This window comes from Paenarthrobacter sp. CCNWLY172, from assembly GCF_037402035.1.
Lineage (GTDB): Bacteria > Actinomycetota > Actinomycetes > Actinomycetales > Micrococcaceae > Arthrobacter.
Genome location: NZ_JBBEGB010000006.1, coordinates 230685 through 287424, shown reverse-complemented (window position 1 = coordinate 287424; position 56740 = coordinate 230685). Strand labels below are relative to the sequence as shown.

The following is a 56740-nucleotide window of genomic DNA, read 5'->3' as shown; positions in this document are numbered from 1 at the left end:
CCCGCAAGCGACGAAGACATCACCATCGTCATGGGCGTCAACCACGAGCTTTACGATCCCGCAGCGCACAACATCATCTCCAACGCCTCCTGCACCACCAACTGCCTCGGCCCGCTGGCCAAGGTAGTCAATGACGCCTTCGGCATCGAGCGTGGCCTCATGACCACGGTCCACGCCTACACGGCCGACCAGAACCTGCAAGACGGACCGCACGGCGATCTCCGCCGCGCCCGCGCCGCCGCCATCAACATGGTTCCTACGTCCACCGGTGCAGCCAAGGCAATCGGACTGGTCCTGCCGGAGCTCAAGGGCAAGCTGGACGGCTACGCCATCCGCGTTCCGGTCCCCACGGGTTCCGCTACGGACCTCACGGTCACCGTCTCCCGCGAAGTAACGGTTGAAGAAGTCAACGCAGCAGTCAAGGCTGCCGCTGAGTCAGAACAGTTCGCCGGCATCCTTAGCTACACCGACGCTCCCATCGTGTCCTCGGACATCGTCGGAGACCCGGCGTCTTCCATCTTCGACTCCGGCCTGACCAAGGTCATTGGCAACCAGGTCAAGGTTGTTTCCTGGTACGACAACGAGTGGGGTTACTCCAACCGCCTCGTAGACCTCACGGAGCTCGTCGCATCCAAGCTGGGCTAGGGTAGACACATGACATCTCACACCCTCAACGAACTCATCGCTGAAGGTGTCCGCGGGCGGTACATTCTGGTCAGAAGTGACCTCAATGTGCCGCTCGACGGCTCTACAGTGACCGACGACGGCCGCATCAAGGCCTCACTTCCGGTCCTCAAGAAGCTCTCGGACGCCGGTGCCCGTGTGCTCGTTACCGCACACCTTGGACGCCCCAAGGGCGCTCCCGAAGAAAAGTACTCCTTGAAGCCCGCTGCGGCCCGCCTTGCGGAGCTGGCGGACTTCCCGGTACAGCTCGCCGCCGACACGGTGGGGGACTCCGCCAAGGAGCTCTCATCCGGCCTCAACGACGGGGACGTACTCATCTTGGAGAACGTTCGCTTCGATGCCCGCGAAACCAGCAAGGACGACGCCCAGCGCGGCGCCTTCGCCGACGAGCTGGTTGCCCTCACGGGAAGTAACGGCGCCTTCGTGGACGATGCCTTTGGAGCGGTCCACCGCAAGCACGCGAGCGTTTATGACGTGGCCACCCGGTTGCCGTCCTACCTGGGCGACCTCGTCCACACCGAGGTAGAGGTTCTCCGGAAGCTCACCACGGACACGCAGCGCCCGTATGTCGTAGTTCTTGGTGGCTCCAAGGTCTCGGACAAGCTGGCGGTGATCGAGAACCTTCTGGGCAAAGCGGACACCATCCTTGTTGGCGGCGGCATGCTCTTTACTTTCTTGGCCGCAGCAGGCCACAAGGTTGCGGGAAGCCTTCTTGAGGAGGACCAGATCCCCGTAGTCCAGGACTACCTCCAGCGCGCTTCGGCTGCGGGTACCTCCTTTGTGATCCCCACCGACGTAGTAGTGGCCAGCCGCTTTGCAGCTGATGCAGACCACGAGGTCGTCAGGGCGGACGCCATTGAGGACAGCGCTTTCGGAGCTTCCGGTATCGGCCTGGACATCGGACCGGAATCCGCTTCCGCGTTCGCAGCCCAGATCGAAGGCGCCAAGACCGTCTTCTGGAACGGCCCCATGGGTGTCTTCGAATTCGAGGCCTTCTCCAGCGGCACGCGGGCCATCGCCCAGGCGTTGACGGATACGGTTGCCTTCACCGTTGTGGGGGGTGGCGATTCCGCCGCAGCCGTTCGGACCCTAGGGTTCGAGGACTCGCAGTTCGGACACATCTCCACTGGTGGTGGCGCAAGCCTGGAATACCTTGAAGGCAAGGAACTTCCCGGCCTGAGCGTCCTGGACCGCTAAGCACCATCCGGCCGGCAGGACGCCATCGCGTTCTGCCGGCCGTTCCATATTTCAACGCATTCTTTGGAGTTCATGTGACTACCTCTGCCAACGGCAACTTTGTCCGCAAGCCCTTCATCGCCGGCAACTGGAAGATGAACATGGACCACGTCCAGGGCATCACCTTGCTGCAGAAGCTCGCCTGGACGCTGTCCGACGCCAAGCACGACTACAACCGTGCCGAGGTTGCCGTCTTCCCGCCGTTCACGGACCTCCGTGGCGTCCAGACGCTGGTCCAGGGTGACGACCTCGAGGTGGTCTACGGTGGCCAGGACCTCTCGCAGTTCGACTCCGGAGCCTACACCGGTGATATCTCCGGTCAGTTCCTCAGCAAGTTGGGCTGCACCTACGTCCTGGTGGGCCACAGTGAGCGCCGCACCGTCCACAACGAATCCGACGACGTCCTGAACGCCAAAGTCAAAGCTGGGTTCCGCCACGGCGTCATCCCTGTCCTCTGCGTCGGCGAAGGCCTCGAGATCCGCCAGGCAGGAACGCATGTTGAGCACACCCTTGCCCAACTGCGCGCCGGTGTTGAAGGACTCACGGCTGAGCAGGCTGCGGAACTCGTGGTTGCCTACGAACCCGTCTGGGCCATCGGCACGGGCGAAGTTGCCGGTCCGGAGGATGCACAGGAAATGTGTGCAGCCATCCGAGCCGAACTTGCCGAACTCTTCGACGAGACCGTCGCAGCAAAGACCCGTCTCCTTTATGGCGGTTCCGTCAAGGCCAACAATGCAGCCGCCATCATGGCCGAAAGTGACGTTGACGGATTGCTTGTGGGTGGCGCAAGCCTGGACCCCGCTGAGTTTGCTAACATTGTCAGGTTCGAGAGCCACCTCGTCACGGACTAGTCCGGCTCCCGTTTTCCGCTTCTTCGAAAGGCCGTCGTGGACGTTCTTCAAGTCATTCTGCAGATCCTGCTGGGAATCACCAGTCTTCTGCTGACGCTGCTCATTCTCCTGCACAAGGGACGTGGCGGCGGTTTGTCCGACATGTTCGGTGGCGGAATGAGCTCCGGATTGAGTTCGTCCGGTGTAGCCGAGCGCAACCTGAACCGCTTCACCATCATTCTCGGTATCACATGGGGAGCTGTCATCATCGGCCTTGGCCTGATCATGCGCTTCACCTCAGGTGGCGACTCCTAGTCCCCACCTCAACGGATCTATCACAAGAGGAGTGGTTCCTTCCCAGGGACCACTCCTCTTTTTGTTGGTTACCCATCCCCAGTGCCGTCGTCGAGCACTTCGCACTAGAATGTCCGTGTTGGCCGAAAGGCCCACGGGCCGTGACGGCCGACCACCGAGTCGCTAGGGGTTCGAAAATGGTTCATGGCACGCCAGGATATCGGGGCACCCGCGTAGGTGTGGCCCAAGGTTCTACTCCGAGAAACCAAAGCGACCATGGCGGGGGAGTCCAGCTGCCGCGGATTCGGGTTCCCTATTGGTGCGCCAAAGGACACGAAACCCGGCTTGTTTTTCTTAAACTGCCGGACGAGCAAATTCCCAGGACCTGGGACTGCCCTAAGTGCGGCCTTCCGGCCTCCCGTGATCCCGGCCATCCGGCCTCGGCCCGGCCAGAGGACGAGCTCTTCAAATCGCACCTCGATTACGTTAAAGAGAGACGCTCCAGCCAAGACGCAGAAATTGTCCTGACTGGAGCGTTGGAGCGGCTACGCGCCCGCGGGGTCCTTCCGGACCAGCTGCTGGGGGACGCGTGAGGCTGCGTTCTCGTCGATAAGCCACAGGGTCCGCGCACGGCCAACGGGACCGGAGGCGGGCACCTGGACCGGGTTGGCGCCAGCCAAGGCCAGGCCAACAGCTCCTGCCTTATCCTCGCCGGCAACAACCATCCAGATCTCCTGGGCGGTGTTGATGGCGGGCAGCGTCAAGGAGATACGCGACGACGGCGGCTTGGGCGAGTTCTCGACACCCACCACCGTGCGTTTCTTCTCACGGACGCCGGCCTGCTCGGGAAAGAGCGACGCCACGTGGGCGTCCGGGCCCACGCCAAGAAGCAGGACATCAAAGCGCGGCAGGAGGCCAGGCTCGTCGGAGCGGCTATCAGACATGTCAGCTGCATGCTCGGCTTCGGCTGCTGCCTTGAGTTCCTCGGCATAGGCAAAGGCGGCTTCGTCAGCTGTGGCAAAGTCGTCCGCCGAGCCGGGCTCGTGGATCCTGGCAGGATCTACAGCCAGGTGGGCCAGCAGGGCCTGGTGCGCTTGACGGGTATTCCTGTCCTCGCTGTCAGCAGCAACGAAGCGTTCATCACCCCACCAGAAGTTAACTTTTGACCAGTCGACGGCCGGTGCTGCAGCTGAATCGGCCACAGCCTTCAGCGTTCCGATTCCGACGGTGCCGCCGGTCAGGACCACCGTGGCCTCGCCGTGCTTGTCCTGGACATCCACAAGCTTGGTAATGAGGCGTGCCGCGATGGCGGCCATCAACACCTTGGAGTCGGGGTGGATGCTAACTCTTGGCTCAGCGTGCACTTGTCTGGACTCTCCTCTGGCTGGTAAGTGGCAGTCCCATCGTAATCACTTCTCCGAAGACTTCGTCGGGGTCGAGCCGTCGGAGTTCTTCGGCGAGGCAATCTTTAAGGCTGCGCCGGGGGAGGGTGATACGCTGTGCCGGCTGTCCAGGTTGGGTCAGTTCCGCCACGGACAGTCCGGGACGGAAAAGCTGGACATCGCCGCTTGCACGGGTCAGCCGGACCCGCCGAATGCCGGTACCTGCAGGGTCCGCCACAATCGTGACGGGCGCCTCCAGCGCCAGGCTCAGCCAGGCAGCCAGCAGCAGGGTGCTGGGAGAGTCCGATGCGCCTTCCACAGCCACGGCTGAGACGGGGTCGCTGTCGACTTGGTCGAAGACAGCTGCGAGTTGCATGCGCCAGTTGGTCAGGCGGGTCCAGGCAAGGTCGGTGTCGCCGGCTTTGTACGTTGCCCGGATGTTCTCCAGTGCCCGGCGGGGGTCAGGTTCGTTGGCGGAGTCGGTGATGCGGCGGTGCGCGATGCGGCCGATGGAGGTTTCGCAGGCGCTTTCCGGGGCTCCGTGCGGCCACCAGGCAACGATCGGGGCATCCGGCAACAGCAGGGCGGCCACCAGGGATTCGCTCTCGTGGGCCATGTGCCCATGCCCGCGCAGGACGATGACCTCGGATGCGCCGGCGTCGCCGCCGACACGGATTTGAGCATCAAGACGGTCAGGACCCTCAACGCCGGCATCGGCCAGGACAATGATCCGGCAGGGGTGTTCCCGGCTGGCTTCATTGGCGGCCTCGATGGCTTCTTCTTCCTGCCCGGACTTGGTCACCACCACCAGGGTCAGGACACGGCCCAAGGCGATGACGCCGCCCTGTTCACGCAGCGACATGATCTTCTTGGAGATCTTGGAGGTGGTGGTATCGGGAAGATCTACAATCATGGCCTTCTCCAGGTTCGTCCGTCACGGGCGAGCAGGTCATCGGCCGAGGCCGGTCCCCAACTGCCGGGTGCGTAGGGTTGCGGTTGTTCGTCCAGGCCGGCCCAGTATTCCTCGAACGGGTCCAGGATCTTCCAGGACAATTCCACTTCCTGGTGGCGCGGGAAGAGCGGCGGTTCGCCCAGGAGTACGTCCAGAATGAGTCGCTCGTAGGCTTCGGGGCTGGACTCCGTGAAGGAGTGGCCGTAGCCAAAGTCCATGGTGACGTCGCGGACTTCCATTTGGGTGCCCGGGACCTTGGAACCGAAACGGATGGTGGCGCCTTCGTCGGGCTGGACGCGGATCACCACGGCGTTCTGGCCGAAGTCGTCCTCACCATGGTCGCGGAACAACAGGTTCGGTGCGCGCTTGAACACCACGGCGATTTCGGTGACACGACGGCCCAAACGCTTACCGGCGCGCAGGTAGAACGGCACACCGTTCCAGCGGCGGGTGTTGATGTCCACCCGGATCGCAGCATACGTCTCGGTCTTGGAATCGGCAGGGATGCCGTCCTCATCCAGGTAACCGAGTACTTCTTCGCCGCCCTGCCATCCACCGGTGAACTGACCACGTGCAGAGTGGGTGGAGAGGTCATCGGGCAGCTTGACCGCCGCGAGGACTTTTTCCTTCTCCGCCCTCAAATCATCGGCATTAAAGGAAATCGGCTCCTCCATCGCCGTCAACGCCAGCAACTGGAGCAGGTGGTTCTGGATGACATCGCGGGCAGCACCCACGCCGTCGTAATACCCTGCACGCCCGCCGGTGCCGATGTCCTCGGCCATGGTGATCTGGACGTGGTCCACGTAGTTGGCGTTCCAGAGCGGCTCAAACAACTGGTTCGCGAAGCGCAAAGCCAGGATGTTTTGCACCGTCTCTTTGCCCAGGTAGTGGTCAATCCTGAACACGGCATCGGCCGGGAACACGGATTCGACGATGTCGTTCAGCTGGCGTGCGGACTCGAGATCATGCCCAAACGGCTTCTCGATCACCACACGGCGCCATTGGCCAGGCTTGGCCTGGGCAAGGCCATGCTTGGACAGCTGGCGGCAGACCTGCTCAAAAGCCTTGGGTGGGATCGACAAGTAGAAGCCGTGGTTCCCGCGGGTCCCGCGGGTCTCATCCAGCTCATCAAGGACATCACCGAGGCGCTCAAAAGCGTCGTCGTCGTCGAACTCACCCTGGACAAAGCGAATACCCGAGGCCAATTGCTCCCATACCGCTTCATCGAACTTGGTCCGGGCGTGGGCTTTGACGTTTTCCTTGACCTCGGCCGCGAAGTCAGCGCTGTCCCAGTCACGGCGGCCGAAACCAACCAGCGCGAAGCTGGGAGGCAACAGACCACGGTTGGCGAGGTCATAGACCGCCGGCATGAGTTTCTTACGGGCGAGGTCGCCGGTGACTCCGAAGAACACCAACGACGACGGCCCGGCGATGCGGTTCAGGCGCCGGTCCCGCGGATCCCGCAGAGGATTCCGCAGACCGGCGTTTTTCCTGCCGTTTTCAGTTTCTGGCATGTTTGGTTCTGTGCCTTAGCTTTCGAGTGCGCTGGCTTGGTCGGCCAACGCAGCGACGACTTCCTGGAGTTGGGCCACGCCGGCAGCACGTTCGGTGAGGTGCAGGCGCAAAACAGGACGGCCATGGCCTTCCAAGACCTGGGCGTCGCCCGAGGCCTGGGCGGCAATGAGCTGGCCGAAAGTGAAGGGCCGCTCCGGGATGTCCAGATCAGTGGAGGATGCTGCAGTGACCTGCAGGAATACTCCGATGGCCGGTCCGCCCTTGTGGAACTGGCCCGTGGAGTGAAGGAACCGCGGACCCCAACCGAATGTCACAGGACGCCCGCTGACGGCCGCGAGTTCATCCCGGATACCTTCAAGCGGCGCGTGGGAAATACGGTCGAGGTATGCCTGCACGCTCAAGTAGCCATCCGTGCCGAGCTGGCTGAGCAGTGCCTGCACAGCCTCGCTTACCGTTGAGGCGTTACCGAGCCATCCACCTCCGCGTACTTCCACAGCACCGTCGGTGAAGGCCGCGGGGGTGGGTTCGGGACGGGCGTCCAGCAAGCCGCGGGCTGCCACCTTGGCGGCCTCGACGTCGGGCTGGTCAAACGGGTTGATGCCCAGGAGCCGGCCCGCCACGGCGGTTGCGAATTCCCAGACAAACATCTGCGAGGCCAGCCCACCGGCGATGGCTACCTCGTTCCCACGAAGCTCGACGTCGGCATCCGCGCTGACCAGCCGCACCACCAGGACGTCGTCGGCACCGTTCAGGGCCTCAGGAGAGTCCGGGCCGGCAACGACAGGCAGGACGCCCGTACCCAGTTTGCCGGTGGATTCCGCAATGAGCTGTTCGGCCCAATCAGCGAAACCGACAATACCTGAGCCGTCTTCGGCGATGACCACCTTGTTTCGCAGCGGGCTGGTACCACCCAAAGCTATGCCCAGTGCCAGGCCGATGTTGTCGGCGGAGTCCTCGTTGAGGATCTCCGCAGCTTCCTCCGCCTCATCCAGGAAGGCCTGGATGTCCACACCGGCAAGCCCACAAGGGACCAGGCCGAACGCAGTCAGTGCTGAGAAACGGCCTCCCACGTTGGGGTCGGCGTTGAATACCGCGCGGTAGCCTGCCTCGCGCGACGCCTTATCCAGGGGCGACCCCGGATCAGTAACGATGATGATGCGGCTCCCAGCGTCGATGCCGGCGTCGTTGAACGCCTTCTCGAATACACGGCGCTGGGAGTCGGTCTCAACGGTGGAGCCGGACTTGGAGGAAACGACGATCGCCGTTTCCTCCAACCGATCCGCCAGGGCAGCACTGACCTGTTCAGGATCAGTGCTGTCCAGCACAGTCAGCTCGACGCCGGCAGTACCGGCAATGACCTCGGGAGCCAGCGAAGACCCACCCATGCCACACAGGACAATGCGGGTAACTCCTTCGGCACGAAGGGCGTCACGAAGTTCCAGAATGTCACCGACCAAGGCCTGGGACACTGTGGCGGCCTCTACCCAGCCGAGACGGATCGCAGACTCGGACTCTGCCTCAGGACCCCACAGAGTGTGGTCCTTGGCGAAAATCCGCGTGGCGATCCTGTCCTCAACCAGGCTGTCAATGTGCTGGGCGATGGCCTGTTGCGCGGCACCGCTGGCGTCGTAGCTGATTGTGCTCATGGTGGGTTAGGAAGCCTTCCGTGCGGTGGCGAGGGCGCCTTCGACGTCGGCGAGGAGTTCCTTCCAGGAGCCTACGAACTTCTCAAGGCCTTCGGTCTCAAGCAACGTCACGACGTCGTTGTAGGAAACGCCGAGGGCTTCGAGGGCGTTGAGGGTCTCGTTTGCCTCGTCGTAAGTGCCGGTGATGGTGTCACCAGTGACGACGCCGTGGTCGAACGTGGCATCCAGCGTTTTCTCCGGCATGGTGTTGACCACGCCGGCTGCCACGAGTTCGGTCACGTAGAGGGTATCCGGGTAGGCAGGGTCCTTGACGCCGGTGGAGGCCCACAGCGGACGCTGCGGGAGGGCGCCGGCCTCTGCCAGCACTGCCCAGCGCTCGGTGGAGAAGAGCTCCTCGTAGACCTGGTAAGCCAGGCGTGCGTTGGCGACACCGGCCTTGCCCTTGAGTGCCTTGGCTTCATCGGTGCCGATGGCGTCGAGGCGCTTGTCGATCTCGGAGTCAACGCGGGACACGAAGAACGAAGCAACGGAGTGGATCCTGGAGAGGTCGTGGCCGTTCTCCTTGGCCTGCTCAAGGCCGGACTGGAAGGCGTTGATGACCGCGCGGTAGCGCTCCAGGGAGAAGATCAGGGTCACGTTGACGCTGATGCCCTCGGCCAGGGTAGCCGTGATGGCTTCGAGGCCTTCCAGGGTTGCTGGGATCTTGATGTGGACGTTGTCCTTGTTGACCTTGGCGTAGAGGTGCTTGGCCTCGGCGATGGTGCCGGCGGTGTCCCAGGCAAGGCGGGGATCCACCTCGATGGAAACGCGGCCGTCCACACCATTGGTGGCGGCGGCTACCGGTGCAAAGAGATCGCAGGCGTCTGCGACATCAGTGGTGGTGATTTCAAAAATGGTCTCTTCGACGCTGGCGCCGGCCGCGGCCTGCGCTGCGATGGTGGCGTCGTAGTCCGTGCCGGCGGTGATCGCGGCGTGGAAGATGGACGGGTTGGTGGTCACGCCAACCACGTTCTTTTCGTCGATGAGCTTCTGCAGGGTGCCTGTGTCCAGGCGGGTGCGGGAGAGGTCATCGAGCCAGATGGAAACGCCGGCGTCGGAGAGCTGCTGCGTGGGAGTGCTAGACATGTGTTTTTCTCCTGTGAGAGGGGAGCAGACTGTTATGCGTTGACGTCTGCGAGGGAGTCTTTGGCTGCGGCTGCGACGGCTTCGGCGGTGATGCCGAATTCGTTGAAGAGCCGCTTGTAGTCGGCCGAGGCACCGAAGTGCTCAAGGGAGATGGAGCGGCCGGCGTCGCCGACGAATTCGCGCCAGCCGAGTGCAAGGCCGGCTTCAACAGAAACGCGGGCTTTCACGGAAGCGGGGAGCACGGATTCGCGGTAGGCCTCGTCCTGCTTGTTGAACCACTCAACGCAGGGCATGGAGACAACGCGGGCTGCAATGCCTTCGGCCTGGAGGGCTTCGCGGGCCTGGACTGCCAGCTGGACTTCGGAGCCGGTGCCGATCAGGATGACCTGGGCGTCAACGGTTTCGCCGTCCTTGGAAGCTTCGGCCAGCACGTAGCCGCCCTTGGCAACGCCTGCGGTGGAACCGAACGTGTCACCGGTTGCTTCACCTTCGCCGCGGGCGTAGGTGGGGATGTTCTGACGGGTCAGGACGATACCTGCCGGGTTCTCGTGGTTCTCCAGCATGGCCTTCCATGCCGCGGAAACCTCGTTCGCATCACCGGGACGGACAACGTCCAGGCCCGGGATGGCGCGCAGCGAAGCGAGCTGCTCAACCGGCTGGTGGGTGGGGCCGTCTTCGCCCAGGCCGATGGAGTCGTGTGTCCATACGTACAGGGACGGAACACCCATCAGCGCGCCAAGGCGGATGGCCGGGCGCTGGTAGTCGCTGAAGATGAGGAACGTACCGGAGAAAGCGCGGGTGCGGCCATGCAGGGAAATGCCGTTCACAATCGACGCAGCAGCGTGCTCACGGATACCGAAGTGCAGCACCCGTCCGTACGGGTTGCCCTTCCAGGCGTCCGTGGAGCGCGAGGTCGGGATGAACGACGGCGAGCCTTCGATCGTGGTGTTGTTGGACTCGGCGAGGTCGGCCGAACCGCCCCACAGCTCCGGCAGGACCGGGCCGATGGCGTTCAGGACCTTGCCCGAAGCCGCGCGGGTGGAAACGTCCTTGCCTGCTTCGAACACGGGAAGCGCAGCATCGATGCCCACGGGGAGCTTCTTCGCTTCAACGCGTTCCAGCAGGGCAGCGGCGTCCGGGTTGGCGGACTGCCATGCCTCGAACGAGCTCTGCCAGGCAGCGCGTGACTCGGCGCCACGGTCCAGGACCTTACGGGCGTGTGCCAGGACTTCTTCGTCAACATCGAAGGACTTGGCAGGATCGAAGCCGAGCACGGTCTTCAGGGCCGCGACTTCCTCGGCACCCAGGGCGGAACCGTGGATCTTGCCGGTGTTCTGCTTCTTCGGCGCCGGGTACCCAATGATGGTGCGCAGCGAAATGATGGACGGCTTGTTCGTCTCAGCCTTCGCCGCGAGCAGTGCTGAGTAGAGTTCCTGGACGTCTTCGACGTAGTCGCCGGTCTTGGTCCAGTCAACGCGCTGGGTGTGCCAGCCGTAGGCCTCGTAGCGCTTGAGGACGTCCTCGGTGAAGGCGATGTCGGTGTCGTCTTCGATGGAGATGTGGTTCTCGTCGTAGATCACTACGAGGTTGCCAAGTTCCTGGTGCCCGGCCAGCGAGGACGCCTCGGAGGTCACGCCTTCCTGGAGATCGCCATCGGAGGCGATGACCCAGATGGTGTGGTCGAACGGCGATTCGCCGGCGGGAGCATCGGCGTCGAACAGGCCGCGCTGGCGACGCTGGGAGTACGCAAAACCAACAGCCGAGGCCAAGCCCTGGCCCAGCGGGCCGGTGGTGATTTCCACGCCGGCGGTGTGCTTGTACTCGGGGTGGCCAGGGGTCAGTGAACCCCAGGTGCGGAGCGCCTCAAGGTCCTTCAATTCCAGGCCGTAACCGGACAGGAACAACTGGATGTAAAGGGTCAACGACGTGTGGCCGGGGGACAGGACGAACCGGTCGCGGCCAAGCCAGTCCGGGTTCTTCGGGTCATGGCGCATCAGCTTCTGGAACAGCAAGTATGCTGCCGGAGCCAAGCTCATCGCCGTACCGGGGTGGCCGTTGCCGACCTTCTCCACGGCGTCTGCGGCCAACACACGAACGGTGTCAACTGCCTTCTTGTCCAGATCGGTCCATGACAGTTCTTGCTCTTCCAAATGTGGCACGAAAACCGAGCCCCTCTCTGTGCTGACGGCAGGCGTATGGACACGGCACGCAGGAAGCACAGGATGGCGCCCGCTGCAATGTGTCTACCAGCCGTTCACCATTGAAACGTTGATCTCTCATCCAGACGCACGGATTCCCGAGAATACGGTTTCCCGGATCGTCAACGTGTGCTGATCTGCTCAACAGCTTAGCCCTAAACGTGTCACGGAACTCAGGGAATCCCACTAACTGGACAGAAATTCCCTTATATGAATCACGATGGCCCGGAAGCGGAGTGAAGATTCGGAAACATTGACGGATTTTGCGGACATTGGTCCACTTCCGGCCACGGTATGATATTTGGAGGCCACCAGCGGTTCATGCGCCCGTGTCAGCTTTCGAAGACCGGGACGGCAGCCGTTGCGAGAACCCCAGAGCATAGAACAGAGTGACTGCCGCCGTGAGCACAACTGATACGCCCCTCAACGCGTCCCCGGCCCGGGGAAGCATCGGAATTTCCCGTAAGTTCAAGGCGTATCTGGCACTCACCAAACCCCGGGTCATCGAACTCCTCCTGGTCAGCACCCTGCCCACCATGATCTTCGCCCAGCGCGGCTTCCCCTCCATCGGCCTGATCCTGGCCACCCTCGTCGGCGGAGCGTTTGCAGCCGGCAGCGCCGGAGTCTTCAACTGCTACATCGACCGCGACATCGACAAACTGATGCACCGCACCGAGAAGCGCCCCTTGGTCACGGGTGAGGTGACGCCGCGCGAGGCCCTGGTCTTCGCCTGGATCCTGGGTGCAGCGTCAATCGCCATCCTGTGGTTCGGCGCCAATCCTCTGTCCGCCTGGCTCGGGCTCGGTGCCATCGTCTTTTATGTGGTTATTTACACCATGATCCTGAAGCGCCGCACGGCCCAGAATATTGTGTGGGGCGGAGCGGCCGGATGCTTCCCCGTGCTGATCGCCTGGGCCGCTGTCACCAATACGGTGGAGTGGCCGGCAATCGTGCTCTTCATGGTGATCTTCCTGTGGACGCCCCCGCACTACTGGCCCCTGTCCATGCGCTACGGCGAGGATTACCGCAACGCCAAGGTGCCCATGCTCGGTGCCATCGCCGGCGCCAAGGTGGTATCGGTACAGGTTGTCCTCTACGCCTGGGCCATGGTTGCCTGTTCACTCTTGATGGTTCCCGTTGGAGGTGCCGGCTGGGTTTACACGATCGTCGCCGTTGCCGCCGGCGCCTGGTTCCTCTACGAGAGCCACGCTCTGTACAAGCGCGCACAGGGTGGCGACGTCTCCAACAAGGGCGCCATGAAGGTCTTCCACGGATCCATCAGCTACCTGACGCTGCTCTTCATCGCACTGGCCGTTGACCCGTTCATTGGCTCAGCGATCGTCGGCGGCTAAGTTCCGCGCTTCGTCAGGAAATAACGTTCGACGCCGGTGCCCGCCAGAGTGCCGGCGTCGCGCTTTTCCCTCACGCCACCTGACGCTCGCCCACATCCCAAGCCCTTGATCCCAACGCCCGCTCACATCCCAAAAGACGCAACCAAGTGAGCCAACGGGGGAGGCGCCTTGCCGGCGGGCAGCGCAGAGACCAGCAGGGGAGCGTAGCGAATCTTGTTGCCACTCCGGCCCCCGAAGAACCGTCGTAATTGGACTTCCACGGACCGGTCCCGCAGTGAGGGCTGGCGTTGGAGGAGCCTGAACGAGGCCAGCTCGCCTTCAGCCCCGATGACGTCGAGCACGGCGTCGATTCCCAGGCATCGGATAAGTTCATCCTCCAGATCGGTGTCACAAACCTGGAACCCGCGCTCTTCCAACGGCCCGGATCCCACACCGGCATGCAGGAGTGCCCTGGCAATGACTTTGGACTCGCCTGCATCAGGGCTTCTACAGCCAACCTGTCGCTTTCACCCTCGACCAGCACAGTTGTCGCCTGCATAAGACAAGTATGTCGGACGCGGCAACGGAGGGCTTTGACGCGCTTCTATACCTAGAGTTCTCGTGGCAGCACCTAGTTTCGCCCTTCCGGGCACCTATTTCTTGCCCAAATGCCACCTAGTTTGCGGAAAAGTCGTCTAGGTGGTGCCGTGCGCACCCTAATGTTCGAAATGGAACAGAGCCGTTCCACACCGCACGAGCATTGGGGAAAACAATGAAAGCGCTCCTCCGTACTGCAGGAATCGTGACCATCGCGTCGGCTTCAGTTTTGACCGGAGTGACAGCCGCGCAAGCAGCGCCGGCCTGCTCCACGGCACGTGTATGTCTCTACGACAACTACTGGTTCACCGGAACGCAGCGGACCTACAACTGGGTAGCTTCGTATGTGGGCGACGCGGCGAACGATAAAGCCAGTTCCGTCGTCATAGGCCCGGCCGCGAACGTTCAATCGCCCTACGTGTATCTGTACCGGGACCTCAATTACTCCGGGCATGCAGTGATCTTCCGTGGTGGGAACGCAGTGAACGATCTCCGGGGTGTGTCAATGTATGCCGGTGTGAACTGGGACGACGAGATCTCAAGCATTTGGGGTTAGCCTTGCAATCGCCCGCTCTTCGGTCCACCGTGAAGGTCGCCTCGTTGCTGGCAGGGATCGTGATGGCCTGCGCTGCCTGTTCCGGCCCGCCGGCATCGTCGCCCAGCGAATCCATGGCCACCAGTTTGCCCGCCATCGATCGCTCTGCCGGCGCCGGGGCCAAAGCGTCCCTCAACGAAGTGAGCGGTGAGGTGCTCCTTCCCATGAGTGCCTACTGGTACTCGGACCGTGAGAACGTGATCGTAAATTCGGCGGTCGCTTTCCTCATCTACGACTGCGTGGAAGAAGCCGGGTTTACGGTGGCGCCGTGGGGCGGCGGAGGCAAGGCCCTGCAGGACTACAGGTTTGGTCAATGGTCCCGTCCATTGGCAGCCAGGAACGGCGCCATGCCGGAGATACGCGAAGTACCAGGGGTGCTGGACGAGCAACCGGAGCGCCCGCCCCTGAGCGCCAGGCAGCAGGAGGAAGAAGTGAAGTGCACCAACTCCGTGGGGCGGGCAGGCTTGCCCGAACTCCTGGAGGGGCTGGCCGGAGACACATCCCTCCAACACCGGATCACCGGTAACGCCGTGGCGCTGACGGAGCGCGATTCCGACTACCTTGCCTACCGGAAGAGCTGGGAGGACTGTGTGGCCGGCAAGGGCCTGAAGGTCGCGGAGGCGGGTTCCTGGAATCTGTCATCGAGCGGCTCCAAGGAAGACGAGATTCGAGTCGCCTTGCTGGACCTTGAATGTAAGGAGGCCAGCGGCGGGGCCAGGAAACCCTATGACATTCTCGCGGAATACCAGGCAGCACAGATGAAGGACCATCAGGCCGAGCTCAACGCCCTGGCAGAAGAGAAGACGGCCGCCGTGGAGCGGGCCAAACAAATACTGCGGGACCATGGCGTGGCTGATGCAAGACTCTGAGTCAATCCTGATTCGCCGCGGCATGCGGCGTGTTCCGCGCTGGTGGCTGATGCCTGTCGCCGCGTCCATTGTCATTGCAGGTTTGGGCGTCACCTATTGGGCGGGGGCTGCCAGCACGGCCGGGATGGAGCCAGGGCCACCCGTGCCCGAGGTGGTTCCTGTTTCGGCCACGGTGGAGCGCCGTGCGGTGGCCAAACAGGTGGTTCTTTCGGGAAAAGTCATAGCAGGAGCCCAGTCCGCACTGCAGGCAAGCCCGGCCGAAGGTGTTGACAGGCTGGTGGTGACGGCGGTGGCCAAAGAAGCTGGGAGCGTAGTCGTGCCCGGTGAACTGCTGGCGGTCGTTTCCGGCAGGCCCCTGCTGATACTGCCCAGCAGTGTGCCGTTGTACCGTGACATTATCCATGGGGAGTCGGGACCTGACGTCATCGCCCTCCAGGCGGCACTGGCGATGTTTGGGTATGCATGCACCACAACAGGAACCTTTGACCTGGATACCCAGCAGGCATTGGGATCCTGGTACGAGTCCGCAGGGTTCAAGGCGCCCACAGCGCCCGCTCAACTCCCCCAGGGGGACGCCGACAAGGCGGCACGAAAGCCTGCCGGGTCCGACATCATGTTCCGTTGGCGGGAATTCGTGCAGGTCCCCGGCGACTCCGGGACAATTGCATCCGTAGCTGGCCCGGGGGCCCTGCTGGCTGAGGATGGAATCGTAGCCCGCATAAGAGTTGCCGACGATTCGATTGTTGCGCGGGCCGACGTTGTCCAGTCCGAGAGTTTTGCGGTGGGTGCGCCCGTCACGGTCAGGGTCGGCTCAACGGTTCTGGACACCACTGTGGCGAAGATCAGCGGCTTCCTGGAGGGGGACCCAAGCAAGAATGAAATCCCTGGAAGAGACATCACGGTGGCAATTCCCCCAGGGTCACCGGGATTCGCGGCGGACCAATCAGTCACCGTAACTGCAGGCAGCGAAACTGCAGAGTCCCTCGCCGTTCCCCTGATAGCGATTCGCCAAGATCGTGGGACACCGTACGTCTTGATTGAAGGGAGCCACGAGCCCCGCCGCCTTGAAGTGAAGGTCACCGCACAGGCGGATGGTTGGGCGGCGATCGCTGACGTGGATGGTCTGGTTGTTGGGGAACGGGTGAAACTCCAATGAGCGCACCGGCTTCCACGCACGAATCTGCAGGGCCTGGTCACCCCCTGCCTGTCCTTAGCCTGCGGGGCGTAAACCGGGGGTTTCCCGGAACAAGGGCTCTGGTGGACGTGGATCTCGACATTCATGAGGGGGAGTTTGTCGCCATAGTCGGTCCCTCCGGTTCGGGAAAGTCCACGCTCCTCAATCTCCTGGGCCTTCTGGACAGACCCACGTCAGGTACATATCGCATCAGAGGTACGGACGTCGCCGAGTTCAACGAGAGGCAGCGGGAAGATCGGCGGGCCGAAGTTTTTGGCTTCGTCTTCCAGGAATCACATATGGTGGGCCGGGACGCCGCGGCCCGCAATGCTGTGTTGGGGCTACGTGCACGGGGCATCGGGTTTGTGGTTCAGAAAAAACTGGTCATGCCGGTTCTTGACAAGTTTGGGCTTGGGCACAGGGCAGCAACCCCGGCGTCACTCTTGTCCGGGGGAGAGCGACAACGCCTTGCCATCGCCAGGGCAGTGATCGGAGCACCCAAGGTAGTCCTCGCGGACGAGCCCACAGGCAGCTTGGACACAGAGAATGGCAACATCGTCATCCGCCATCTGCGGGGGCTCAGTGATGCCGGCACCACGGTGGCCATGGTGACCCACGATCCGGACATTGCGGCAGCCGCAGACCGGATCATCACGATGCGCGACGGAGCGATCGTCTCGGACACAGGCCACAGCAGGGGAGCCGATCCCGTTCCAGCAACATCAGCTGCAGGTCCGGAAAGCACGCAACGCGCCTTCGTTCGGCGCCGGCGCCACGAGGCCATTGATGTTGCTGCCGACGCGCTGTCTGCGCTGACGGTTCGTCCCGCCAAGGCCCTTTTGCTGATCATGGCATTCCTCCTTGGCAGTGGAGGATTGGTTGCGGCCATCGGACTCAGCCAGAGCGCCTCTGTCAAGGTATCTGCCCGGATTGACGCAGCCTCGAGCGACGAAGTCAGGGTGACCCGAGCGGCTGGTTATGCATCATGGGAAGCCGTCAAAAGCGATCTCAAGGCATCCGAGGGACTGAACGGCGTGCACGATGCCGGAGTCATCGCCGAACTCTCATCCTCCGTGGTGCAGCCATCAACATTCCGGCCTGCGTCCTTTCCCGAACAACCCGCTTTCAACGGAGCCGTCCGGATTATCGACTCAGCTTACCTGCGGGTCCAAGGGGCTACCGTCTCCTATGGTGACGCCGCCTTGCTGGACCACTCATTCGGAGGGCCCGTCGCCGTTCTGGGTCAGGATGCCGCCCTACAGCTGGGAATCGCAAGGCCCGGTCCCGGCGTCGTGGTGTGGTTGTATGGCCAGGCGGTCCCGGTGGTGGGAATCGTTGAAGACCCGGGACGTGACCCGGTACTGCCGTCAGCGGTGATGGTGGGTGCGGGGTCTTACACTTTGACCAGCAACGTGGCAGCCAGCCTGGTCCTTCGGACGAGTCCAGGGATGCCGGCAGCTATTGCAGAGGCACTGCCAAAAGCACTTAATCCTGCTGAACCCGGGATCGTGGAAGTACAAACGGTGGCCGACCTCCGGGAACTCAAACAAGGGATTGATACGGACCTCGGCCGGCTGGTGGCCATTGTCTCCGTCATCCTGCTCGCCATGGCCGTCCTCAGCGCCGGAACCACCATGTACCTGGGCGTGCTGGCGCGATCAAGCGAGATTGCACTGCGACTGGCCTTGGGCATGCGACGAGGAATGCTGGCGTCGATGTTCCTCACCGAGGGCGCCGCAGTGGGAGCCTTGGGCGGGGCAGCAGGCGCAGCAGCCGGAATGGGCGCAGTCCTGGCCTACGCGGCCAGTGAAGGCTGGGTGGCAGTAATTCCTTGGTACGCGTCCATGTGGGGCCTGGGGGCAGGACTCGTCAGCGGCACCCTGTCTGCCGTATACCCGGCGATTCTGGCCATGCGGTCAAACCCCGCGCACCTGATCCGGGCGTAGGAGCGGCGGAGGAAATCTGCTAGCCGACCGGGCTGTGCTTCGCAAGGTCGGCCGCATTGGTAGCGGCACTCATGAGGACGGCTGCCCCGAACATGTGCGCACCGACCAGGAGAGCCGGAATTCCGTTGTAGTACTGGGTGAAGCCGATGACAGCCTGCAGCAGTGTCACGCCGAGCAGCAGGTATGCCGCCGTCCGGAACGGACCGTTGATCTTGTGGCGGACCACCAAGTACACCGCGAACAGCGTTCCGGCCGTGATCAGGTAAGCGGGGACGGCGTGGATGTGGGAGAAGAGGTCCCAGTCGAGGTCGTTCCGGGGTGCGTCAGCGTCTCCAGCATGAGGCCCGGCACCAGTAACCACGACACCCAGCATCACCGACACTGCTGAGAAAACAGCAACGGCCAGCATCACAGGGCGAGCCAAGGCCGGCAGCGCGGGCAGGATCCGGTTCATATGGCCACCGGTACGACCATAGGCCCGGTTGACAAGCAGCGTGGCGAAGACCACCAAAGCCATGGAGACCAGGAAGTGCAGGCCCACCACCCATGGGTTGAGGCCGGACAAAACAGTGATGCCGCCGATAATTGCCTGGGCCGGGATGCTTGCCAGCAGGCCCAGGGCAAGGATGAACAGGTCGCGGCGTTCTTTGCGGAGGTTCCACAAGTACACCAGCATGAGCGCGGCAACGGCTGCGAGGGCGAAGGTCAGCAGGCGGTTCCCGAATTCGATGAACCCGTGGATGCCCATTTCCGGTGTATTGACCAGCGAGTCATTGGTGCATCGCGGCCACGTGGGGCAGCCCAGCCCGGAAGCGGTAAGGCGGACGGCACCTCCGGTCACCACGAGGACCGTCTGCCCAATGAGTGACAACAAAGCCAGTCGGCGGACGGCCTTATTTACCTCGGTAGGCAGCTTGGACGTGAACCGCTGAACGGTTTTGGGGAGGCGCGATGCCGTGCTCACAGTTTTCTCACTTCTCAGTTCTGCATTGTTGTTGGTGCCCGTTGGATTAGTTCCACTTGAACCAGCGTATGGCCGCGGCGCCGGCAAGTACCGTCCACAGCAAAAGGACAAGGACCGCCGGGAATGGAACGGCGCCCATCAGGAAAGCGTCGCGGAGCGCCTGGCCAAGGGCGCCCGACGGAAGGAAGTGGACGATGCCCTGGAGCAGGCCGGGAAGTCGTTCGGACGGGACCACGATGCCGCCCAACGCACCCAACAGGATCCACAGCAGATTGGTGATGGCCAGCGTTGCTTCCGGGCGGACCGTGCCCGCTACCAGCAGTCCCAGGGCGGTGAAGGCGGCGGCACCGAGAACCAGCAGTCCGAGCCCGGGGAGCCAAGCCTCGGGCCGGGGCTGCCACCCCAGCAAGGCGGCAATGGCGCCCACCACCACTACCTGCAGGAATAGAACCACCAGCACGGCAAGGATCTTGCCGGCAATGAGTCCACCCCTGCCCAAGGGTGTGGTGGACAGGAACCGGAGGACTCCATAGCGACGGTCGAAGCCGGTGGCAATACCTTGCCCGGTGAAGGCCGTCGACATCGCGCACAGAGCGAGGATGCCCGGCGTGGCTACGTCCACACGTGATCCCCCCAGGCCATCCAGGAGGGGCGTCACTACCAGTCCCACCAAAGCCATCAAGGGCAGGACGATGGCAAGGATCAGCTGTTCGCCGTTCCGCAGCATGGTGATGGTCTCATAGCGTCCCTGCAGCATGATGCGGCGCGGCAGGGATGCGGGTCCCGTGTTGGGGGAGAGGAGCTTGCTCATCGGAGGTCCCTTCCTGAAATGTCCAGGAACACGTCTTCAAGGCTGCGGGCTTCCAGCCGAAGTGAGGCGGGCATGATGTTCCGTTCCGCCCACCAGGCAGTCAGCGCTGCAAGGTCTTTTGGTGTGATCGCACCCGTGATGGAGTAGCTTCCCGAGCGTGTCTCGGTCAGTTGAAGTCCCGGGCCCAGTGCGCCGGCAAAGTCGAGTCCGCCCGGAGCATCGAAGTAGAGCGTCCGGTCCGTGATGGCAGAATCCGTGGCAGGGTCATGTCGAAGGAGTTCCGCAACCGTTCCCTCCACCACATTGTGGCCGCCGTCGATGATGTAGACGTAGTCGGCCAGGCGCTCGGCGTCGTCCATCAGGTGCGTGGTCAGGACAATCCCCATGCCGGCGTCCCGAAGTTCGGCGATCAGGTCGAAAACCATCTGGCGCGATTGCGGATCCAGCCCCGCACTGGGCTCATCGAGGAACAGGATCTCCGGGTTTCCCACCAGGGCTGCCGCCAGGGCGAGGCGTTGCTTTTGGCCGCCGGAAAGCCGACGGACGCTGGTCCTGCTGAACTGGCCGATTCCCAACCGTTCCACCAGCGCGTCAACATCCATGGGGTTTTGGTACATACCGGCCACGTGCCGCAACAGCGGGATGGGACGGGCCGACGGCGGCAGCCCGCCGTCCTGGAGCATGACGCCCACGCGGGACCTCAAGTCGGCGCCGGCCGCATCGGGGTCTGCGCCGAGGAGCGAGATACTCCCGCCGGTCCGCTTTTGCAGTCCTTGCGAACATTCAAGGGTGGTGGTCTTGCCGGCTCCATTGGCGCCGAGGAGGGCGGTCACCTGGCCGCGCTCCGCAACCAGGGACAGTCCGCTGACCACCCGGAGCATTTTGCCGTCAAGGGAGGCCAGGGGGCCTACATCCTTAATGAGTCCGTCTATGGTGAGGACAGGGGATTCGGGTGAGCGCACCAGAGTATTCTACGTGAAGTAGTACGGTCACACTTGGCGGGCGGCTGAGGTCAGTCTTGCCTTACTGGATGCATGAAACAAATTACGACATGATTGTGTTGTGTATTCCATGAGCAGTCCAACTTCCATGCCCTCACCACGGCATGCTGCAGCGGCGGGGGCATTCGCTGCCCCATCTGCGCTGCCGGACGCGGATGACCGTACAAGGGACCGGGTGCTGAGCGCCGTCCTCGAAAACGGTCCGGTGAGCGCCGCTGAACTCGGCGACCTCCTCGGTTTCACGCCGGCTGCGGTCCGCCGCCACCTTGACCACTTGGAACGCAGCGGCGTCATTGAGGTCAAACGCGTGGCAAAGGCTGGTTCCGGGGCGGGACGTCCCGCGCGCCGCTACGTCCTAAGCTCCCAGGGGCAGTCCACTCTGGGCGACGACTACCTGAACATCGCCAGTTCGGCGCTCCGCCGCCTCCAGGAACTCGCCGGCGAAGAGGCAGTCCGTGAATACGCGGAGGAACGCTTCTCCGACATGGAACGGCGCTACGCCCCCGAGGTCGACGCCGCCGGAGATGACATCACCGCCCGGGCCATGGCACTCTCCAAGGCCCTGAGCCGCGACCGCTTCGTGGCGTCAGCACACTCCATTGAGGCCAAAGCCCCGTTGCCGGCTGCGCTGTCCAGCGTTCAGTTGTGCCAGGGTCATTGCCCCATCCAGCGGCTCGCCGCGGAGTTTCCCGTTTTTTGCGATACCGAGACCAAGGTCTTCTCGCGTTTGGTCGGCGTCGATGTCCGGCGCCTCTCCACACTCGCGCAGGGCGGCCATGTCTGCACCACCCACATACCTACCGGGCGCCCGGCTGCCACGGCATCCCCAGATGTCGCAGAGCAGACCGGGAACCCGTACCAGGAATCAAACAACCAGCAAGAAAGGCCGTGATGACGGACCAAATAGCAGAGAAAGCGGTAGCTGACGGCACTGTGATCTCGGAGATTCTGGAGAAGAATCCCGAACTGCACGGTATCGGAAACTACGAGTACGGCTGGGCCGACAAGAACGACGTAGGCGCAAACGCCCGTCGTGGCCTCAACGAGGAGGTCGTCCGCGACATCTCCTCGAAGAAGAACGAGCCCGAATGGATGCTCGATCTGCGGCTTAAGGGCCTGAAGTACTTCGACCGCAAGCCCATGCCTACCTGGGGTGCAGACCTCTCCGGCATTGACTTCGACAACATCAAGTACTTTGTGCGTTCCACCGAGAAGCAGGCGGCAACGTGGGAAGATCTTCCGGAAGACATCCGGAACACTTACGAGAAGCTGGGCATCCCGGAAGCTGAGCGCAGCCGCCTCGTCTCGGGCGTCGCTGCCCAGTACGAGTCCGAGGTGGTCTACCACCAGATCCGCGAGGACCTTGAAGCCCAAGGCGTCATCTTCCTGGACACTGACACCGCGCTGCGCGAGCACCCGGAGATCTTCCAGGAGTACTTCGGCACCATCATTCCGGTGGGCGACAACAAGTTCGCATCGCTGAACACGGCCGTCTGGTCAGGCGGTTCCTTTGTGTACGTGCCCAAGGGTGTCCACGTGGACATTCCGCTGCAGGCCTACTTCCGTATCAACACGGAAAACATGGGCCAGTTCGAGCGCACGCTGATCATCGCCGATGAGGACTCCTACGTTCACTACATCGAGGGCTGCACGGCTCCGATCTACACCTCGGATTCCCTGCACTCGGCCGTTGTGGAGATCATCGTGAAGAAGGGCGCCCGCGTCCGCTACACGACCATCCAGAACTGGTCCACCAACGTGTACAACCTGGTCACCAAGCGCGCCATCTGCGAAGAGGGCGCCACCATGGAGTGGATCGATGGCAACATCGGTTCCAAGGTGACCATGAAGTACCCGGCCGTGTACCTTGTGGGCGAGCACGCCAAGGGTGAGACGCTGTCCATCGCCTTCGCCGGCGAGGGCCAGCACCAGGACACGGGCTCCAAGATGGTGCACATCGCACCGAATACCAAGAGTTCCATCATTTCCAAGTCCGTGGCCCGCGGCGGCGGACGTGCTGCTTACCGCGGCCTCGTACAGGTCCGCGAAGGCGCCAAGCACTCGGCCAACACGGTCCGTTGCGATGCCCTCCTGGTGGACACCATTTCCCGCTCGGACACGTACCCGTACATCGACATCCGCGAGGATGACGTTGTCATGGGCCACGAGGCCACCGTTTCCCGCGTCAGCGAAGAGCAGCTCTTCTATCTGATGTCCCGCGGTATGCCTGAAGACGAGGCCATGGCCATGATCGTGCGCGGCTTCATTGAGCCGATCGCCCGTGAACTGCCCATGGAATACGCCCTTGAGCTGAACCGCTTGATTGAACTGCAGATGGAAGGGTCCGTCGGTTAACAATGACTGATATCACTACTGAAAAGGCGCGCATCGGCGCGCCCTCGGCCCAGCCGTTTATCAACGGCTTCACCGAGGAAGGCGAGAACCTTTCGCCTGTGAACACCGGAACGAACACCAGCACGACGTCGGAGCAGCCTTCCGCTGGTCCGCTGGCCGGCGCTTCGGCCAAGAGCCACTCGCATGGTGGCGGCGTAGGCATCCCGGACAGCTCCCGTGCAGGCCGCCTCACCTCCTACAAGCTGGCAGACTTCAAGCCCCTGAACGGACTTGAAGAAGACTGGCGCTTCACTCCGCTGAAGCGGCTTCGCGGCCTTCACACCGACGTCCTCAACGGCGCAGCCCCGGCTGTCAGCGTCACCGCACCCGCCGGCGTCGTTGTTGAAACCGTTGGTCGCGATGACCAGCGCATCGGCCAGGCAGCCATCCCGGAGGACCTTGTGTCCGCCAACGCCTGGGAGAACTTCGCCGAGGCCACGGTCATCACCGTGCCCGCCGAGCTGCAGGCCGAGAGTGAAGTTTCGGTCCTGATCACTGGTGCGGGCGAGGCACCATCTGCCCAGCACATCGTGATTGTGGCAGAACGCTTCTCCAAGGGTGTCGTAGTCCTGGACCACCAGGGCACCGCGGTTGTCTCCGAGAACGTGGAAATCATCGTTGAAGACGGTGCTGAACTGACCGTTGTCTCCTTGCAGGAATGGGCAGACAACGCTGTCCACGCGTCATCGCAGCAGGCAAAGATCGGCCGCGACGCCAAGTTCAAGCACATCGTGGTCAGCCTTGGCGGCGACCTCGTTCGCGTCACGCCGTCCACGCGCTTCACGGCTCCCGGTGCCGACGTCGAGATGTTCGGCCTGTACTTCGCCGATGCCGGACAGCACCTTGAGCAGCGCCTCTTCGTTGACCACGCAGTGGCCAACTGCAAGTCGCGCGTTCTCTACAAGGGTGCGCTCCAGGGCCGCAATGCCCACAGCGTGTGGGTCGGCGACGTCCTGATCCGCAAGGAAGCAGAGGGCACGGACACCTACGAGGCCAACCGCAACTTGGTCCTCACTGACGGTGCCCGCGCCGACTCCGTACCCAACCTCGAAATCGAAACCGGCTTGATCGAGGGTGCTGGCCACGCCAGTGCCACCGGCCGGTTCGACGACGAACACCTGTTCTACCTCATGGCCCGCGGCATCCCCGAGAAGGTTGCCCGCCGCCTGGTGGTCCGAGGCTTCCTCAACGAGATCATCCAGCAGATCAAGGTCCCGGCAATCGAAGATCGCCTGACCGCAGCTGTTGAGCGCGAACTCGCCGCGACCGACAACTAAGACAGGCCAGGCAGAGCAACAATGAGTGAAGAAACCAAGGGCGAACTGGTATGCAACGCCAATGACATCCAGGTCAAGCAGGCGCTGCGCGTCCTGATCGATGACTTCCCCGTAGCCATCGTCAAGGACTCGATGGGCGAGATCCACGCCATCGCCGATACTTGCTCGCACGCGGACATCTCGTTGTCCGAGGGTGAGGTTGAAGGCTGCGCGATCGAGTGCTGGGGCCACGGGTCCCAGTTTGACCTCCGCAGCGGACAGCCGCTCCAGCTGCCTGCTTATGACCCCGTCCCTGTTTTCGCCGTCACCATCGACGGAGACGACGTGTATGTGGACGTGACCAACGTTGTGAACGGCGCCTCGGTAGATCACTACTGAGCGCCCAGTACCGCCAGACTTACGAACGGAAAGAAAGAAGAGCATGTCAACTCTTGAAATCAAGGACCTGCACGTCAGCATCGAGACGGAGCAGGGCACCAAGGAGATCCTGAAGGGCGTCAGCCTCACCATTAAGACCGGTGAGACGCACGCCATCATGGGCCCCAACGGCTCGGGCAAGTCCACTCTCGCCTCCACGATCGCCGGACACCCGCGCTACAACGTCACCAGCGGCACCATCACGCTGGATGGCGAAAATGTGTTGGAAATGAGTGTCGACGAGCGCGCCCGCGCAGGCGTCTTCCTGGCCATGCAGTACCCGGTAGAGGTTCCCGGCGTCACCATGACCAACTTCCTGCGGACCGCCAAGACCGCAATCGACGGCGAAGCACCGGCCCTGCGCACGTGGACCAAGGACGTCAAGGCTGCCATGCAGCAGCTCCGTATCGACGCCGACTTCGCACAGCGCAATGTCAACGAGGGCTTCTCCGGTGGTGAGAAGAAGCGTGTTGAGATCCTTCAGCTCGAACTCTTCAAGCCGAAGTTCGCCATCCTTGACGAGACCGATTCCGGTCTTGACGTTGACGCCTTGAAAGTTGTCTCCGAGGGTGTTAACCGCGCTCATGAAGAGGGCAACATGGGCACCCTGCTCATCACGCACTACACCCGCATCCTGCGGTACATCAAGCCGGACTTCGTTCACGTGTTCGTTGACGGCAAGGTTGTCGAAGAGGGCGGCCCCGAGCTCGCCGACCGTCTTGAAGACGAGGGCTACGACCGCTACGCCCCAGGCGCCGGCGTTGCCGTTGCTCCTGCCGTACAGGCCTAGTTAGGATCGTTTCATGACCGAAATCAACACGGCGCGCACCAGCCTCGAGGACGTCGAGGAAGCGCTCAAGGACGTCATTGACCCCGAACTCGGGGTCAACATTGTGGACTTGGGCCTTCTTTACGGACTGAAGTACTCCGACGACGACGGCGCCCTCCTGATCGACATGACGTTGACCACTGCGGCCTGCCCGCTGACGGACGTGCTTGAAGAGCAGGTAGGCAAGTCCCTTGACGGCGTGGTTGATGATTGGCGCCTGAACTGGGTATGGATGCCGCCATGGGGTCCCGAGCGGATCACCGATGACGGCAAGGACCAGATGCGGGCCCTCGGCTTCAACATCTGATCAGCAGTCTCCGCTCGCTTCCTGCGGGCAAAAGGAAGGGTTCCGGGCCATCGGCCTGGAACCCTTCCTTTGTCGTTTGCCCGCTGCACTAAGGCGTGGGTACCCCAAACGTGTCGCATTTGTTGATGTCGCCCGTGGTGTATCCCTGATAGAACCACTTTTGCCGCTGCTCACTGGAGCCGTGAGTCCATGACTCAGGGGAGACGCGCCCTGTAGCCGCCTCCTGGATGCGGTCATCGCCGACCGCGGAAGCAGCGGAGAGCGCATCCTGCAGATCCTGCTCGGTCAGGGGATCAAGGAAGGGCCTGCCGCTGGCATCCGTTTGCGTCGTTGCATGCCTGACCCACAAACCCGCATAGCAGTCAGCCTGCAGTTCCACCCTGACGGCACCCGACTGCGGGCCCTGGGGATCCTGCTGTGCCTGATCCAGGTTTCCGAGGACATTCTGGACATGGTGTCCGAACTCGTGGGCCACTACATACTCCTGCGCCAGCGGTCCTCCGGAGGACCCAAAGCGGGTCACCAGTTCGTCGAAAAAGCCAGGATCAAAATACGCGGTGGTGTCTGCTGGGCAATAGAACGGACCCACAGCGCTGGTGGCTGCACCACAGCCGGTGTTGGTGGCCGCACTGAAGATGACGGTCTTGGGGCGCGGATACTGGACGTTGTAGTCGGCCAGGTAGTCAGGCCAGAAAGCGTTCAGGCTGTTCACCGTTCCAGTGATGCGGCAATCCAGTCGTTTGTCCGCGTCGGCTCCGGTCTGGCATTCCTGGACACCTCCGGCGCCGCCACTTTCGACGGCGGGCGGCTGGGTTCCGCTGCCTGTCAGGTCGCCCAGGATGTTGGGGTTTATACCGAAGAGTGCCAGCAGCAGGACCACGATCCCGCCGCCAATGCCACCGCCGATCTTGGTCCCGCGGCCCATTCCACTGCCACGTCGGTCCTCCACCTGGGAGGGGTCAAGCTGTGCGCCGTCATTGAAACTCATACAGTCAGAATAGACGTCACTATTGGTGCCCGGCGCCTGACACTGCCGTAAAATCGTGAGGATGCCTTTCCTGGACAAACTTCAGCTCTGGGCCGAAGAGCGCCCCCACGACACCGCGGTCGTTGTGGGCAGCAGCCGGCTCACCTGGGCGGAACTCCGTGACGCCGCAGCAGCGCTGCTGGACGACGCGAACGCCACTGCTGTTCTTGCCGAGCCAAACTCCGTTCGCTTTGTGGAGCGCTACACGGCGGCGGTGGCTGGGGAGCGGAGCTGCGCCGTGCTCGACCCCGAGTGGCCGGTTCCGATGATCGAAGAAGTCTCGGCGCGCATCGGCGGGACCATCAGGCCAGTCGAGACCGGGTTGTTGGATGGGGACCCGTCCAGTACGTTCCTCATCGGCCTGACGTCGGGCACTACCTCCGTCCCCAAAGCCTTCACCAGGTCCCGCCGGTCCTGGCAAGTGTCCTTCGAGGCATCCATCGAGTTCTTCGGCCTCTCACAGGACGACCGGACACTGGCGCCGGGCCCTCTGTCAGCCAGCCTTAATCTGTACGCGCTCTCGGAGTGCCTGTACGCGGGTGCCGCGTTTCACACGCTCGAATCCTTCGACGTGGGAGACGCCCACGCTGCCATCAGCCACGACGGCATCACCCGCTTGGTCCTCGCACCCACCGCGCTGCGATTGCTCAGCGAACGGGGACTGGCAGGAGACGTGGACGCCTCAGGCATCCGGAGCATCATCTGTGCTGGTTCCAAGCTGGACGGCCGAACCTTGGAGGCGGCCCGGCGGTGGGCGCCCCGGGCGGCCATCTACGAGTACTACGGCGCTTCCGAACTAAGCTTTGTTTCGGGCACCCGCCTGGCTGCCGGGGAACCAATGGACGCCGGTGGTACCGGCATTGGCTCGCCTTTCCCGGGCGTTGAACTGAGCATCCTCGACGACGACGGCAAGCCACTGCCGGACGGCGGCCACGGAAACATCAGCGTTCGCAGCGGGATGGTCAGCAATGGCTACCTGTGGGGAGACGATGGCCGAGCCCTGAGGTGCCTCGACGGTTGGTACACCGTAGGAGATCAGGGTTTCCTGGAGAAGGGCACCCTCCACATCCTGGGCCGCAGGTCAGACATGATCATTACCTCGGGAAAGAACGTCTACCCGCATGAGGTGGAGCTTGCCGTCGCCTCCGTACCCGGCGTGGACAGTGTTGTTGCGGCCGGGGCGCCCGACGATGTCCGCGGCCAGAAGGTGATCGCCGGCGTTGTGCCTGCCTGCGGTGCGGTCACTGCCACCCAGCTCCGAACGGGACTGGATGGTTTGCTGGCACGGGACAAATGGCCTCTTCAGTACTACTTGTTGGCGGAGTTGCCCCTGACCGACCGGGGCAAAGTCAGCAGAAAAGTTCTCCTGGACTGGATCAAGAACCATGACCCCAGGGCGCAGCTTCTTGGATAGCGGCTACGACTCCGCCAGAGAAGCCGACGAGTCCCGCCTGCCGGTGATCATCGCTGCGCTTCGGTCTCCAATTTGTCGCGCCAACGGCCAACTGAAGCATCTCCGTGCCCCGGACCTCGCGGCACCTGTCCTGGCCGCCCTGGTGGAAACAACAGGTACGGACCCGGCGGACGTTGACGACGTCATCTTGGGCAACGCCGTCGGCGGCGGCGGGAACGTGGCGCGCTTCGCGGCGCTCCAGGCGGGCCTGCCCATCACCGTTCCCGGGATTACCGTTGACCGGCAATGCGGTTCGGGCCTGGACGCCATTTCACTGGCGTCCCGCCTGGTGGCGGCGGGCGGTGATCCGCTGTTCCTGGCGGGCGGCGTTGAAAGCATCAGTACCGCCCCGGCAAGGGCCAACAGGAACGGCGACGGCGAACTCGACTTCTACTCCAGGGCCAGCTTTGTGCCACCACAGTTTGGTGACCCTGACATGGGCGTTGCCGCCGAGAACGTTGCCCGCGCGTTTGGCGTTACACGTGAGCGCCAGGATGACTACGCCCTTCGGAGCCATCGTCGCGCCGTTGAAGCGGCCAGGACAGGCGGCTTCTCTCCGGAGATCGTTCCACTGCGATGCAGCGAAAAATTGGTGGATTGCGACGACGGCCCCCGTGTCGCCCTCCGGGCGCCGTTGATGGCCAGGTTCCCTGCGGCATTCGTGCCCGGCGGAACGGTTACGGCAGCGAACTCTTGCTTCGACGCGGACGCAGCATCCGCCGTCGTCATCACGTCACTGAAACGTGCCCGCACCATGGGGGCCACCGACGGATTGATGGTGCTGGGGTGCGACACCACCGGGGTTGATCCGCAGTTTCCCGGTATCGGTGCGGCGCATGCGGCAGGACGTCTCCTGGACAGCCACGCTGTAGACGCAAGTGACATTCACCTTGTGGAATTCAACGAGGCCTTCGCATCCCAAACCATTGCCTGCCTGGAGTACATGGGCATCGATCCGGCGAGAGCCAACCTCCAGGGCGGCGCCTTGGCACTGGGGCACGGTTATGGTGCCTCTGGGGCTGTCCTGGTGACCCGTTTGCTGGCCCAGGCACGCAGCATGGATACCGTCAAAGGACAGCGCCCACTGGTGTTGGCCATGATCAGCAGCGCAGGCGGCATGGGAACCGCAGCGCTCCTGCGGTACTCAAGGCTCTAGTTTCTGCCCTGGTCAGTCCCTTTCGCCCAATCCGCGGGCTGCCAGGGCATCACCGGTTTGCCGGGCATACGCCACAGTGGTGATGAAGACCGGAAGAACCAGCGCCCGGGGATTGCGTTCAAGCCCGCGTGCCCGTGCTGAGTCCCTTACGTCCGAGAAGGCGCCGGCAATAAAGGGAATGCTCCTGAGCATCACTGCGATGGTCAAAGCAAAGCGCTCAGGGTCGGCCCCGAAGCGCCGGAAGGGCTTTGCCAGTGCCACCACACCATCCAACAAATCCTGCACGGGGGTGGTGGCTGTCAACACTGAAGCTGCCACCACACACACCAGCACGTTCAACACGATGCGGGCAGCGGTGGGCGCGCCGAGTTGCCACCACTGGAAGAGGCCGATGACCAAGAGGATGGGCATCACCATCCAGATAGCCCGCACGAGGCGACGGAACCCGGCGCCGGTCAGCATGAACAACCCACACATGACGGCAAAAATCGCCAGCGACACGGCCCAGTCGATAATGAGGAACGACGCCGCTCCACAGGCCGCCACCACCACAAATTTCAGCCACAGGGGAGTGCGGTGGATGATCGAGTTGCCGCGGACATGGTTGGCGAGCAGGAAACCATGGCCTCTCACCTGGACACGTCACCCAAGCGGGCACTGGGCAGGGGAGTTGCGCACAGCGCACGGTAATGGGCAACGCCTTCGGCAGCACCGCCGTCGAACACGATGCGTCCGGACTCCACCACCAGGACCCTGTCCATGTCGAGCGCAAGGTCCAGATCATGGGTGGACATGATCACCTGTTGGTCCAGGCCGGCGACGGTACGCCGCAGGAGTTCACGGTTCCTTAGGTCCAGCAGCGTCGACGGTTCGTCAAGGACCAGCACGGTGGGATCGACGGCCAGGACTGCGGCCAAGGCCAGCAACTGCCGTTCACCACCGGACAGTTCGTAGATGCTCTGATCGGCCAGGTGCAGCAGGCCGAAACGATCCAGGACTGTTTCTGCCCGGGCCGCCCGCTCTTTGGAGTTCTTGATGGAACGGCGCAAGGAAAGCTCAACGTCTTCGCGCCCTGTGGGCATCACCAGTTGCGACAAAGGATCGGTGAAAACAAAACCCACGTTGCCCCGGACGCGGCGCACGGCGCCAACAGTGTTGTCACCGTGGACCACTACGCTGCCCTGGGTCGGCGCGACCAAGCCATTCACAAGCCGCAGCAGAGTGGACTTCCCGGATCCGTTGGCACCGATCACTCCGATCCGGCGTTCGGTCAGGTCAAGGGAAAAATCGTGCAGCAGGGTCTTGGGCGTGTCGCTGCCATCGACGGCGACACGCACCGCGACCCTACTGAAACTGATGGAATTCATGGCGTGGTTGGTCCCGCTTTACTTGACCCGACGCACCAGGACGTCCGGGAAGGCTTTATGGATTGCCGTGGCGATGATCACGGCCAGGACGTTCTTAAGGATATCGCCGGGAACAAAAGGAAGGTCGGCGATGAAGGCCTTGGCGAAGTCCAGCTTGGCGTTGACCATCATGCCCACAACACCCAGAGCATGAATGACCACGATGCTGCTCACCATGGTGGCGGCGAACAACCAGAGGGCCCTGGACTTAACGGTCCGACGGATGACTATGGCCGCCAGGTAGCCGGTGGCTGCTGCGGCCAAGGGAAACGCAATGATGTAACCGGCGGAGGGAGTCGCCAGGATACCCAATCCGCTGCGGCCGCCGCTGAAGATCGGCAGCCCCGCCAAACCCAGCAGTACATAGAGACCGACGGCGGCGAACCCGCGCCCGGCGCCGAGCACCAGACCGCTGAGCATCACCGTCAGGGTCACCAGGGTGATGGGAACGCCCAGGGCGCCTACCGGGATGCCGGGAACGATCGCGGAGGCTGCCACTAGGGCTGCGAAAACCGCGATGAGACCGAGATCGGTGGCAGTCCACCGTTGACGGGTCGTTGGTTTGTGCTGCACCGTGGCAGCGTTTGTCTGGCTCATGGCGGGTCCAATCAGGTGTAATGCGATGCGATGAATGCGGAGCGTTCTCCCCTGTTCTCGAGAATACGGATGGCGCGGACACAGGATTTTAGAGCCTTCCCACAAAGCCGGCCAGGAATTGTTTGGCCGTTGGCACAGTTTCCGCTTGCGGGGCCCGTTGTCACCCCGCGGCCGGGGTACCGGTAGACTTGGACAGGCTGTTCTCATAGCCGCACCCCGCCGCACTTATCGGACCCACCGGTCCCCGCGAGCGTTCCCCATTGAAAGGCATCACCCGAATTGATTACCGTCCAGGACCTCGAACTCCGCGCCGGCGCACGCCTGCTCATGGACCAGGTCAACTTCAGGGTGGACAAAGGGGACAAGATTGGACTCGTCGGACGCAACGGTGCCGGCAAGACCACCCTCACCCGGGTCCTCGCCGGCGAAGGCCTTCCGGCAGGCGGCAAGGTCACCCGTACCGGTGAAATCGGCTACCTTCCCCAGGACCCGCGGACCCCGGACATGGAGCAGCTCGCCCGCGACCGCATCCTCTCCGCGCGCGGCTTGGACGTGGTGGTGGGCAAGCTCAAAAAGGCCCACGACGACATGGCCAGCGACGACGCAGCCGTCCAGCGCAAAGCCATGAACCGCTACGACCGTCTGGAAGCTGAATTCCTGGCCGGTGGCGGCTACGCTGCCGAAGCTGAAGCCGCCGCGATCTCCTCCAACCTCGCACTGCCGGACCGTCTCCTCAACCAGCCGCTGAAGACCCTTTCCGGCGGCCAGCGCCGCCGCGTCGAATTGGCGCGCATCCTGTACTCCGACGCCGAGACCTTGCTCCTCGACGAACCCACCAACCACCTCGATGCCGACTCCATCACGTGGCTGCGCGACTTCCTGAAGAACCACCAGGGTGGACTGATCGTGATCAGCCACGACACCGAACTGCTGGAAGCAACGGTCAACAAGGTCTACCTGCTGGACGCCAACCGCGCCCAGATCGATTACTACAACATGGACTGGAAGCGCTACCTGCTCCAGCGCGAAACGGACGAGCGCGCCAGGAAGCGCGAACGTGCCAACGCTGAAAAGAAGGCCCAGGTCCTGATTGACCAGGCCAACAAGATGCGGGCCAAGGCCACCAAGGCTGTCGCCGCCCAGAACATGGCTAAGCGTGCTGAGCGGCTCCTGAGCGGCCTGGAGGCTGTACGGGAGAACGACCGCGTGGCCGCACTGCGGTTCCCGGATCCCTCACCCTGCGGCAAGACTCCCCTCACCGCGGAGGGTCTCAGCAAGTCTTACGGTTCGCTGGAAATCTTCACGGATGTGGACCTCGCCATCGACCGCGGATCCAAGGTGGTCATCCTGGGTCTCAACGGTGCCGGCAAGACCACCCTGCTGCGCATGCTGGCTGGCGTCGACAAGCCGGATACGGGCGACATCATTCCCGGTCATGGTCTCAAAGTGGGCTATTACGCCCAGGAACATGAGACGCTCGACGTCGACCGCACCGTCCTGGAAAACATGCGGTCATCCGCGCCGGACATGAAAGATGCTGAAGTCCGCGGCATCCTGGGTTCGTTCCTCTTCTCCGGTGACGACGTCGACAAGCCGGCTGGGGTTCTCTCCGGTGGTGAGAAGACCCGCTTGGCCCTCGCAACCATCGTGGCTTCCAGCGCCAACGTCCTCCTCCTCGATGAACCCACCAACAACCTGGACCCCGCCAGCCGTGCGGAAATCCTGGGTGCACTCAAGAACTACAGCGGCGCCGTCGTCATGGTCAGCCACGACGAAGGCGCTGTGTCCGCGTTGAACCCCGAACGTGTGGTGTTGCTCCCGGATGGCGTGGAGGATCACTGGAACGAGGACTACCTGGACCTGATCACGCTGGCGTAAGCCGCGCTGGGCCGTCCGCTGCGTGTGTTGCGTTCCGCTGCGCGGCGCGCCTGATCTGCCGCGTGCTGCCTAGCGGACTTGCAATGGTTCGGCGGCGGTGATGCGCGCCAGCTCTTCGTAGCTGATGGAGAACATGGACTTGTGGTCTCCGGCTCCGGCCCAGAGCAGCGGGTGTTCCTGCAGGGACGTGTCCAGAATAGTGCGGAGTTTCTCCGGGTGGCCCACTGGGGCTACGCCTCCGACCTGCTGGCCGGTGTGTTCCAGGACGAAGTCCGGCGTTGCGCGCCGGATCTTTCCACTTCCCAGCTGATCTGCCACCAACGCTGTATCTACCCTTGCCGCGCCGCTGGCAAGGATGAGCAGGGGTGACCCGTCGAGCTCGAAGATCAGGCTGTTGGTGATCGCGGCGACCCCGCACCCCAGGACAGACGCAGCTGCGGCCGCCGTCGGAACCTCGTCCTCGAAGATTTGCACCGTGTCCGCAACACCGGCGGCAGTCAGGGCTGATTTTACGTTCAGTACAGGATCCGGAATCATTCAGTACCCTTGGGCGTCCAGGATGGCGTCTTCCTCTTCTTCGGACGTAGCGCGCTTGTTCTTCCGGGGAGCCGGACTACGCTTCTTCGGCGTGCCACCAGCAGCGATGATGTGCTCGTCCTCTTCCTCTTCGGCGTCAATGGCCGCGTTGCGGGCCTGTTGCCGCGCTGCGTAGCCGAACCCGATAAACATCAGGACACCAAAGGCAAACCACTGCAGGGAGTAGGAGAGGTGCGTCCCCTCCTCGGTAGCCGGTTTAGGGAAGGGCGTCGGCATCGGCTGTACTGCAGGATCTTCACTGGCCAGCTGCCCATAGGCCCCGGTGGCGATGGGGTAGGGGAGCTCGCTGGCGAAACCGGCCAGGTCAATGGAGGCCAACTGCCCGTCCACCGCTCCGCGGTCCAACTTGGGTTCAGCAGGCTTGAGGCGCGCCACCACCGTCACCTGACCCGCTGGTGGGGCCGGTATAACGTCGGGACGGCCGGGAGTGTTGTTGCCGATGGGCAGCCAACCACGGTCAATGACCACCGCTTCGCCGGTGGTAAGCCGGAAGGGAACCACGACGTCGTAACCTGGCTGCCCGTTCAGCGGGCGGTTTCGGACAACCCGCTGGCCCTCCACGTCGTAGCTGCCGCGCAGCTGTACCTGGGTCCATTCCTTTTCGGGATCCAGGGAATTGAACTGGTCCTTGATTTCTGTGTAGGGGACAGGCGTGGCCGAGTAGTTGCTCACCACGCGATTGATTTCGGCCAAAGTCTCGGCGCGGCGGTCCATCTGCCAGCGGCCCAGGAAAACACACGCTGTGGCAAAAATGACAGCCAGGACAAAGTACCCCAGCCACTTGCTGGAGAAGAGGAAGCGGTACATTCAGCCGACCTCATTCACTGCAGCGTCGCCGGCCGTGAAGGCAATCGTTTCTTTCCAGAGTCCCCGGGTGGTCAGATACTCCTCCAACCACTCCCGATGGTCTCCGCAGGAAAGCCACACTTTGCGCCGTTCCGGAGTGTGGATACGCGGGTTGTTCCACAGGAGTTGCCACTGGGCACCGGACCGGCACCCCTTCCGGGAGCACACAGCCGGAGCCGTGGCACGTTCGGAGTCCTGGCCGGCCGTACCTGGGCCACCGAGGTTGAAGATGTTCATGAAGCCGCCCGTTCGTCGCCGGGGTGTCCGGCCTCGCTTGCAGGTCCCCTCGAAGGGCCGCCTGGATTGCTTGTTGGTTCGTCGTCCACCAGCTCGCCCTGGAGCACCGTGGGTCCATCCGCGGTGGCTTCTTCCGGCTGGGAGGAGCGCTCGATTTCAGGGACAGCCACGTAGTCCAACAACGACTCGCTGTGGTCCTCAGCTTTGTCATTGCCGTTGGCGATGACAACCGCGATCCAAGGGAGGAAAACAGCGCCTGCGATCGCAATGATCTTGAACCATCCATCAACCACGAAAATGAGGACGATGCAGACCATACGGATACCCATGGCCACCGCATACTTGATCATGCGCTCACGCATGTCCTCGGAGTGGGCAGCGGCGGCATCCGTGATGCTGTGGACCTCGGGGTCGCCGGAAAAAGCGCCCGGTTCCCCGGGCACTTGCTGCAGGGGACTGTTTTCTCGTGTCACAACTGAATCATCACGCTCCAAAGGCCTCTCCCAATTCTCTCACCAAGGCCGTAACGGCCCAAACCGCGCAGGCTGAGGGTTACCCACGGGTTGGGATGGGCGACGGATAAGATCGACACAGGAAAATCCCCCTTTAATGCGGCACTTCGATGCCGCGGAACCTGGAGCCACAGCATGTCTGAAGCAGTCACAACCGGCCGCAGCGTCTTGATCACCGGCGGCAACCGCGGCATTGGCCTGGCCATTGCCGAATCGTTCCTCGCCAACGGCGACAAGGTGGCAGTGACCTACCGGAGTGAAACACAACTGCCTGAAGGCATCCTGGGCGTTCGGGCAGACGTCACGGACGAGGCCTCCGTTGACGCTGCGTTCAAAATCGTCGAGGAAGCCCATGGACCTGTTGAAGTCCTGGTTGCCAATGCCGGCATCACGAAGGACACGCTCCTGCTCCGCATGAGCGAAGACGACTTCACGTCGGTCCTCGACACCAACCTCACCGGCGCATTCCGTGTGATCAAGCGGGCATCCAAGGGAATGATCCGGCTCCGGAAGGGCCGTGTAGTCCTCATCTCTTCCGTCTCCGGCCTCTACGGAGCACCCGGCCAGATCAACTATTCCGCGTCCAAGGCCGGCATGGTGGGCATTGCACGTTCACTGACCCGCGAGCTCGGCAGCCGGGGCATCACCGCCAACGTGGTGGCGCCAGGTTTCATCAACACCGACATGACGGCTGAACTGCCCGAGGACACCCAGAAGGCCTACCTGGCCAACGTCCCGGCAGGTCGCTTTGCCGAGGCCTCCGAAGTGGCTGACGTAGTGCGCTGGGTTGCCAGTGACGAAGCTGCGTACATCTCAGGGGCCGTGATCCCGGTGGATGGTGGTCTGGGTATGGGCCACTAGCCTCAAACGCGGTTTTTGTCCGGGGCCCACAAGCGATTTTGTCCTTGCCGCTGGCATGATGGAAGGCGAGGCCACGGAATTTGGATGAAGTGAACAAAAGGAGCATGAATGGGAACGCTGGATAACAAGACCGCCATCGTCACGGGATCTTCCCGCGGAATTGGCGCCGAAGTTGCCAAGATCCTCGCGGGCGAGGGTGCCGCCGTCGTCGTTAATTACCGGCAGAAGGCGCCCCGCGCCAACAAGGTAGTGGCGGGCATCCAGGAAGCAGGCGGCCGCGCGGCTGCCGTGGGCGCTGACCTGACGACCGATGAAGGCGTGCACGCCCTTGCCAGCAAAGCCATGGAGGAGTTCGGATCGCTTGACGTCTTGGTGCTGAACGCGTCAGGCGGCATGGAATCGGGCATGGAAGAGGGTTACGCCCTCAAACTGAACCGTGATGCCCAGGTCAATATGCTCAACGCAGCCGTTCCGCTCATGCCTGAGGGTTCACGCGTCGTTTTCGTGACCAGCCACCAGGCGCATTTTGTGGAGACTGTTCCCACCATGCCGGAGTACGAGCCCGTCGCGAAGAGCAAGCGCGCCGGTGAGGACGCACTGCGTGAACTGATTCCCCACCTCGCGGACAAGGGCATCTCGCTGGTAGTGGTCTCCGGTGACATGATCGAGGGCACAGTGACTGCGACACTGCTGGATCGCTCCAACCCGGGAGCCATCGAAGCGCGCCGTGCCGAGGCCGGCAAGCTTTACTCCGTGGAGGAATTCGCTGCCGAGGTTGCGAAGATGGTCACCGCGGACGTCGAATCCGGACACACGGAATACGTTGGCGGAGCCGATTACTTCGGCAAGACTGCAGAGTAGCAAATACCACCACAGCTGTGGCCCGGGACCTGTTCCCGGGCCACAGCTGTTTAACGCCACAGCAGCGCAATAGTCACCCACGCTTTGAAGTATCATTTTGGTAAATTATCTGGATTTTCGCGTCACGAAATGCGAATAGTCGTTTCGAATAAATGGCTTTGCATTATAAGAATTCTTCTGATTGACTCTCCAAGGCAGCCTCGCACGTAGTTGTCAGCACGTTGCGTAAACCACAATGAGAGGGTTTATGCATGCCTTAGGAGCTTCTTTGGACCTGTTATTAGATGCTGATGATATTCACGCGTCGTATGATCAACGGCGCATCCTCAAAGGTGTGGGGCTTTCGTTGCATCGCGGCGAGATCCTGGGGTTGATTGGGACCAACGGCGCCGGCAAGACCACCCTGATGGGCGTCCTGGCCGGTTCCGTCAAGCACGACCATGGACGGATCACCCTGGCGGGTGAAAAATACATGCCGGATTCCATCGCAGAAGCGCAGGCTTGCGGAGTGGGGCATATTCCCCAGAACTTCCACATAGACCCGGAACTGACCATCACCGAAGCCATCTTTCGCGGAACCTTCCAGTCGGGCCGGCCACACGCGGAACTCCGCGATCAAGCGGGCAAGCTCATCCGGGACATTGGTATCACCATGGACCCCGACGCGAGGGTCGGAACGCTGATTCGAGCCGAGCAGGCCTTGGTGGAGGTACTCCGGATGGTGGCCGAGGAAGCCCAACTGGTGATCATGGACGAAGTGGCCGCGTCACTTCCGGACCACGATGTCGCGGTTTTGCATCAGGTCCTGAGAATGCTCACACGGCAGGGCCGGGCCATCATCTACATCACCCACCGCCTTGATGAGGTCCGTTCCATAGCCCACCGCATTGCTGTTATGCGCGACGGTAAGGTGCACAAGATCGTGGAGGCCGGCAAGACCGACGTCGACGAACTTGCCTTCCTCCTGCTGCAGCAGGAACTGGAGCGGATTTCCCGGCCCTCCGGCCCTGCGGCCGGGGGAGAGGCCTTGCGGATCTCCAACCTCAGCGTGGAGGAGAAAGTTCGTGATGCGAGCTTCAGTGTGGCCAAAGGCGAAATTTTCGGACTGGCAGGAACCCACAGATCGGGCGTCTATCAACTGATATCAGCCCTGGCGGGTATCCGCCCCTGCACGTCGGGAGAGATCTACGTGAACGGAATCCACGTCCAAATCCGCGGGCCCCAGGACGCGCAGCGGTTGAAGATCGGTTACTCGCCGGATGCGGCCTTTACCCTTGGTCCTGGGACGAGCATTGCGGAAGGGCTTCATCAGGGCGCCGGGGCGGGCGCTGAAAACCTTCGGGATGAGATCACCCACCTGAGGAATGTGGCTGACGTTGTGCACCGCATGCGCATCAACACCACCAACATCCAGGGCGCCCTCTCCACTTTGTCCGGCGGCGACCGCCAGAAGGTGGAACTGGCCCGATGGATCTCCAGCGACTGTGACGTCCTGATTCTCAGTCATCCCAGCCGCGGGATTGACGTTGGAGCCAAAGAGGTTGTGTACAAGATGTTGACGCAGCTCAGCAAGACTGGTGTCGCCATCATTCTCCTGTCCTCAGACCTCTCGGAGATGGTCAACTGGTGCCACCGGATTGGTGTCATGCGGGACGGGGAACTAGTCACCATTGAGGCCAACGCCAATACCAATGAGGATGTTTTGGTGCACCATATGCTGGGCGTCAAGTTCGAATCGGGGGGCAGCGCGGCCCGCCGCGCGAAAGTCTGACGCTTCCTGAAACACCGACGAATGAATGGGGGCGGCTGCGATATTCGCAGCCGCCCCCACGGTTAGCACCGGAGATCAGATGGCGATGGCCTTGGCGATGTTATTGAGCTTGTGCCGTGCCAGCGCCAGGTTGGCATAGGTCCGGTCCAGCACGAGGTAGACAAAGAGCCCCTTGGACCCCGCCGAGTTCAGGACATTGATGAGGTGGTACTGCGAATCCAGGGTGATGAGGACGTCTTCGATGGAGCTGTCCAGTCCGAGGTCGGCCATGGTTCGGAGCTTGGAGCTGACAACATTGGAGTTTCCGGCAGCAGCGACGCCCAGATCGAAGCCTGGGTTGCCGCCCTGCGCCAGCGCCATTCCGCTGGTGTAGTCAACAATGGCCGCACCCGTGGCGCCTTCTATGGCGAGCAGTTCTTTCGTAGCTTCGTCAAGTGAGCTCATGATCAGTTCTTCCTGTTCTGTGGTTTCATCACTGGCAGCCATGAAATAGACGGACGGAACTTCCTGGTAGGCGGGCGCGCCGGGGCCGGAATCCCATTGGTTGGGAGCCATCCCCGTTGCCACCGCGTCAGGGTGCCGCTCGCGAATGATCTCGTGGAGCGGTGTTGGAAGGGGTTCAAATCCTTCGCTGCGTTTCCACCATTTCCACGTACGCTCCGAACGGTTCACTTACTGACCCTGCACTTCCGTCATTCAGACTGCCGTATGTTCTACGGATTTCTTCGTCGAGTTTTTCACTCTACACATGAATTACGGGGATAACGGAAAGAGCGTTCATTTCCATCGAATCCTTGGCAAAGAATGTGCTATTAATGACGATTTGATAAACAGTCAGAATAATCGCGTCACGAAATACACATTGTTGTTTCACGCGACAGACAACCAGGGAGTGCAGATGAGGCATCACTTGTTTTTGGGCGCGCTGAAGCGGACTGCAGCAAAGTGCAGCTGGCCGCGGGTCACCGCGGCGTGGGCACAGCAGGAGTCAGACGTTGGCGATGTGCCGTACGGCGTCAAGGTAAGGCATGTTGATTGCAGCGTCCGCTACCGCACGAACTGCTGGTTTGGCATTGAACGCAATACCAATTCCTGCCGCACTGAGCATGTCCAGGTCATTGGCGCCGTCGCCCACTGCGATGGTGTGCTCAAGACTGATGCTCTCCGCTGCTGCCCACTCACGCAAGTACTTCTCTTTGGCCGCCCGGTCGATCACAGCGCCAAGCACCTTGCCCGTCAACACGCCGTCGATGATTTCGAGCTCATTGGCGATCCAATGGTCCAGTCCAAGGTCTGCGGCAATGGGACGAAGAATCTGGTTGAAGCCGCCGGACACCACGGCAACCACGTGGCCTGCTTCCTTGAAGGCGGCGACGAGTTCTGCAGCACCAAGGCTGAGGCGCACCTCTTGCCGGACTGACTCGACGACCGCCACGGGCAACCCTGCGAGCACGGCAACCCGGGCATGGAGACTCTGGGCGAAGTCCAATTCACCGCGCATGGCGGCCTCGGTGACAGCAGCGACTTCCTCGCGCTTGCCTGCGTGGGCTGCCAGCAATTCAATGACTTCCTGCTGGATCAGCGTGGAATCGACATCCATGATGAGGAGCTTCCGGGTGGCCTGGCGCAGGCCCTCGGGAACAATGGCTGTATCAAAGCCGTCACTGGCTGCCGCAGCAACGTGCCGCCGAACGGTTGCAAGATCCGCCAACGTCTCCGTGCCCGCAGCAAGACCGGCCGTCATGACACTGAAACGATGATCGCCACCCTGTGATTCCGATGACACCTCGACGCCGGCGTCAGCAAGTACCCTCCGAAGGCCAACGAGAGATTCGGGGGACAAATGCACGCCATAGCTGACTGCAGCCAAGTTCGAAGTCATGGCGTCAATCCTACTGAGCACTTCCTGTCCGCCCGAATTCATTTCGACTGGCAAACACTGCTACGTGACCGGTTATCAGTCATATGGATTTTTGTCCTAGTGTCTACTGCTATGAGTGATGTTCTGGAATTGGCTTCCGTCAGCGTTGTCCGAGGCAATAAGACCCTGCTGGACAAGGTTGACTGGCAGGTCAACGAAGGGGAGCGCTGGGTCATTCTGGGACCGAACGGCGCAGGCAAGACCACCCTTCTCCAAATTGCCGCAGCCCGGCTCCACCCCAGCAGCGGAAAGGCCGGGATCCTGGATGAGGTCCTGGGTCGCGTTGACGTCTTTGAACTCCGCCCCCGGATCGGACTCTCCTCGGCCGCACTTGCTACCCAGATTCCCGAGCACGAGAACGTCCTGAACGTGGTGGTTACCGCCGCCTACGGTGTTACCGGACGGTGGCGTGAGGGCTACGAGCGCGACGACGAACGTCGCGCCTTTGGGCTGCTGAACGACTGGGGGATGGGCCCGCTGCTCAACCGGACCTTTGCCACGTTGTCCGAAGGGGAGCGCAAGCGTGTGCAGATTGCCCGCGCCCTCATGACGGACCCCGAACTGTTGCTCTTGGATGAACCGGCTGCGGGCCTGGACCTCGGCGGCCGGGAGGAACTGGTCCACAAGCTCGGCGAGTTGGCCGGCGACGAAGCCGCACCCGCCATGGTGCTGGTCACCCACCACCTTGAAGAAGTGCCTCCAGGGTTCACCCACGCCATGCTGCTTCGCGAAGGTGGAGTGGTCGCTGCCGGCCCCATCAAGGAAGTCCTCACCGACGAACACCTGAGCACCACGTTCGGCCTTGCCCTGGATGTCTCGGAAAACGGTGGCCGTTACACTGCCACCGCCCGCCGCTAGAGCGGTCCGGTAGCCAACAGTGGAGATTCTTAGCAGCATCCTGGTCTTTTTTGCCGGCTTGTGGGCCGGCACCATCAACGCGGTAGTCGGCTCCGGCACGCTGGTGACCTTCCCCGTGCTCATCGCCATCGGCATCACACCCGTGGTTGCGTCCATGAGCAACGCCATGGGCCTGGTGGCTGGCACAGCAGCAGGGGCCTGGGGTTACCGCCGCGAGTTGGCCGGCAGGGGACGGCAGCTGATGAAGCTGCTGCCGGCCTCACTGCTGGGCGGCATCACCGGTGCTTGGCTGTTGCTGCATCTGCCGGAGAAAGTCTTCCACTACGTAGCGCCCGTCCTGCTTGTCCTGGCGCTCCTGATGGTGCTGTTCCAGCCCAAGCTGCAGGCCTGGGTACGCAGCAGGGAACAAAACCCCGAACATGCCATCCGGGACCGCAGCCACGGCATCCTCCTGGTGGTGCTTGTCTACCTCGCCGGCGTCTACGGTGGCTATTTCGTGGCGGCGCAAGGGATCTTGCTGGTAGGCATCCTCGGTGTGTTCCTCACGGGAACCATGCAAAATGCCAACGCCATGAAGAACATCCTGGTGCTCGGTGTCAACATGGTGGCAGCAATCTCCTACCTGATTTTTGCTTTCGACCGCATCGAATGGCTGGTGGTCCTCCTCATTGCCGTGAGCTCCACCATCGGCGGCTTGGTAGGATCTAAGGTTGGCCGGAAGTTGTCCCCGCGCGTCCTCAGGGCCGTCATCTTCACCCTGGGGATAGTGGCACTGGGCTTCATGATCGCCAACCTGCTGAAATAATCACCCGGTGACATTCCACTACCTTGAGTCCGCGGATGATCCGCGCGTGACGGACTACACCACCCTCACCGATGTGCACCTGCGGAAGTTGCGCGAGCCGGAAGAAGGCATGTATATCGCCGAATCCTCCAGGGTCCTGCGCAGGGCACTGGCGGCCGGGCACCAGCCCCGCTCCTTTTTCCTGGCAGAGAAGTGGATGGAAGACCTCGACGACGTTTTCCAGGCATATCCGGACGTTCCGGTGTTTATCGGCAAGGCTGCCTTGCTGGAGGAAATCACGGGATTCCACCTGCACCGCGGTGCAATGGCGGCAATGCACCGGCCGGCCCCTGTTCCCCTGGAAGTGCTGCTGGCCAACGCGCGGCGCGTGGCCGTGCTCGAGGACATTGTCGACCACACCAACGTGGGAGCCATCTTCAGGTCCGCTGCTGCACTTGGCGTGGACGCTGTCCTGGTCTCTCCACGCTGTGGAGATCCGCTCTACAGGCGCAGTGTCCGGGTCAGCATGGGCACGGTCTTCCAGGTTCCCTGGGCACGCCTGGAAAGCTGGCCTGACGACTTGTTCCGCCTCAAGGAGCAAGGCTTCACCGTGGCAGCAATGGAGTTGACCGAGGACGCGGTGGATCTGGATGATCTTGCGGCGAAGCAGTATTCCAAACTGGCCTTGGTGCTCGGTACAGAGGGTGCCGGCATGAGCCAGGAAACGTTGGCCGCGGCTGACCTCGCAGTCAAGATTCCCATGCGTGCCGGCGTTGACTCACTCAACGTTGCCGCTGCCTCGGCGGTGGCGTTCTGGGAACTCCGCCCACGGGACTGACCGCGGTTCGTCTGGCGGGGCGCTTTCCGCTATGATTGGTTGTTGGCCCGGCAGCTGGATTATTCATCCTGCAGCAACCGGACCACCTCCATTCATACCTGGCAACTGGCAAAATCCAGTTGCGTGAACAAAAGGTCCCATTATGAAGTCTGATATCCACCCGAAGTACGAAGCTGTTGTTTTCAACGACCTGGCTTCCGGTACGCAGTTCCTGACCAAGTCCACCGTGTCTTCCTCGAAGACCATCGAGTGGGAAGACGGAAACACCTACCCGGTTATCGACGTCGAAATCTCTTCGGAGTCCCACCCGTTCTACACGGGCAAGCAGCGCATCATGGACTCCGCTGGCCGCGTCGAGCGCTTCAACGCCCGCTTCAAGGGCTTCGGCGGCAAGAAGTAACCACTTCACCCCAAGGCTTTCAAGGCCCGCATTGCTGGATCTCCGGCGATGCGGGCCTTTGCGTTTTCCGGCAAGATGGAACGCATGACTTCCAGCCCTGGGCAGCGACCCACCCTCAGCGACGCCGACCACCCCTTTCACGGCGAATATAAAGTTCCCGGCGGCAAACTGGTGGTGGTTGACCTGGACGTCGTGGCGGGGAGGTACGCCAACGTCTCGCTGAGCGGTGACTTCTTCCTTGAACCGGACGAAGCCCTGCAGGCCATCAACGCCTCACTCACCGGACTTCCGGACAGCTCAACGGCAGCAGACATCGCCGCAGCCGTCACGGCCGGGCTGCCCAAGGATGCCGTCCTGTTTGGGTTCTCCGCTGAAGCCGTAGCTGTCACCGTCCGCCGTGCACTGGCCAAAGCCACCAGCTGGGCGGACCACCAGTGGGACGTCATCCCGCCGTCCGTGCTGCCCACCCAGGTGAACGTCGCCCTGGACGAGCTCCTCACTGAAGAGGTAGGCGCCGGATTGCGCAATCCTACGCTGCGCTTCTGGGACTGGGAGGAGCCATCCGTGGTGATAGGCAGCTTCCAGTCGGTACGCAACGAGGTGGACCCGGAGGGTGTAGCCCGCCACGGCATAACCGTGGTGCGACGCATCAGCGGTGGCGGCGCCATGTTCATGGAAGCCGGCAATTGCATCACCTATTCGCTCTACCTGCCCCAGACCTTGGTGGACGGCATCAGTTTTGCCGACTCCTATGCTTTCCTGGATGCCTGGGTGATGGCAGCCTTGGAGAAACTGGGCATCACGGCTTTCTACGTTCCCCTCAATGACATCGCTACCGAACAAGGCAAGATCGGGGGCGCAGCCCAGAAGCGCCTGGCGAACGGTGGCATGCTGCACCACGTCACCATGAGCTACGACATCGATGCCGACAAAATGGTGGATGTTCTTCGCATCGGCAAGGAAAAACTCTCGGACAAGGGGACACGGAGCGCCAAGAAGCGTGTTGATCCGCTTCGACGCCAAACGGGGCTCGCCCGCGCGGCTATCCTCGCGGCCATGCAGGAGGTCTTCGCGGAACGCTATGGCGCCGAAGAGTCCCGCCTCACCGAGGCCGAGCTCGGTGAGGCCAGGAAACGTGTAGAGGCCAAGTTCGGCACCGACGAATGGTTGAACCGGGTTCCGTAGCCGGCCGGTGGGAACTACCCCACGGCGGCCTGTGCCGTGAGTGCCCGCACCAAGTGGCTTCGCTGCTCGATGACTATCCGGCGCAGGGCGCGGGGAGCGTCAGCGTGCGCCTTCAGCCAAGCATCCGTCCGTACCAGCACCGGATGTTCGGCGGGCTGCATGCCCTCGCTCAAGTCCTGGGCGCCCGGGAACAATCCGCGCACAATCCGGCCGGCAATCTCGATGCTGCGTTCCGCCCATACCTGCTCGAGACAGTCGAAGTAGCGGTCCACATACGGTTCCGACAGGAACCCTGGGGCCGTGGAGAAGCCCGTGATGGTTGCGCTCAGGATCTCGTTGGAGAGCCCAGGGCTGTTAACCATGGAATCCCACGCAGCTGCCTTGACTGAGGCATCCGGCACGGCGGCCGATGCCAGGGCATGGCCCTCCCTGCCGGACGCTGTCGTATCGGCCTGCAGTTCCCGGTCCAGTTCGGCACGTGACGCCTGGCCTTGGGCGGACAGGGCCTGCCAGAAGCTCCACCGCAGTTCTGCGTCCACCGCAAGTCCGTCAATGACAATGTTGCCTTCCAGGATTCCGCGCAGCAAAGGAAGTTCAGTGTCCCCATGCCGGGACACGTCTGCCAAGGTCCTGGCCCATGCCAGTTGTTGGTCTGAACCGGGGGCTGCTGCCTTCATCCTGGCCGCCACGACTGCGAGGAAATCCTTGCGTACCCCTTCACGGGCTGCCGCCGGAACGTAGCGTTCAATGGCGCCGGAGGCATTGCCAAGGACGTTCAACAGGACCCCGATGCCTGTCTCCGAGGAGGCAAACTGCTCCACTGCGGCCACGTAGCGCACGGCGGGCGTCACACCGTCGCGGGCAGAATCCCACAATGCGGTCCAGCAGAGGGCGCGGGCCATGGGGTCTGTGATTTTGTCGAGCGACGTCCGGACGGTCTGTTCGGATCCGGGGTCCAGCCGCACCTTGGCGTAGCTCAGGTCGTCATCGTTGACCAGAAGCAGGGCTGGACGGCGCTTGCCGTTCAGTTGGGGCACCAACGTGCTGGGCCCTGTCACGTCCACCTCATGGCTTTCGGACCGGACGAGCCGGCCCGAAGCATCAGCGTCGTACAGGCCCAACCGCAACCGGTGGGGGCGGAGTTCCTGATGTCCGGTGATGGGGTCAATGGCATCCTGCCGAAGCGTCACGGCGCCAAAGACGCCGTTGTCGTCCACGATTTCTGCCGAAATCGTGGAGATGCCGGACGTCTGAAGCCATTGACGGGCCCAGTCTCCAAGGTCCCTTCCTGATGCGGTGCTGAGTGCGCGGAGGAGGTCCTGGAGAGAGGTATTGCCGAACGCATGGTCACGGAAGTACTGACGGGAGCCGGCAATGAAGGCATCAAAGCCTACGTAGGCCACCAGTTGTTTCAGTACCGAAGCGCCCTTGGCATAGGTGATCCCGTCAAAGTTCTGCTTGGCTGCTTCAAGGTCCGGGATGTCGGCCACAATCGGGTGCGTGGTGGGCAGCTGGTCCTGGACATAGGCCCAGGCTTTACGCTTATTGGCGAAGTTCACCCATGCGGTGTCCCAATCGGTGGCACGGTCCACGCCAAGTGTCCCCATGTAGTCGGCGAACGACTCCTTGAGCCAGAGATCGTCCCACCAGTTCATGGTCACGAGGTCGCCGAACCACATGTGGGCCATCTCGTGCATCAAGGTGTTCGCACGGGCCTGGTACTGGGCATCGGTGGCGCGGGAGGCGTAGACATACTTTTCCGTGAATGTGACCAACCCGGGATTTTCCATGGCTCCGAGGTTGTATTCGGGCACGAAGGCCTGGTCATACTTACCCCACGGGTAGGGGTAGTCGAAGAGGTCGTTGAAGAAGGCCAGCCCGCTCTTGGTCAACCGGAACAGTTCTCCGGCATCGAAGGAGTCCGCCAACGAGGCCCTGCAGAAAAGTGCCAGCGGCACGTCAAGGCGGGTGTCGTCGTCGAGCGTTACGCCCCAGTGGTCAGTTGCCTTGAAGTAGGGTCCCGCCAGGACGGTGGTGATGTACGTGGACATGCGTTGGGTTGTGGCGAAATCCCAGCGCGCGGCGCGGGTGTCACCGGCCTCCGGTGTCCGCAGTTCCTCAACTCCGTTGGACGCAACTTCCCAGTTTGCCGGAGCGATCACGTGGAACGTAAATTCGGCCTTGAGGTCCGGCTGTTCGAAGTTGGCGAAGACCCGGCGGCTGTCCGCAGGTTCGTACTGGGTGTAGAGATAGCACTGTCCATCGGCGGGATCAACAAACCGGTGCATGCCCTCGCCTGAGCGGCTGTAAAGCCCTGTTCCGGTTACGGTGACCGTGTTCTCGGCTGCCAGTCCGGCCAGGGTGATCCTGTCGCGGTCCACCACCGATCCGACGTCCAACGCCTGGCCGTTCAGCACCACGGACTGCACGCCGCCATGGATGAAATCCAGGAAGGTGGCAGAGCCTGGCTCAGCGGAGAAAGTGATGGTGCTGGTACTCGGATAACCGGAGACGGCGGGATCTTCCGCGTCGCGGACATCGAGGGTGACGTCGTAGCTGTGGGTGGTGATCAGGGCTGAACGGGTAGCGGCTTCATCGCGCGATAGATTGTGATTCGACACACAGCTATCTAATCATGATCAAGGCGGCGCCCAGGCCCAGCGATGCGATGAGCAGCCAGGAGCCCAGGGCTACCAGAACAGCCCGCCCTCCGGTGTGGATCAGGGTCCGTATGCGCACGGCTGAGCCCAGTCCAAAGAGCGCCGTCGCCAGCAGAATGTCCTGGACCGCTGCCGCGATCTCCAAGCCCACAGGCGGGGCCCAGCCCAACGACCGTACGGCCACCAACGCGAGGAAGCCCGCCACGAACAGAGGGACAATCGGCGGAAACCTGCTCTCCATTCCGGCCGTTCCATTGGCGCGTTCCCGGAAATGGAGAACCCGCTGATGAAGCCCCGCGGTGGCAGCTATCGGTGCCAGCAGGACAACCCTGGTCAATTTCACGACGACGGCGATTGCCAACGCCGAAGTCCCGGCGGTTTGGGCGGTGGCTACCACCTGGCCGACGTCATGGACGGAGGCCCCTGTCCATGCACCGAACTGCCCAGGGCTGAGGCCCAAGGGGTGCATGAGCAGGGGAAGAACCCCAATGGCCAACGTGCCGCAGAGGGTCACCAGCGCTACTGGCAGGACCGTGTCCTGGTGCCTGATCCGCCGCACTGCAGCCATGGCCCCGATCGCCGATGCGCCGCAGATGGAAAAGCCTGTGGCAATCAACAACGCCGCCTCGCGAGGGAGACGCAACAAGCGGGCCAGGCCATACGTTCCTGCGAAGCTCACCAGGACCACCCCGGCGATCAGCAGCAGTGCCACCCATCCAAGTCCAAGGACATCGCCCATGCTGACCTTGAGTCCCAGCAAGACAATGCCTGCACGCATGAAGTGTTTCCCCGCGAAGTCGAGCCCCGGGCGGGCGCGCCCCGCCGTGAGGACAGCCGTCCCCGGTATATTTGCTGAGAGCAAGCCCAAGGCGACAGCGAGCGTCATGGCCGGAACCGCCGGAAACACGGCGTGGATTGCGAAGGCAAGACCCGTAGCGGCGATGCTCAGGACCAACCCGGGCCCCAGCCGGGACAGCTGGGGCGTAAGACTGTTGAAGGGCATGCCATAACCCTGCCGGATGGGGGCACGGAAAGGCGAACCGGGAGCACCCGGAAACCGCGACACAATCAGTGCGTAATGCGCTCGACTCAAAAAGGTGATTGTCTAATTCCCATGTCTGACCTATTCCAGGATTACTCCGAGGCCGCTGCCCGCAGCGGCGCCTATGACGAGATGTTTGCCCCCGGCCACGTTGCCAGAAAATCCTACGGTCAGGTTTCCGGCGCCTTGCGGGAGCTGTCCCTGGCCGATGTGACCGCCCGGGCCGACTCCATGGCGCGCACGTTCCTGGACCGCGGAGTCACCTTCGACTATGCGGGGGAGGAGCGCCCGTTCCCGCTGGACATCGTTCCCCGCGTTATCCCTGCCGACGAATGGGACGTCCTGGAACGCGGGGTAGCCCAGCGGGTCAAAGCACTGGAGGCTTTCCTCAACGACGTCTATGGACGCATGGCGGTAGTCACCGATGGCGTGATCCCCCGGCAACTCGTCACCACCAGCGCACACTTCCACCGGGCAGTCCATGGATTCGAACCATCCGGCGGTGTGCGTGTCCATGTCTCGGGCATCGACGTCGTCCGTGATGCTGCCGGGACCTTCAGGGTGCTTGAGGACAACGTCCGCGTTCCCTCCGGCGTCAGCTACGTTCTGGAGAATCGCCGGGCGATGGCCAAGGGCCTTCCGGAGGCTTTCGGCCAGCAACACATCCGTCCTGTGGAGGAATATCCCCGGCGGCTTCTCTCAGCACTCCGTAAGACAGCTCCCGCGGGCGTGGACGATCCTACGGTGGTTGTCCTGACGCCCGGCGTGTTCAACAGCGCCTACTTTGAACACACGCTCCTTGCCGGCCTCATGGGCGTGGAACTGGTGGAAGGCCGCGACCTCATCTGCCGCGGCAACCGGGTCTACATGCGGACCACTGCGGGCGAACAACGCGTGGACGTCATCTACAAGCGCATCGATGACGACTTCCTTGATCCGCTCCAGTTCCGTTCCGATTCCATGCTGGGTTGCCCTGGCCTGGTCAATGCCGCACGTGCCGGGGGAGTGACAATAGCCAACGCTGTGGGCAACGGCGTAGCTGATGACAAGCTCGTGTACAGTTACGTCCCTGACCTGATCCGGTACTACCTTCACGAAGAGCCGATCATCGCCAACGTTGACACTTTCCGGCTTGAGGAAAAGGAAGCCAGGGAGCATGTGCTGGACCGCCTTGACGAACTGGTGGTGAAGCCCGTGGACGGTTCAGGCGGCAAGGGACTGGTCATAGGACCTGATGCCACGAAGGACGAACTCGATGCCCTGCGCAAACGGGTTATTGCCGATCCGCGCGGATGGATCGCGCAGCCTGTCCTGCAGCTGTCAACCGTGCCGACGCTTTCCGGGGACAAATTCGGACCCCGTCACGTTGACCTCCGTCCCTTCGCTGTCAACGACGGCGACGACGTCTGGGTCCTCCCCGGCGGACTGACCAGGGTGGCACTCAAGGAAGGTTCCTTGATAGTGAACTCCAGCCAGGGCGGCGGCTCCAAGGACACCTGGGTGTTGGCCGACTCGCCGAAGCTGCCCGCCGAGGTCATCCCGCGCCAGTCCGTCACCGTCCGTGAACAGGTCTCTGTATGGCCCGTCGAAAGCAATTGGCGTGACCGCCAAACGGAGCAGCAACAGTGACCCCGATCCACCACCACTTGAACTTCGACCTGCACCACTCGAAGGAGGCAGTTCCATGCTGAGCCGTATTGCTGAGTCTCTTTTTTGGATCGGACGCTACGTAGAACGCGCCGATGGTACGTCCAGGATCCTGGATGTGCACCTCGAACGACTGAACCACCTGCCCCTCGAGGAGCAGCGGAGCGTAGCCCGGGAACTCCTTGCCGTGATGGGTGCCAAGCCCCAGAGCGAGGACTTCGGACTCCCTGAACTCCTGCATGCCCTCGCTTATGACAAGCAGAGCGCCTCCTCCATTGCCGGTTCACTGGGGGCTGCACGCGAGAATGCACGGCGCGCCCGGGAAACTGTTTCGCAGTCACTTTGGGAAAGCCTCAACACCACCTATTACGGCCTCAACCAGCATCGCAAGGATGTGGTGGGAACCTACCGTTTCTGCAACTGGGTCCTCGAACGGACAGCAATGGTCCGCGGTCTTGCGGACACCACCGTCAGCCATGACGAGAGCTGGTTGTTCATGGTGTTGGGCCGGTCCCTGGAACGGGCGGACATGACTGCCCGCATGCTCTCAACGCGCGATGTCCAGTCTGCGGGTATGTCGTGGGTCAACATGCTCCGATGCGCGGGCGCCTATGAGTCGTTCATCCGTACACGCAGGGCTGCCTTCGGAGACCAGCACGCCGCGGAATTCCTGCTGTTGGACCGTTTGTTCCCGCGGTCAATCGTCTATGCCCTGCGCGATGCCGATGAATGCCTCGCGAAACTGGACCCGTCAGCCCAGCGTGTGGGCTTCATCAACGATGCCCGGCGCATTGTTGGCCAGGCCCGCACGTTCCTCGAGTTCCACCGCACAGACGACCTCATGTCCGAGCTGCCCGAGCACATGGAACGTGTGCAGAAGGCCGTGACGCAGGCGTCCGATGCGATTTCCCGTAAGTACTTCAATCAGGCTGATGAGCATGCCTGGGTGGGAGAAGTTTCATGACCCGGCTGAGCATCGTCCACAAGACGGCTTACAAGTACAACCGCCGCGTGACGTTGTCCTATAACGAGGCCCGGATGACGCCCCTCACCGACGGCCAGCAGGTGGTTCTCGAGTCCTCGCTGAAGGTCTCACCCCATCAGGCGTCCGTCAGCACCTACCGTGACTACTGGGGTACCAGGGTCACGGCATTCGATATGCAAATGCCGCATGAGAGCCTTGAGGTCCTCGCCACGGCCACCGTGGAAGTGCACCGCACCGAACGCGTGGCAGTCGAGGACGACATCGTCGGATGGGACGTCATTGCTTCGGACAAGGTCCAGGACGAGTTCAGCGACTGGTTGCCCCAGTCCAGGCTCAGTGGGCCGGGCGAGGAGGTCCTGAACATTGTTCCCGGCGTTGTGGAGGGTAAGAATCCCCACGAGGCAGCCTTGGCGGTGTTCGCCTGGATGGCCGGTGAGATGACCTATATGAAGGGCACCACCGGGGTGACGACGAATGCCGAGCAGGCGTGGTCCCAGCGCCAAGGCGTGTGCCAGGATCTGGCACATCTGGCCATTGGGGCATTGCGCTGCAGTGGCATCCCTGCCCGCTATGTTTCGGGGTACATCCACCCAAGGTCCACGGCCGACATTGGCGAAACCGTTGCGGGACAGTCACACGCGTGGCTGGAATGGTGGGATGGGGAATGGCGCAGCTGGGACCCCACCAACCACAAGCCTGCAGGCGATTACCACGTCACGGTGGCGCGGGGCCGAGACTACCGCGATGTTCCCCCACTGAAGGGCATCCTGTCCGGTGGCGGCGGCTCGGGACTCTCCGTTTCGGTGGAGATCACGCGCCTCGCGTAGGAGTTCAGTCGCGGAGGAGTTTAATTACAGATAAGGCCCTTAAGAGCTGCTCTTGAGGGCCTTATCTGTACAGAGACTCCAGATTTTCTACCAGGGCGAGGGCTTGTAGTCCTTCAGGAAGACACCGTACTGGTCCTCGCCCTTTTCGCCCATCACGATGGGGTCGTAGACTCTCGCGGCACCATCCACCAGATCCAACGGGGCATGGAAGCCTTCTTCCATGAGCCTGACTTTGGTGTAGTGCGGGCGCTCATCGGTGATCCATCCGGTATCCACGGCGGTCATGAGGATGCCATCGGAATCCAGCATTTCCTGGGCGCTGGTCCTGGTCATCATGTTTAACGCGGCCTTGGCCATGTTGGTGTGGGGGTGTCCGGGGCCCTTGTAGGCGCGGGAGAACTGTCCCTCCATGGCGGAGACGTTGACGATGTACTTCCTGTGGGCCGTCGACCGCTTCATGGCATCCCGAAGTCGGCTGACCAGCAAGAATGGCGCAGTGACGTTGCACAGCTGGACCTCGAGCATCTCCAAGGGATCCACCTCATCCACCACTTGGGTCCAGCTGTTGATCGAGGCGAGGTCGGGGACCAAGCCGCCGGCGTCGATCGCTGTTCCGGACTCGATCCGTTCCAGGGACGCGGACCCGGTGGAGAGCGCCAGAGAGGTAATCGCATCGCCCGCCAGGACAGGGTGCTCGGTGACGCTGCTGGCAAGGGCCAAGGGATGTTTGTCATGGGCATGGCCGAACGTGACCAACTCCGGGCCACCATTGGCAGCGTCAAGGGCGGCAGGCAACGGCTCGTCCTCGGCGTCGACCAAGGGCTTGTAGGCATTGCCGGAGCGCCGAACCGTCTGGGCTGCGTTGTTGATGATGATGTCCAGCGGGCCAGCCTCGTTGAGGGAGTCCGTCAGAGCCATGACCTGCGCCGGGTCGCGGAGGTCAATGCCCACGATCCGTAGCCGGTGCAGCCACTCGCTGCTGTCTTCCATGGCGGCGAAGCGACGGGCTGCGTCCTTGGGGAAACGGGTGGTGATGGTGGTGTGGGCGCCATCCCTGAGCAGGCGCAGCGCGATGTACATGCCGATCTTGGCGCGTCCGCCGGTCAACAGGGCCCTGCGTCCCGTGAGATCCGTGCGGGCATCGCGCTTGCTGTGGCTGAAGGCCGCGCATTCAGGGCAGAGCTGGTGGTAGAAGGCATCAACCTGCGTGTAGTGCTTCTTGCAGATGTAGCAGGGACGCGAGCGGATAAGGTGGCCTGCGACCTCACCCGTGACGGAGGGGGCCAGCTTGTTGCCACGGGTTTCGTCGTCAATGCGGTCCGGAGCGGCGGTGGCCGTCAGGGCAATGACGGCCCGGTCAGCCTCGGCGATGGAGTCGCGCTTGGTGACCCGGCGGTGCCGCTTGACGGCTTTGAACATCTTGCCGGTGGCACGGCGGACTGCAACGTAGTCCGGGTGCTCCTCGTCATAGACGTGGATCGTGGTCAGAACCTTGAGGCAGGCCTGGATCTCTTCAGGCGTCAGATCGGTGGAGCTCATTGACCTGATTTTACAGCCTTGGGAGCCAGTGGCCTGCCTCGGGTTCTGTCGGCGTCAGTCGGGCGTCCAGCGCTTAGTGCGAGGCGCCCTGCGCTGCGGCATCCGCTACGCGTGACTGGATTCCTGCTGCTACTTTTTCGGCAGAGTCGCGGATGTCCGGATCATCATGGGTGGCGGCCTTGACAGCCTCGGGCAGTCCACGGCGGTGTTGCGCGGACAGCGCGAGCTCGGCCTCGCCGGGCTCGGGCACAACCTGGCCCTTTGCCAGCACGGTGATGCCTGACTCCGTCACCTTGTATCCCCGCGCCTTATCCAGGGCTGGGTCCAGGCCGATGGCCGCACCAGCAGGAACCTTCACGTTCTTGTCCAGGATGGCCCGCTTAATCACGGCGCCTTCGCCTACCCGGACCTTATCCATGAGGACGGAGTCTTGGACACGGCTGCCGGCGGCCACGTAGGCGTCGTTGGAGATTACGGAACCTTCAACGATGCCACCGGAGACCACCACGCCGCTGGCAACAATGGAATCGAGGGCCGTACCCACTGTGTTGTTCTCGCCTCGGACAAACTTTGCCGGGGGCGAGATGCTCTGGCGCGTGTAGATCGGCCACTCGGAGTTATACAGGTTGAAGATCGGCACGGGGGAGATGAGGTCCATATGGGCGTCATAGAACGAGTCGATGGTACCGACGTCCCGCCAGTACGTGCGGTCCCGATCCGTGGCTCCCGGGATGTCGTTGAGCGTGAAGTCGTACACGCCCGCTTCCCCCTGGTCCACGAAATACGGAATGATGTCCCCGCCCATGTCGTGCTTGGTATCGAGCCGCTCTGCATCCACATGCAGGGCTTCAACCAGGGCGTCTGCGTTGAAGACGTAGTTGCCCATGGAGGCCAGGAACTGCGTGGGATCTGCTGCCAGCCCGGGGGTGCTGGCCGGCTTTTCCACAAAGGCGGCGATTTTCTGGGGATCGTTCTGGTCTACCTCGATCACGCCGAATTGGTTGGCCATGTTCAGGGGCTGCCGCACAGCAGCAACCGTCGCTTTGGCGCCACTGGCAATGTGCTGCTCCACCATTTGGGAGAAGTCCATGCGGTACACGTGGTCAGCGCCGACCACAACCACGATGTCCGGGGCGTCGTCATGGATGAGGTTCAGCGATTGGTAGATTGCGTTGGCGCTGCCAAGGAACCAGCTCTTGCCCACGCGTTGCTGCGCGGGCACAGAAGCTACATACCGGCCCAGTTGCGTTGACATACGCCAGGTCTCCGAGATGTGCCGGTCAAGGCTGTGCGATTTGTACTGCGTCAGTACAACGATTTTCAAATATCCCGAATTAACAAGATTGGATAGTGCAAAGTCAATCAGCCTGTAGCCGCCTGCGAACGGAACCGCGGGCTTGGCCCGATCCGCCGTCAGCGGCATGAGTCGGTTGCCTTCTCCGCCTGCCAATACGATTGCCAGAACTTTCTTCAACGCCATGGTCACAGCTCCCCGTACGTCTTCGTATCCCCCAAAAGTCCGATTTTCCGGACTCTTTCACACTAGAACACATACGCCGGAACGACTACGTTGGTTAGCGTGCGAATAGACATTGTGACTAAAGAATTCCCTCCGGAAATTTATGGCGGTGCCGGTGTCCACGTTGCCGAGCTCAGCCGGGTGCTGGCAAAGCACGTCGACCTTCACGTGCGGGCCTTCGGCGCGCTGCGTGAGACCGACTATCACGGGGCTTCGGTGGCTTCCTACGCCACCCCCGAAGACCTCGGCGACGCCAACCCAGCCCTTCAAACCCTGGGCGTGGACCTGAGGATCGTTCCGGATATTGCGGGAGCGGACCTGGTCCACTCGCACACCTGGTATGCCAACATGGCGGGCCACCTCGCCTCGCTGCTGCACGGAATTCCCCACGTGCTCAGTGCCCACAGCCTTGAGCCTCTCCGCCCGTGGAAGGCTGAGCAGCTGGGGGGCGGCTACGCGTTGTCCTCCTGGGTGGAGAAAACGGCCTATGAGGCAGCAGCGGCGATCATCGCCGTCTCCGACGGCATGCGTCAGGACATCCTCCGCAGCTACCCCGACGTGGATCCGGACAAGGTCCGCGTTGTCCACAACGGCATCGATGTGTCCCTCTGGGAACGCGATGAAGAGGACGATGCCATCCGAGCACTGGGCATCGATCCCGCCAAGCCCAGCGTGGTCTTCGTGGGACGCAACACCCGCCAGAAGGGGGTACCGTACCTGCTTCGCGCGGCGTCCAGCCTTCCTGACGACGTCCAGTTGGTGCTGTGCCTGGGAGCCGCCGATACCCCCGAGCTTGCGGCCGAAACTGCACGGCTCATCGAGGAACTGCAAACCAAGCGCCAAGGGGTCGTCCTCATCGAGCGGATGCTGCCCCGGAAGGAACTTATCCAGGTGCTCAGCCATGCCACGGCGTTCGCCTGCCCTTCTATCTACGAGCCCCTGGGCATCGTGAACCTCGA

55 protein-coding genes (2 of these 55 only partly in view) are annotated in these 56740 nt (G+C 62.4%); 31 read left to right on the top strand and 24 right to left on the bottom strand.

What is annotated here, in order from left to right:
* The 5 genes from gap to WBN73_RS11890 form a co-directional block, all read left to right on the top strand.
* Nucleotides 1-645, top strand: the 3' portion of a protein-coding gene (gene gap, locus WBN73_RS11910; RefSeq protein ID WP_089595055.1) for a type I glyceraldehyde-3-phosphate dehydrogenase. It extends 366 nt beyond the left edge of the window; only the last 645 of its 1011 coding nucleotides appear in the window; its start codon lies off the left edge, out of view; the stop codon is at nt 643-645.
* A gap of 9 nt (nt 646-654) precedes the next feature.
* On the top strand, nt 655-1881 hold the full coding sequence (locus tag WBN73_RS11905) for a phosphoglycerate kinase (RefSeq protein WP_207593510.1): 1227 nt from the start codon (nt 655-657) through the stop codon (nt 1879-1881).
* Nucleotides 1882-1955: 74 nt separating this feature from the next.
* Entirely contained in the window at nt 1956-2771 is an 816-nt protein-coding gene (tpiA, locus tag WBN73_RS11900; RefSeq protein ID WP_207593511.1) for a triose-phosphate isomerase, read from the top strand.
* A gap of 36 nt (nt 2772-2807) precedes the next feature.
* On the top strand, nt 2808-3065 hold the full coding sequence (gene secG, locus WBN73_RS11895) for a preprotein translocase subunit SecG (RefSeq protein ID WP_024821019.1): 258 nt from the start codon (nt 2808-2810) through the stop codon (nt 3063-3065).
* Nucleotides 3002-3637, top strand: coding sequence for an RNA polymerase-binding protein RbpA (locus tag WBN73_RS11890; protein ID WP_337340342.1), 636 nt, complete (start codon nt 3002-3004; stop codon nt 3635-3637). The genes secG and WBN73_RS11890 overlap by 64 nt, the downstream gene beginning before the upstream one ends.
* Here the strand turns inward: WBN73_RS11890 and pgl are convergent.
* From pgl to tkt, 6 genes are read right to left on the bottom strand one after another with little or no spacing between them, the layout of a single operon-like run.
* Complete coding sequence (gene pgl, locus WBN73_RS11885; RefSeq protein ID WP_337340341.1) at nt 3590-4408, bottom strand: 6-phosphogluconolactonase; 819 nt, start codon at nt 4406-4408, stop codon at nt 3590-3592. The two genes, WBN73_RS11890 and pgl, sit on opposite strands and share 48 nt — an antisense overlap.
* Complete coding sequence (locus WBN73_RS11880) at nt 4398-5339, bottom strand: glucose-6-phosphate dehydrogenase assembly protein OpcA (protein ID WP_024821021.1); 942 nt, start codon at nt 5337-5339, stop codon at nt 4398-4400. The genes pgl and WBN73_RS11880 overlap by 11 nt, the downstream gene beginning before the upstream one ends.
* Complete coding sequence (zwf, locus tag WBN73_RS11875; protein WP_337340340.1) at nt 5336-6892, bottom strand: glucose-6-phosphate dehydrogenase; 1557 nt, start codon at nt 6890-6892, stop codon at nt 5336-5338. Before zwf ends, WBN73_RS11880 begins: the two co-directional genes overlap by 4 nt.
* A 15-nt stretch (nt 6893-6907) precedes the next feature.
* Nucleotides 6908-8539: a glucose-6-phosphate isomerase gene (locus WBN73_RS11870; protein ID WP_337340339.1), complete on the bottom strand. Its 1632-nt coding sequence runs from the start codon at nt 8537-8539 to the stop codon at nt 6908-6910.
* 6 nt (nt 8540-8545) lie between these two features.
* Nucleotides 8546-9664: a transaldolase gene (gene tal, locus WBN73_RS11865; RefSeq protein ID WP_337340338.1), complete on the bottom strand. Its 1119-nt coding sequence runs from the start codon at nt 9662-9664 to the stop codon at nt 8546-8548.
* Between the two features lie 32 nt (nt 9665-9696).
* Nucleotides 9697-11823: a transketolase gene (gene tkt, locus WBN73_RS11860; RefSeq protein WP_242703303.1), complete on the bottom strand. Its 2127-nt coding sequence runs from the start codon at nt 11821-11823 to the stop codon at nt 9697-9699.
* A 428-nt stretch (nt 11824-12251) separates the two neighbouring features.
* On the opposite strand from tkt, the gene WBN73_RS11855 reads away from it, so the two are divergent.
* Nucleotides 12252-13214 carry a heme o synthase gene (locus WBN73_RS11855; RefSeq protein WP_089595064.1) on the top strand — a complete coding sequence of 321 codons (963 nt, stop codon included), beginning with the start codon at nt 12252-12254 and terminating at the stop codon, nt 13212-13214.
* Between the two features lie 122 nt (nt 13215-13336).
* Here the strand turns inward: WBN73_RS11855 and WBN73_RS11850 are convergent, their stop codons facing one another.
* A complete protein-coding gene (locus WBN73_RS11850) occupies nt 13337-13645 on the bottom strand; it encodes a hypothetical protein (RefSeq protein WP_337340337.1) in 309 nt (102 codons plus the stop codon).
* A 320-nt stretch (nt 13646-13965) separates the two neighbouring features.
* Between WBN73_RS11850 and WBN73_RS11845 the strand changes: the two genes are divergently transcribed.
* From WBN73_RS11845 to WBN73_RS11830, 4 genes are all read left to right on the top strand, one after another.
* Entirely contained in the window at nt 13966-14346 is a 381-nt protein-coding gene (locus WBN73_RS11845) for a peptidase inhibitor family I36 protein (RefSeq protein ID WP_207593519.1), read from the top strand.
* A gap of 2 nt (nt 14347-14348) precedes the next feature.
* On the top strand, nt 14349-15254 hold the full coding sequence (locus tag WBN73_RS11840; RefSeq protein ID WP_280627934.1) for a hypothetical protein: 906 nt from the start codon (nt 14349-14351) through the stop codon (nt 15252-15254).
* Nucleotides 15241-16410, top strand: coding sequence for a hypothetical protein (locus tag WBN73_RS11835; RefSeq protein ID WP_337340336.1), 1170 nt, complete (start codon nt 15241-15243; stop codon nt 16408-16410). The genes WBN73_RS11840 and WBN73_RS11835 overlap by 14 nt, the downstream gene beginning before the upstream one ends.
* Before the next feature lie 107 nt (nt 16411-16517).
* Nucleotides 16518-18374, top strand: coding sequence for an ABC transporter ATP-binding protein/permease (locus tag WBN73_RS11830; RefSeq protein WP_337340335.1), 1857 nt, complete (start codon nt 16518-16520; stop codon nt 18372-18374).
* 19 nt (nt 18375-18393) lie between these two features.
* Here WBN73_RS11830 and WBN73_RS11825 read toward each other — a convergent pair whose 3' ends face one another.
* The 3 genes from WBN73_RS11825 to WBN73_RS11815 are packed head-to-tail and all read right to left on the bottom strand — an operon-like array spanning nt 18394 to nt 21111.
* Nucleotides 18394-19338: a COX15/CtaA family protein gene (locus WBN73_RS11825; protein ID WP_207593523.1), complete on the bottom strand. Its 945-nt coding sequence runs from the start codon at nt 19336-19338 to the stop codon at nt 18394-18396.
* Nucleotides 19339-19384: 46 nt separating this feature from the next.
* Nucleotides 19385-20149, bottom strand: a complete 765-nt coding sequence (locus WBN73_RS11820) for an ABC transporter permease (protein WP_337340334.1) — start codon at nt 20147-20149, stop codon at nt 19385-19387.
* Nucleotides 20146-21111: an ABC transporter ATP-binding protein gene (locus tag WBN73_RS11815; protein WP_337340333.1), complete on the bottom strand. Its 966-nt coding sequence runs from the start codon at nt 21109-21111 to the stop codon at nt 20146-20148. Before WBN73_RS11815 ends, WBN73_RS11820 begins: the two co-directional genes overlap by 4 nt.
* A gap of 109 nt (nt 21112-21220) precedes the next feature.
* On the opposite strand from WBN73_RS11815, the gene WBN73_RS11810 reads away from it, so the two are divergent.
* The 6 genes from WBN73_RS11810 to WBN73_RS11785 are packed head-to-tail and all read left to right on the top strand — an operon-like array spanning nt 21221 to nt 26374.
* Nucleotides 21221-22042 carry a helix-turn-helix transcriptional regulator gene (locus WBN73_RS11810; RefSeq protein ID WP_337340332.1) on the top strand — a complete coding sequence of 274 codons (822 nt, stop codon included), beginning with the start codon at nt 21221-21223 and terminating at the stop codon, nt 22040-22042.
* Nucleotides 22042-23505: a Fe-S cluster assembly protein SufB gene (gene sufB, locus WBN73_RS11805; protein ID WP_011774792.1), complete on the top strand. Its 1464-nt coding sequence runs from the start codon at nt 22042-22044 to the stop codon at nt 23503-23505. The genes WBN73_RS11810 and sufB overlap by 1 nt, the downstream gene beginning before the upstream one ends.
* 2 nt (nt 23506-23507) lie before the next feature.
* Nucleotides 23508-24821, top strand: coding sequence for a Fe-S cluster assembly protein SufD (sufD, locus tag WBN73_RS11800; protein ID WP_280627939.1), 1314 nt, complete (start codon nt 23508-23510; stop codon nt 24819-24821).
* 21 nt (nt 24822-24842) lie between these two features.
* Complete coding sequence (locus WBN73_RS11795) at nt 24843-25199, top strand: non-heme iron oxygenase ferredoxin subunit (RefSeq protein ID WP_337340331.1); 357 nt, start codon at nt 24843-24845, stop codon at nt 25197-25199.
* A gap of 43 nt (nt 25200-25242) precedes the next feature.
* Nucleotides 25243-26028 carry a Fe-S cluster assembly ATPase SufC gene (sufC, locus tag WBN73_RS11790; protein ID WP_089595077.1) on the top strand — a complete coding sequence of 262 codons (786 nt, stop codon included), beginning with the start codon at nt 25243-25245 and terminating at the stop codon, nt 26026-26028.
* A gap of 13 nt (nt 26029-26041) precedes the next feature.
* Nucleotides 26042-26374, top strand: a complete 333-nt coding sequence (locus tag WBN73_RS11785) for a metal-sulfur cluster assembly factor (protein WP_089595078.1) — start codon at nt 26042-26044, stop codon at nt 26372-26374.
* 88 nt (nt 26375-26462) lie between these two features.
* On the opposite strand, the gene ypfJ is transcribed toward WBN73_RS11785, so the two are convergent.
* Complete coding sequence (gene ypfJ / locus WBN73_RS11780; RefSeq protein WP_207593528.1) at nt 26463-27362, bottom strand: KPN_02809 family neutral zinc metallopeptidase; 900 nt, start codon at nt 27360-27362, stop codon at nt 26463-26465.
* 61 nt (nt 27363-27423) lie between these two features.
* Between ypfJ and WBN73_RS11775 the strand changes: the two genes are divergently transcribed.
* Nucleotides 27424-28815 carry a class I adenylate-forming enzyme family protein gene (locus WBN73_RS11775; protein WP_337340330.1) on the top strand — a complete coding sequence of 464 codons (1392 nt, stop codon included), beginning with the start codon at nt 27424-27426 and terminating at the stop codon, nt 28813-28815.
* Nucleotides 28787-30010 (top strand): thiolase family protein, encoded by a 1224-nt coding sequence (locus WBN73_RS11770; protein ID WP_337340329.1) that lies wholly within the window; start codon nt 28787-28789, stop codon nt 30008-30010. The genes WBN73_RS11775 and WBN73_RS11770 overlap by 29 nt, the downstream gene beginning before the upstream one ends.
* A gap of 12 nt (nt 30011-30022) precedes the next feature.
* Here WBN73_RS11770 and WBN73_RS11765 read toward each other — a convergent pair whose 3' ends face one another.
* From WBN73_RS11765 to WBN73_RS11755, 3 genes are read right to left on the bottom strand one after another with little or no spacing between them, the layout of a single operon-like run.
* The gene (locus WBN73_RS11765; RefSeq protein WP_280627941.1) at nt 30023-30643 is read right to left on the bottom strand and encodes an energy-coupling factor transporter transmembrane component T family protein; all 621 of its coding nucleotides are present in this window, start codon (nt 30641-30643) and stop codon (nt 30023-30025) included.
* Entirely contained in the window at nt 30640-31377 is a 738-nt protein-coding gene (locus WBN73_RS11760; protein WP_337340328.1) for an energy-coupling factor ABC transporter ATP-binding protein, read from the bottom strand. Before WBN73_RS11760 ends, WBN73_RS11765 begins: the two co-directional genes overlap by 4 nt.
* An 18-nt stretch (nt 31378-31395) precedes the next feature.
* Nucleotides 31396-32013: a biotin transporter BioY gene (locus tag WBN73_RS11755; RefSeq protein WP_337340327.1), complete on the bottom strand. Its 618-nt coding sequence runs from the start codon at nt 32011-32013 to the stop codon at nt 31396-31398.
* 279 nt (nt 32014-32292) lie between these two features.
* Between WBN73_RS11755 and WBN73_RS11750 the strand changes: the two genes are divergently transcribed.
* Complete coding sequence (locus WBN73_RS11750) at nt 32293-33891, top strand: ABC-F family ATP-binding cassette domain-containing protein (RefSeq protein WP_207593534.1); 1599 nt, start codon at nt 32293-32295, stop codon at nt 33889-33891.
* Between the two features lie 69 nt (nt 33892-33960).
* Here WBN73_RS11750 and WBN73_RS11745 read toward each other — a convergent pair whose 3' ends face one another.
* Genes WBN73_RS11745 through WBN73_RS11730 form a run of 4 tightly spaced genes read right to left on the bottom strand, consistent with a single transcriptional unit; the run spans nt 33961 to nt 36065 of the window.
* Nucleotides 33961-34428, bottom strand: coding sequence for a YbaK/EbsC family protein (locus tag WBN73_RS11745; RefSeq protein ID WP_337340326.1), 468 nt, complete (start codon nt 34426-34428; stop codon nt 33961-33963).
* A complete protein-coding gene (locus WBN73_RS11740) occupies nt 34429-35295 on the bottom strand; it encodes an SURF1 family cytochrome oxidase biogenesis protein (protein WP_207593536.1) in 867 nt (288 codons plus the stop codon).
* The gene (locus tag WBN73_RS11735) at nt 35296-35571 is read right to left on the bottom strand and encodes a hypothetical protein (protein WP_337340325.1); all 276 of its coding nucleotides are present in this window, start codon (nt 35569-35571) and stop codon (nt 35296-35298) included. It lies immediately after the preceding gene.
* Complete coding sequence (locus WBN73_RS11730; RefSeq protein ID WP_280627943.1) at nt 35568-36065, bottom strand: DUF3099 domain-containing protein; 498 nt, start codon at nt 36063-36065, stop codon at nt 35568-35570. The genes WBN73_RS11735 and WBN73_RS11730 overlap by 4 nt, the downstream gene beginning before the upstream one ends.
* A 153-nt stretch (nt 36066-36218) precedes the next feature.
* Between WBN73_RS11730 and fabG the strand changes: the two genes are divergently transcribed.
* The 3 genes from fabG (at nt 36219) to WBN73_RS11715 (ending at nt 39576) form a co-directional block, all read left to right on the top strand.
* The gene (fabG, locus tag WBN73_RS11725) at nt 36219-36944 is read left to right on the top strand and encodes a 3-oxoacyl-ACP reductase FabG (RefSeq protein ID WP_207593539.1); all 726 of its coding nucleotides are present in this window, start codon (nt 36219-36221) and stop codon (nt 36942-36944) included.
* 108 nt (nt 36945-37052) lie between these two features.
* Nucleotides 37053-37805, top strand: coding sequence for an SDR family oxidoreductase (locus tag WBN73_RS11720; RefSeq protein WP_207593540.1), 753 nt, complete (start codon nt 37053-37055; stop codon nt 37803-37805).
* A gap of 268 nt (nt 37806-38073) precedes the next feature.
* Nucleotides 38074-39576 (top strand): sugar ABC transporter ATP-binding protein, encoded by a 1503-nt coding sequence (locus WBN73_RS11715; RefSeq protein WP_337455547.1) that lies wholly within the window; start codon nt 38074-38076, stop codon nt 39574-39576.
* 75 nt (nt 39577-39651) lie between these two features.
* Here the strand turns inward: WBN73_RS11715 and WBN73_RS11710 are convergent, their stop codons facing one another.
* Both WBN73_RS11710 and serB read right to left on the bottom strand, forming a co-directional pair.
* Nucleotides 39652-40248, bottom strand: coding sequence for a hypothetical protein (locus tag WBN73_RS11710; protein WP_242703305.1), 597 nt, complete (start codon nt 40246-40248; stop codon nt 39652-39654).
* Between the two features lie 316 nt (nt 40249-40564).
* Complete coding sequence (gene serB / locus WBN73_RS11705; protein ID WP_280627946.1) at nt 40565-41458, bottom strand: phosphoserine phosphatase SerB; 894 nt, start codon at nt 41456-41458, stop codon at nt 40565-40567.
* A gap of 111 nt (nt 41459-41569) precedes the next feature.
* Here serB and WBN73_RS11700 point away from each other — a divergent pair, with 111 nt between their 5' ends.
* From WBN73_RS11700 to WBN73_RS11680, 5 genes are all read left to right on the top strand, one after another.
* Nucleotides 41570-42355, top strand: coding sequence for an ABC transporter ATP-binding protein (locus tag WBN73_RS11700; RefSeq protein ID WP_337340323.1), 786 nt, complete (start codon nt 41570-41572; stop codon nt 42353-42355).
* A 19-nt stretch (nt 42356-42374) separates the two neighbouring features.
* A complete protein-coding gene (locus tag WBN73_RS11695; protein ID WP_207593544.1) occupies nt 42375-43160 on the top strand; it encodes a sulfite exporter TauE/SafE family protein in 786 nt (261 codons plus the stop codon).
* A gap of 7 nt (nt 43161-43167) precedes the next feature.
* Entirely contained in the window at nt 43168-43977 is an 810-nt protein-coding gene (locus WBN73_RS11690; RefSeq protein WP_337340322.1) for a TrmH family RNA methyltransferase, read from the top strand.
* A gap of 142 nt (nt 43978-44119) precedes the next feature.
* Nucleotides 44120-44377 carry a type B 50S ribosomal protein L31 gene (locus WBN73_RS11685; RefSeq protein ID WP_017200906.1) on the top strand — a complete coding sequence of 86 codons (258 nt, stop codon included), beginning with the start codon at nt 44120-44122 and terminating at the stop codon, nt 44375-44377.
* 84 nt (nt 44378-44461) lie between these two features.
* The gene (locus tag WBN73_RS11680) at nt 44462-45562 is read left to right on the top strand and encodes a lipoate--protein ligase family protein (protein ID WP_337340321.1); all 1101 of its coding nucleotides are present in this window, start codon (nt 44462-44464) and stop codon (nt 45560-45562) included.
* 14 nt (nt 45563-45576) lie between these two features.
* Here the strand turns inward: WBN73_RS11680 and pepN are convergent, their stop codons facing one another.
* Together pepN and WBN73_RS11670 are read right to left on the bottom strand one after the other, a co-directional pair.
* Nucleotides 45577-48183 (bottom strand): aminopeptidase N, encoded by a 2607-nt coding sequence (pepN, locus tag WBN73_RS11675; RefSeq protein WP_337340320.1) that lies wholly within the window; start codon nt 48181-48183, stop codon nt 45577-45579.
* Between the two features lie 4 nt (nt 48184-48187).
* The gene (locus WBN73_RS11670) at nt 48188-49225 is read right to left on the bottom strand and encodes a YeiH family protein (protein ID WP_207593548.1); all 1038 of its coding nucleotides are present in this window, start codon (nt 49223-49225) and stop codon (nt 48188-48190) included.
* A gap of 111 nt (nt 49226-49336) precedes the next feature.
* On the opposite strand from WBN73_RS11670, the gene WBN73_RS11665 reads away from it, so the two are divergent.
* From WBN73_RS11665 to WBN73_RS11655, 3 genes are read left to right on the top strand one after another with little or no spacing between them, the layout of a single operon-like run.
* Nucleotides 49337-50893, top strand: a complete 1557-nt coding sequence (locus WBN73_RS11665) for a circularly permuted type 2 ATP-grasp protein (protein ID WP_207593549.1) — start codon at nt 49337-49339, stop codon at nt 50891-50893.
* Between the two features lie 55 nt (nt 50894-50948).
* The gene (locus tag WBN73_RS11660; protein WP_026540668.1) at nt 50949-51875 is read left to right on the top strand and encodes an alpha-E domain-containing protein; all 927 of its coding nucleotides are present in this window, start codon (nt 50949-50951) and stop codon (nt 51873-51875) included.
* A complete protein-coding gene (locus WBN73_RS11655; protein WP_207593550.1) occupies nt 51872-52723 on the top strand; it encodes a transglutaminase family protein in 852 nt (283 codons plus the stop codon). The genes WBN73_RS11660 and WBN73_RS11655 overlap by 4 nt, the downstream gene beginning before the upstream one ends.
* Before the next feature lie 87 nt (nt 52724-52810).
* Here WBN73_RS11655 and WBN73_RS11650 read toward each other — a convergent pair whose 3' ends face one another.
* Together WBN73_RS11650 and glgC are read right to left on the bottom strand one after the other, a co-directional pair.
* Nucleotides 52811-54262 (bottom strand): SDR family NAD(P)-dependent oxidoreductase, encoded by a 1452-nt coding sequence (locus WBN73_RS11650; protein ID WP_280622842.1) that lies wholly within the window; start codon nt 54260-54262, stop codon nt 52811-52813.
* Between the two features lie 73 nt (nt 54263-54335).
* A complete protein-coding gene (gene glgC, locus WBN73_RS11645; RefSeq protein ID WP_172322769.1) occupies nt 54336-55748 on the bottom strand; it encodes a glucose-1-phosphate adenylyltransferase in 1413 nt (470 codons plus the stop codon).
* Nucleotides 55749-55841: 93 nt separating this feature from the next.
* On the opposite strand from glgC, the gene glgA reads away from it, so the two are divergent.
* On the top strand, nt 55842-56740 hold the 5' portion of the coding sequence (glgA, locus tag WBN73_RS11640; RefSeq protein WP_207593552.1) for a glycogen synthase. Its footprint extends 298 nt past the window's final position; 899 of the gene's 1197 nt are visible here — the first part of the coding sequence; the start codon lies at nt 55842-55844; the stop codon falls past the right edge of the window.

Coding starts and splice junctions, on each gene's coding strand:
- WBN73_RS11820 (WP_337340334.1), bottom strand. CDS start 20,149: ATGAGCAAGCTCCTCTCCCCCAACACGGGACCCGCATCCCTGCCGCGC.
- WBN73_RS11680 (WP_337340321.1), top strand. CDS start 44,462: ATGACTTCCAGCCCTGGGCAGCGACCCACCCTCAGCGACGCCGACCAC.
- fabG (WP_207593539.1), top strand. CDS start 36,219: ATGTCTGAAGCAGTCACAACCGGCCGCAGCGTCTTGATCACCGGCGGC.
- WBN73_RS11775 (WP_337340330.1), top strand. CDS start 27,424: ATGCCTTTCCTGGACAAACTTCAGCTCTGGGCCGAAGAGCGCCCCCAC.
- sufC (WP_089595077.1), top strand. CDS start 25,243: ATGTCAACTCTTGAAATCAAGGACCTGCACGTCAGCATCGAGACGGAG.
- sufD (WP_280627939.1), top strand. CDS start 23,508: ATGACTGATATCACTACTGAAAAGGCGCGCATCGGCGCGCCCTCGGCC.
- serB (WP_280627946.1), bottom strand. CDS start 41,458: ATGACTTCGAACTTGGCTGCAGTCAGCTATGGCGTGCATTTGTCCCCC.
- WBN73_RS11685 (WP_017200906.1), top strand. CDS start 44,120: ATGAAGTCTGATATCCACCCGAAGTACGAAGCTGTTGTTTTCAACGAC.
- WBN73_RS11670 (WP_207593548.1), bottom strand. CDS start 49,225: ATGCCCTTCAACAGTCTTACGCCCCAGCTGTCCCGGCTGGGGCCCGGG.
- WBN73_RS11845 (WP_207593519.1), top strand. CDS start 13,966: ATGAAAGCGCTCCTCCGTACTGCAGGAATCGTGACCATCGCGTCGGCT.
- WBN73_RS11760 (WP_337340328.1), bottom strand. CDS start 31,377: ATGAATTCCATCAGTTTCAGTAGGGTCGCGGTGCGTGTCGCCGTCGAT.
- WBN73_RS11905 (WP_207593510.1), top strand. CDS start 655: ATGACATCTCACACCCTCAACGAACTCATCGCTGAAGGTGTCCGCGGG.
- WBN73_RS11810 (WP_337340332.1), top strand. CDS start 21,221: ATGAGCAGTCCAACTTCCATGCCCTCACCACGGCATGCTGCAGCGGCG.
- WBN73_RS11650 (WP_280622842.1), bottom strand. CDS start 54,262: ATGAGCTCCACCGATCTGACGCCTGAAGAGATCCAGGCCTGCCTCAAG.
- WBN73_RS11795 (WP_337340331.1), top strand. CDS start 24,843: ATGAGTGAAGAAACCAAGGGCGAACTGGTATGCAACGCCAATGACATC.
- WBN73_RS11770 (WP_337340329.1), top strand. CDS start 28,787: ATGACCCCAGGGCGCAGCTTCTTGGATAGCGGCTACGACTCCGCCAGA.
- WBN73_RS11835 (WP_337340336.1), top strand. CDS start 15,241: ATGCAAGACTCTGAGTCAATCCTGATTCGCCGCGGCATGCGGCGTGTT.
- ypfJ (WP_207593528.1), bottom strand. CDS start 27,362: ATGAGTTTCAATGACGGCGCACAGCTTGACCCCTCCCAGGTGGAGGAC.
- WBN73_RS11890 (WP_337340342.1), top strand. CDS start 3,002: ATGGGGAGCTGTCATCATCGGCCTTGGCCTGATCATGCGCTTCACCTC.
- zwf (WP_337340340.1), bottom strand. CDS start 6,892: ATGCCAGAAACTGAAAACGGCAGGAAAAACGCCGGTCTGCGGAATCCT.
- WBN73_RS11740 (WP_207593536.1), bottom strand. CDS start 35,295: ATGTACCGCTTCCTCTTCTCCAGCAAGTGGCTGGGGTACTTTGTCCTG.
- WBN73_RS11745 (WP_337340326.1), bottom strand. CDS start 34,428: ATGATTCCGGATCCTGTACTGAACGTAAAATCAGCCCTGACTGCCGCC.
- tal (WP_337340338.1), bottom strand. CDS start 9,664: ATGTCTAGCACTCCCACGCAGCAGCTCTCCGACGCCGGCGTTTCCATC.
- WBN73_RS11785 (WP_089595078.1), top strand. CDS start 26,042: ATGACCGAAATCAACACGGCGCGCACCAGCCTCGAGGACGTCGAGGAA.
- WBN73_RS11735 (WP_337340325.1), bottom strand. CDS start 35,571: ATGAACATCTTCAACCTCGGTGGCCCAGGTACGGCCGGCCAGGACTCC.
- WBN73_RS11870 (WP_337340339.1), bottom strand. CDS start 8,539: ATGAGCACAATCAGCTACGACGCCAGCGGTGCCGCGCAACAGGCCATC.
- sufB (WP_011774792.1), top strand. CDS start 22,042: ATGACGGACCAAATAGCAGAGAAAGCGGTAGCTGACGGCACTGTGATC.
- WBN73_RS11655 (WP_207593550.1), top strand. CDS start 51,872: ATGACCCGGCTGAGCATCGTCCACAAGACGGCTTACAAGTACAACCGC.
- WBN73_RS11720 (WP_207593540.1), top strand. CDS start 37,053: ATGGGAACGCTGGATAACAAGACCGCCATCGTCACGGGATCTTCCCGC.
- WBN73_RS11660 (WP_026540668.1), top strand. CDS start 50,949: ATGCTGAGCCGTATTGCTGAGTCTCTTTTTTGGATCGGACGCTACGTA.
- WBN73_RS11700 (WP_337340323.1), top strand. CDS start 41,570: ATGAGTGATGTTCTGGAATTGGCTTCCGTCAGCGTTGTCCGAGGCAAT.
- WBN73_RS11755 (WP_337340327.1), bottom strand. CDS start 32,013: ATGAGCCAGACAAACGCTGCCACGGTGCAGCACAAACCAACGACCCGT.
- WBN73_RS11665 (WP_207593549.1), top strand. CDS start 49,337: ATGTCTGACCTATTCCAGGATTACTCCGAGGCCGCTGCCCGCAGCGGC.
- WBN73_RS11880 (WP_024821021.1), bottom strand. CDS start 5,339: ATGATTGTAGATCTTCCCGATACCACCACCTCCAAGATCTCCAAGAAG.